The 57,671-nt window shown below is 54.3% G+C and carries 54 protein-coding genes, 3 tRNA genes and 3 other RNA genes (2 of these 60 cut by a window edge); 20 read left to right on the top strand and 40 right to left on the bottom strand.

What is annotated here, in order from left to right; genetic code table 11:
• The 3 genes from galK to gpmA form a co-directional block, all read left to right on the top strand.
• Positions 1–64, top strand: the 3' portion of a protein-coding gene (gene galK / locus LH86_RS11110; RefSeq protein ID WP_039301188.1) for a galactokinase. Its footprint begins 1,085 nt before the window's first position; 64 of the gene's 1,149 nt are visible here — the last part of the coding sequence; the start codon falls outside the window, past its left edge; it ends in the stop codon at positions 62–64.
• Positions 58–1,098, top strand: a complete 1,041-nt coding sequence (gene galM / locus LH86_RS11105; RefSeq protein ID WP_039301187.1) for a galactose-1-epimerase — start codon at positions 58–60, stop codon at positions 1,096–1,098. Before galK ends, galM begins: the two co-directional genes overlap by 7 nt.
• A gap of 209 nt (positions 1,099–1,307) precedes the next feature.
• The gene (gpmA, locus tag LH86_RS11100; protein WP_039301185.1) at positions 1,308–2,060 is read left to right on the top strand and encodes a 2,3-diphosphoglycerate-dependent phosphoglycerate mutase; all 753 of its coding nucleotides are present in this window, start codon (positions 1,308–1,310) and stop codon (positions 2,058–2,060) included.
• Positions 2,061–2,123: 63 nt separating this feature from the next.
• Here the strand turns inward: gpmA and aroG are convergent, their stop codons facing one another.
• A complete protein-coding gene (gene aroG, locus LH86_RS11095; RefSeq protein WP_039301183.1) occupies positions 2,124–3,176 on the bottom strand; it encodes a 3-deoxy-7-phosphoheptulonate synthase AroG in 1,053 nt (350 codons plus the stop codon).
• 331 nt (positions 3,177–3,507) lie between these two features.
• Here aroG and zitB point away from each other — a divergent pair, with 331 nt between their 5' ends.
• Positions 3,508–4,443: a CDF family zinc transporter ZitB gene (gene zitB / locus LH86_RS11090; protein ID WP_039301182.1), complete on the top strand. Its 936-nt coding sequence runs from the start codon at positions 3,508–3,510 to the stop codon at positions 4,441–4,443.
• Here zitB and pnuC read toward each other — a convergent pair whose 3' ends face one another.
• From pnuC to sdhC, 27 genes are all read right to left on the bottom strand, one after another.
• Positions 4,444–5,160, bottom strand: a complete 717-nt coding sequence (gene pnuC / locus LH86_RS11085; RefSeq protein ID WP_039301181.1) for a nicotinamide riboside transporter PnuC — start codon at positions 5,158–5,160, stop codon at positions 4,444–4,446.
• Between the two features lie 23 nt (positions 5,161–5,183).
• Complete coding sequence (gene nadA / locus LH86_RS11080) at positions 5,184–6,245, bottom strand: quinolinate synthase NadA (protein WP_039306102.1); 1,062 nt, start codon at positions 6,243–6,245, stop codon at positions 5,184–5,186.
• 232 nt (positions 6,246–6,477) lie between these two features.
• A non-coding RNA gene (locus tag LH86_RS22065) (RtT sRNA) lies at positions 6,478–6,593 on the bottom strand.
• A 31-nt stretch (positions 6,594–6,624) separates the two neighbouring features.
• Positions 6,625–6,700 (bottom strand) — tRNA-Lys (locus LH86_RS11075).
• Positions 6,701–6,777: 77 nt separating this feature from the next.
• A non-coding RNA gene (locus LH86_RS22060) (RtT sRNA) lies at positions 6,778–6,893 on the bottom strand.
• 13 nt (positions 6,894–6,906) lie between these two features.
• Positions 6,907–6,982: transfer RNA gene (locus LH86_RS11070), tRNA-Lys, on the bottom strand.
• Between the two features lie 46 nt (positions 6,983–7,028).
• Positions 7,029–7,144, bottom strand: a non-coding RNA gene (locus LH86_RS22055) — RtT sRNA.
• A 13-nt stretch (positions 7,145–7,157) separates the two neighbouring features.
• Positions 7,158–7,233 (bottom strand) — tRNA-Lys (locus tag LH86_RS11065).
• A 164-nt stretch (positions 7,234–7,397) separates the two neighbouring features.
• Positions 7,398–8,183, bottom strand: coding sequence for a cell division protein CpoB (cpoB, locus tag LH86_RS11060; protein WP_039301179.1), 786 nt, complete (start codon positions 8,181–8,183; stop codon positions 7,398–7,400).
• Positions 8,184–8,192: 9 nt separating this feature from the next.
• Complete coding sequence (gene pal / locus LH86_RS11055) at positions 8,193–8,714, bottom strand: peptidoglycan-associated lipoprotein Pal (protein WP_008456172.1); 522 nt, start codon at positions 8,712–8,714, stop codon at positions 8,193–8,195.
• Positions 8,715–8,745: 31 nt separating this feature from the next.
• Positions 8,746–10,038, bottom strand: coding sequence for a Tol-Pal system beta propeller repeat protein TolB (gene tolB, locus LH86_RS11050; protein WP_008456170.1), 1,293 nt, complete (start codon positions 10,036–10,038; stop codon positions 8,746–8,748).
• Positions 10,039–10,169: 131 nt separating this feature from the next.
• Positions 10,170–11,489: a cell envelope integrity protein TolA gene (gene tolA, locus LH86_RS11045; protein WP_039301175.1), complete on the bottom strand. Its 1,320-nt coding sequence runs from the start codon at positions 11,487–11,489 to the stop codon at positions 10,170–10,172.
• 32 nt (positions 11,490–11,521) lie between these two features.
• Entirely contained in the window at positions 11,522–11,947 is a 426-nt protein-coding gene (tolR, locus tag LH86_RS11040) for a colicin uptake protein TolR (RefSeq protein WP_039301173.1), read from the bottom strand.
• Between the two features lie 13 nt (positions 11,948–11,960).
• Positions 11,961–12,647 carry a Tol-Pal system protein TolQ gene (gene tolQ, locus LH86_RS11035; RefSeq protein WP_008456164.1) on the bottom strand — a complete coding sequence of 229 codons (687 nt, stop codon included), beginning with the start codon at positions 12,645–12,647 and terminating at the stop codon, positions 11,961–11,963.
• Positions 12,644–13,048 carry a tol-pal system-associated acyl-CoA thioesterase gene (gene ybgC / locus LH86_RS11030; RefSeq protein WP_008456156.1) on the bottom strand — a complete coding sequence of 135 codons (405 nt, stop codon included), beginning with the start codon at positions 13,046–13,048 and terminating at the stop codon, positions 12,644–12,646. The genes tolQ and ybgC overlap by 4 nt, the downstream gene beginning before the upstream one ends.
• Positions 13,049–13,196: 148 nt before the next feature.
• On the bottom strand, positions 13,197–13,490 hold the full coding sequence (gene ybgE, locus LH86_RS11025; RefSeq protein ID WP_008456154.1) for a cyd operon protein YbgE: 294 nt from the start codon (positions 13,488–13,490) through the stop codon (positions 13,197–13,199).
• Positions 13,490–13,603 carry a cytochrome bd-I oxidase subunit CydX gene (gene cydX / locus LH86_RS22050; RefSeq protein WP_008456153.1) on the bottom strand — a complete coding sequence of 38 codons (114 nt, stop codon included), beginning with the start codon at positions 13,601–13,603 and terminating at the stop codon, positions 13,490–13,492. The genes ybgE and cydX overlap by 1 nt, the downstream gene beginning before the upstream one ends.
• 13 nt (positions 13,604–13,616) lie before the next feature.
• Complete coding sequence (cydB, locus tag LH86_RS11020; RefSeq protein ID WP_008456151.1) at positions 13,617–14,756, bottom strand: cytochrome d ubiquinol oxidase subunit II; 1,140 nt, start codon at positions 14,754–14,756, stop codon at positions 13,617–13,619.
• 15 nt (positions 14,757–14,771) lie between these two features.
• Positions 14,772–16,340, bottom strand: coding sequence for a cytochrome ubiquinol oxidase subunit I (gene cydA, locus LH86_RS11015; RefSeq protein ID WP_039301170.1), 1,569 nt, complete (start codon positions 16,338–16,340; stop codon positions 14,772–14,774).
• An 821-nt stretch (positions 16,341–17,161) separates the two neighbouring features.
• A complete protein-coding gene (sucD, locus tag LH86_RS11010) occupies positions 17,162–18,034 on the bottom strand; it encodes a succinate--CoA ligase subunit alpha (RefSeq protein WP_008456147.1) in 873 nt (290 codons plus the stop codon).
• Positions 18,034–19,200 carry an ADP-forming succinate--CoA ligase subunit beta gene (gene sucC, locus LH86_RS11005; RefSeq protein ID WP_008456146.1) on the bottom strand — a complete coding sequence of 389 codons (1,167 nt, stop codon included), beginning with the start codon at positions 19,198–19,200 and terminating at the stop codon, positions 18,034–18,036. Before sucC ends, sucD begins: the two co-directional genes overlap by 1 nt.
• A gap of 98 nt (positions 19,201–19,298) precedes the next feature.
• A complete protein-coding gene (gene odhB / locus LH86_RS11000) occupies positions 19,299–20,525 on the bottom strand; it encodes a 2-oxoglutarate dehydrogenase complex dihydrolipoyllysine-residue succinyltransferase (RefSeq protein ID WP_039301169.1) in 1,227 nt (408 codons plus the stop codon).
• Positions 20,526–20,540: 15 nt separating this feature from the next.
• Entirely contained in the window at positions 20,541–23,348 is a 2,808-nt protein-coding gene (gene sucA / locus LH86_RS10995) for a 2-oxoglutarate dehydrogenase E1 component (RefSeq protein WP_039301167.1), read from the bottom strand.
• 261 nt (positions 23,349–23,609) lie between these two features.
• Positions 23,610–24,326, bottom strand: coding sequence for a succinate dehydrogenase iron-sulfur subunit (locus LH86_RS10990; protein WP_039291222.1), 717 nt, complete (start codon positions 24,324–24,326; stop codon positions 23,610–23,612).
• 15 nt (positions 24,327–24,341) lie between these two features.
• A complete protein-coding gene (sdhA, locus tag LH86_RS10985; RefSeq protein ID WP_008456142.1) occupies positions 24,342–26,108 on the bottom strand; it encodes a succinate dehydrogenase flavoprotein subunit in 1,767 nt (588 codons plus the stop codon).
• Positions 26,108–26,455 (bottom strand): succinate dehydrogenase membrane anchor subunit, encoded by a 348-nt coding sequence (gene sdhD, locus LH86_RS10980; protein WP_039301164.1) that lies wholly within the window; start codon positions 26,453–26,455, stop codon positions 26,108–26,110. The genes sdhA and sdhD overlap by 1 nt, the downstream gene beginning before the upstream one ends.
• Positions 26,449–26,853 (bottom strand): succinate dehydrogenase cytochrome b556 subunit, encoded by a 405-nt coding sequence (gene sdhC / locus LH86_RS10975; protein ID WP_034808195.1) that lies wholly within the window; start codon positions 26,851–26,853, stop codon positions 26,449–26,451. Before sdhC ends, sdhD begins: the two co-directional genes overlap by 7 nt.
• 645 nt (positions 26,854–27,498) lie before the next feature.
• Between sdhC and gltA the strand changes: the two genes are divergently transcribed.
• Positions 27,499–28,785, top strand: coding sequence for a citrate synthase (gltA, locus tag LH86_RS10970; protein ID WP_039301161.1), 1,287 nt, complete (start codon positions 27,499–27,501; stop codon positions 28,783–28,785).
• Positions 28,786–28,830: 45 nt separating this feature from the next.
• Here the strand turns inward: gltA and nei are convergent, their stop codons facing one another.
• The 6 genes from nei to LH86_RS10940 all read right to left on the bottom strand — a co-directional run bounded on the left by nei (position 28,831) and on the right by LH86_RS10940 (position 33,819).
• Positions 28,831–29,622 (bottom strand): endonuclease VIII, encoded by a 792-nt coding sequence (nei, locus tag LH86_RS10965; RefSeq protein WP_039301159.1) that lies wholly within the window; start codon positions 29,620–29,622, stop codon positions 28,831–28,833.
• An 18-nt stretch (positions 29,623–29,640) separates the two neighbouring features.
• Entirely contained in the window at positions 29,641–30,573 is a 933-nt protein-coding gene (gene pxpC, locus LH86_RS10960) for a 5-oxoprolinase subunit PxpC (protein WP_039301157.1), read from the bottom strand.
• Positions 30,567–31,223: a 5-oxoprolinase subunit PxpB gene (gene pxpB, locus LH86_RS10955; RefSeq protein WP_039301155.1), complete on the bottom strand. Its 657-nt coding sequence runs from the start codon at positions 31,221–31,223 to the stop codon at positions 30,567–30,569. Before pxpB ends, pxpC begins: the two co-directional genes overlap by 7 nt.
• A 13-nt stretch (positions 31,224–31,236) precedes the next feature.
• Positions 31,237–31,980, bottom strand: coding sequence for a type 2 GTP cyclohydrolase I (locus LH86_RS10950; RefSeq protein WP_039301153.1), 744 nt, complete (start codon positions 31,978–31,980; stop codon positions 31,237–31,239).
• Positions 31,981–31,995: 15 nt separating this feature from the next.
• The gene (gene phrB / locus LH86_RS10945) at positions 31,996–33,405 is read right to left on the bottom strand and encodes a deoxyribodipyrimidine photo-lyase (protein WP_039301151.1); all 1,410 of its coding nucleotides are present in this window, start codon (positions 33,403–33,405) and stop codon (positions 31,996–31,998) included.
• Between the two features lie 207 nt (positions 33,406–33,612).
• The gene (locus tag LH86_RS10940) at positions 33,613–33,819 is read right to left on the bottom strand and encodes a YbfA family protein (RefSeq protein ID WP_039301149.1); all 207 of its coding nucleotides are present in this window, start codon (positions 33,817–33,819) and stop codon (positions 33,613–33,615) included.
• A 313-nt stretch (positions 33,820–34,132) separates the two neighbouring features.
• Here LH86_RS10940 and kdpF point away from each other — a divergent pair, with 313 nt between their 5' ends.
• The 7 genes from kdpF to LH86_RS10905 are packed head-to-tail and all read left to right on the top strand — an operon-like array spanning position 34,133 to position 42,396.
• A complete protein-coding gene (kdpF, locus tag LH86_RS22035; protein ID WP_008456132.1) occupies positions 34,133–34,222 on the top strand; it encodes a K(+)-transporting ATPase subunit F in 90 nt (29 codons plus the stop codon).
• Positions 34,222–35,907 carry a potassium-transporting ATPase subunit KdpA gene (gene kdpA, locus LH86_RS10930; RefSeq protein WP_039301147.1) on the top strand — a complete coding sequence of 562 codons (1,686 nt, stop codon included), beginning with the start codon at positions 34,222–34,224 and terminating at the stop codon, positions 35,905–35,907. The genes kdpF and kdpA overlap by 1 nt, the downstream gene beginning before the upstream one ends.
• Before the next feature lie 13 nt (positions 35,908–35,920).
• The gene (gene kdpB, locus LH86_RS10925; RefSeq protein WP_008456125.1) at positions 35,921–37,969 is read left to right on the top strand and encodes a potassium-transporting ATPase subunit KdpB; all 2,049 of its coding nucleotides are present in this window, start codon (positions 35,921–35,923) and stop codon (positions 37,967–37,969) included.
• Positions 37,970–37,981: 12 nt separating this feature from the next.
• Positions 37,982–38,557, top strand: a complete 576-nt coding sequence (kdpC, locus tag LH86_RS10920) for a potassium-transporting ATPase subunit KdpC (RefSeq protein WP_039301145.1) — start codon at positions 37,982–37,984, stop codon at positions 38,555–38,557.
• A 12-nt stretch (positions 38,558–38,569) separates the two neighbouring features.
• Complete coding sequence (gene kdpD, locus LH86_RS10915) at positions 38,570–41,257, top strand: two-component system sensor histidine kinase KdpD (RefSeq protein ID WP_039301141.1); 2,688 nt, start codon at positions 38,570–38,572, stop codon at positions 41,255–41,257.
• Positions 41,254–41,931, top strand: a complete 678-nt coding sequence (kdpE, locus tag LH86_RS10910; RefSeq protein ID WP_008456119.1) for a two-component system response regulator KdpE — start codon at positions 41,254–41,256, stop codon at positions 41,929–41,931. Before kdpD ends, kdpE begins: the two co-directional genes overlap by 4 nt.
• A 36-nt stretch (positions 41,932–41,967) precedes the next feature.
• Entirely contained in the window at positions 41,968–42,396 is a 429-nt protein-coding gene (locus tag LH86_RS10905) for an EamA family transporter (RefSeq protein ID WP_008456117.1), read from the top strand.
• A 34-nt stretch (positions 42,397–42,430) separates the two neighbouring features.
• On the opposite strand, the gene pgm is transcribed toward LH86_RS10905, so the two are convergent.
• Together pgm and seqA are read right to left on the bottom strand one after the other, a co-directional pair.
• Positions 42,431–44,074 (bottom strand): phosphoglucomutase (alpha-D-glucose-1,6-bisphosphate-dependent), encoded by a 1,644-nt coding sequence (pgm, locus tag LH86_RS10900; RefSeq protein ID WP_039301138.1) that lies wholly within the window; start codon positions 44,072–44,074, stop codon positions 42,431–42,433.
• 27 nt (positions 44,075–44,101) lie between these two features.
• On the bottom strand, positions 44,102–44,650 hold the full coding sequence (gene seqA / locus LH86_RS10895) for a replication initiation negative regulator SeqA (RefSeq protein ID WP_039291202.1): 549 nt from the start codon (positions 44,648–44,650) through the stop codon (positions 44,102–44,104).
• A 174-nt stretch (positions 44,651–44,824) separates the two neighbouring features.
• Here seqA and ybfF point away from each other — a divergent pair, with 174 nt between their 5' ends.
• The 4 genes from ybfF to fur all read left to right on the top strand — a co-directional run bounded on the left by ybfF (position 44,825) and on the right by fur (position 47,448).
• Positions 44,825–45,592 (top strand): esterase, encoded by a 768-nt coding sequence (ybfF, locus tag LH86_RS10890; protein WP_039301135.1) that lies wholly within the window; start codon positions 44,825–44,827, stop codon positions 45,590–45,592.
• 141 nt (positions 45,593–45,733) lie between these two features.
• Positions 45,734–46,012 carry a LexA regulated protein gene (gene ybfE / locus LH86_RS10885; RefSeq protein WP_008456110.1) on the top strand — a complete coding sequence of 93 codons (279 nt, stop codon included), beginning with the start codon at positions 45,734–45,736 and terminating at the stop codon, positions 46,010–46,012.
• A gap of 179 nt (positions 46,013–46,191) precedes the next feature.
• The gene (gene fldA, locus LH86_RS10880; RefSeq protein WP_039291198.1) at positions 46,192–46,722 is read left to right on the top strand and encodes a flavodoxin FldA; all 531 of its coding nucleotides are present in this window, start codon (positions 46,192–46,194) and stop codon (positions 46,720–46,722) included.
• Between the two features lie 279 nt (positions 46,723–47,001).
• Positions 47,002–47,448: a ferric iron uptake transcriptional regulator gene (gene fur, locus LH86_RS10875; RefSeq protein WP_008456106.1), complete on the top strand. Its 447-nt coding sequence runs from the start codon at positions 47,002–47,004 to the stop codon at positions 47,446–47,448.
• 94 nt (positions 47,449–47,542) lie between these two features.
• Here fur and chiQ read toward each other — a convergent pair whose 3' ends face one another.
• The 4 genes from chiQ to nagE all read right to left on the bottom strand — a co-directional run bounded on the left by chiQ (position 47,543) and on the right by nagE (position 53,658).
• Positions 47,543–47,869, bottom strand: coding sequence for a ChiQ/YbfN family lipoprotein (chiQ, locus tag LH86_RS10870; RefSeq protein ID WP_039301129.1), 327 nt, complete (start codon positions 47,867–47,869; stop codon positions 47,543–47,545).
• Between the two features lie 46 nt (positions 47,870–47,915).
• Positions 47,916–49,322 carry a chitoporin ChiP gene (gene chiP, locus LH86_RS10865; protein ID WP_039301126.1) on the bottom strand — a complete coding sequence of 469 codons (1,407 nt, stop codon included), beginning with the start codon at positions 49,320–49,322 and terminating at the stop codon, positions 47,916–47,918.
• A gap of 465 nt (positions 49,323–49,787) precedes the next feature.
• A complete protein-coding gene (glnS, locus tag LH86_RS10860; RefSeq protein WP_039301124.1) occupies positions 49,788–51,455 on the bottom strand; it encodes a glutamine--tRNA ligase in 1,668 nt (555 codons plus the stop codon).
• 178 nt (positions 51,456–51,633) lie between these two features.
• On the bottom strand, positions 51,634–53,658 hold the full coding sequence (gene nagE / locus LH86_RS10855; RefSeq protein ID WP_039301122.1) for an N-acetylglucosamine-specific PTS transporter subunit IIBC: 2,025 nt from the start codon (positions 53,656–53,658) through the stop codon (positions 51,634–51,636).
• Positions 53,659–53,992: 334 nt separating this feature from the next.
• On the opposite strand from nagE, the gene nagB reads away from it, so the two are divergent.
• The 4 genes from nagB to LH86_RS10835 form a co-directional block, all read left to right on the top strand.
• On the top strand, positions 53,993–54,793 hold the full coding sequence (gene nagB, locus LH86_RS10850; RefSeq protein WP_008456097.1) for a glucosamine-6-phosphate deaminase: 801 nt from the start codon (positions 53,993–53,995) through the stop codon (positions 54,791–54,793).
• Positions 54,794–54,954: 161 nt separating this feature from the next.
• The gene (gene nagA / locus LH86_RS10845; RefSeq protein WP_039301119.1) at positions 54,955–56,103 is read left to right on the top strand and encodes an N-acetylglucosamine-6-phosphate deacetylase; all 1,149 of its coding nucleotides are present in this window, start codon (positions 54,955–54,957) and stop codon (positions 56,101–56,103) included.
• 5 nt (positions 56,104–56,108) lie between these two features.
• Complete coding sequence (nagC, locus tag LH86_RS10840; protein WP_039291182.1) at positions 56,109–57,329, top strand: DNA-binding transcriptional regulator NagC; 1,221 nt, start codon at positions 56,109–56,111, stop codon at positions 57,327–57,329.
• Between the two features lie 62 nt (positions 57,330–57,391).
• Positions 57,392–57,671, top strand: partial view of an HAD-IIA family hydrolase gene (locus LH86_RS10835; RefSeq protein WP_008456091.1) — the 5' portion only. 476 nt of this gene lie beyond the right edge of the window; only the first 280 of its 756 coding nucleotides appear in the window; the start codon lies at positions 57,392–57,394; the stop codon falls past the right edge of the window.

Below are 57,671 nucleotides of genomic sequence, written 5' to 3'. Positions count from 1 at the left end.
CAAAACTGGAATTAAAGAAACCTTCTACGTTTGCAAAGCCTCCGAAGGAGCGGGTCAATGCTAAAAGAGACGCCGCAGCTGGCACCGGACGGCCAGCCGTTTCGCCTTACCACCCTGCGCAACAGCGCGGGGATGGTAGTCACGCTGATGGACTGGGGCGCGACCTTGCTTTCCTGTCGGGTACCGCTTAAAGACGGCAGCGTGCGGGAGACGCTGCTGGGCTGCGCTTCACCTGAGCACTATTTGCAGCAAAGTGCCTTTATGGGCGCGACCGTCGGGCGTTACGCTAACCGCATTGCCGGAGGGAAACTCACCGTTGGTGGTGAAATGCTCCAGCTTGAGATTAACCAGGGCGAAAACCAGCTTCACGGCGGGCCGGAAGGCTTCGACAAACGTCGCTGGCGCATTGCCGTGCAAAATGAACAGGCCGTGACCTACGAGCTGGATTCCTGCGACGGCGATCAGGGTTTCCCAGGAAAATTACGAGCCACGGCGCGTTATGCTTTGACGGAGGATAACCGCATCAGCATCGAACTTCGAGCCACCGTCGACAAGCCTTGCCCGGTCAGTCTCACGAACCACGCTTACTTCAACCTCGACAACGTTCAGAGCGATGTCCGGCAGCATAAGCTTCAATTGCTGGCCGACAGCTATTTACCGGTCGACGCCAGCGGCTTGCCTGCTGGAGAGCTGAAAGAAGTGGTCAGCACCAGCTTTGACTTTCGTGAACCTAAGACGCTTGCACAAGATTTTCTGGCCGACGTCGATCAGCAAATCACCAAAGGCTACGACCATGCTTTCCTGCTGCAGGCCAAAGGCGATCTCAGCCAGCCCGTTGCACGAGTCTGGTCCACCGACGGTGCGCTGGAAATGAAGGTGTTTACGACGGCGCCCGCGTTACAAGTCTATAGCGGAAACTATCTGGCGGGCACACCTGCACGCGATAAAGAAAGTTATAGCGACTGGAACGGTCTGGCGCTGGAGAGCGGCTTCCTGCCGGACAGTCCAAATCACCCGGAATGGCCGCAGCCGGACTGCTGGTTAAAACCGGATGAGACCTATCTCAGCGTCACGGAATACCAGTTTCTGCCTCATTAAAACCTCTTGCCCTTTTCATTAAGGGCAATTTCTCACCAAATCGCTGACTTTCCCGCCAGATCGAGCCAAAAATATAACAACCTTTTACAACCACCTTACACTCCACGCGCTTTTTCGCTATGTTAAACGTTTATCATTGCCGTGGCTTATGGCGCGGCAATATAATGATAATTGTTATCATTAATCCCAGGCTCATTAAGGAGTAAATCATGGCTGTTACTAAGCTGGTACTGGTTCGTCACGGCGAAAGCCAGTGGAACAACGAAAACCGCTTCACTGGTTGGTATGATGTTGATCTGTCTGATAAAGGTCGTACCGAAGCTAAGGCTGCCGGTAAGCTTCTGAAGGACGAAGGCTTCACTTTCGACTTCGCTTACACCTCTGTGCTGAAACGTGCCATCCACACCCTGTGGAATATCCTCGATGAACTGGACCAGGCCTGGCTGCCGGTCGAGAAATCCTGGAAACTGAACGAGCGTCACTACGGCGCCCTGCAGGGTCTGAACAAAGCTGAAACCGCTGAAAAATACGGTGACGAGCAGGTTAAACAGTGGCGTCGTGGCTTCGCGATCACCCCACCAGAGCTGTCTAAAGAAGACGAGCGCTTCCCTGGCCACGATCCACGTTACGCTAAACTGACCGACAGCGAACTGCCAACTACCGAAAGCCTGGCACTGACCATCGACCGCGTAACGCCGTTCTGGAATGAGTCCATTCTGCCACGCATGAAATCCGGCGAGCGCGTTATCGTTGCGGCTCACGGTAACTCCCTGCGCGCACTGGTTAAGTACCTGGATAACCTGAGCGAAGATGAGATCCTCGAGCTGAACATCCCTACCGGCGTGCCGCTGGTGTATGAGTTCGATGAGAACTTCAAACCGCTGAAACGTTACTACCTGGGCAACGCTGACGAAATCGCAGCGAAAGCCGCCGCAGTAGCCAACCAGGGTAAAGCGAAGTAATTCACCGCCCATAAAAAAAGGCGTGGTAAACACCACGCCTTTTTTATTGCTCAAATCAGGCCGTTAGCCGCGACGAGCTTTTACCGCAGCGGCAAGCTTGCGTAGCGCCACTTCTGTATCATCCCAGCCAATGCAGGCGTCGGTCACGCTTTTGCCGTAGACCAGCGGCTCGCCGCTCTCCAGGCTTTGGTTGCCTTCTACCAGATGGCTTTCAATCATCACGCCGATGATAGCCTTCTCGCCACCGGCAATTTGGCCGCAAACATCGGCAGAAACGTCCATCTGCTTTTTAAACTGCTTGCTGCTGTTGGCGTGGCTGAAATCAATCATCACCTGTGGCTCAAGCCCCGCTTTCACCAGGCCCGCTTTGACCTCTTCCACATGCTTCGCGCTGTAGTTAGGCTCTTTGCCGCCGCGCAAAATAATGTGGCAGTCACCGTTCCCGCTCGTGTTAACGATAGCGGAATGGCCCCACTTGGTTACGGACAGGAAGCAGTGCGGTGCGCCAGCGGCGTTGATGGCATCAATCGCAACTTTGATCGTGCCGTCGGTACCGTTTTTAAAGCCGACCGGGCAAGAGAGGCCGGAAGCCAGTTCACGGTGTACCTGTGATTCAGTGGTACGTGCGCCGATAGCGCCCCAGCTCATTAGATCCGCCAGATACTGAGGCGTGATCATATCAAGGAATTCCCCTGCCGCTGGCAGGCCGGAATCGTTGATATCCAGCAGCAGTTTACGCGCAATACGCAAACCGTCGTTAATCTGGTAGCTGCTGTCCATGTGCGGATCGTTAATCAGGCCTTTCCAACCCACAGTAGTACGCGGCTTTTCGAAATAGACGCGCATCACCACTTCCAGCTCGCCCTGAAGCTCTTCACGCAATGCCAGCAGGCGCGTGCCGTACTCTTTCGCGGCATTGGTGTCGTGAATGGAGCATGGCCCAATCACCACCAGCAGGCGATCGTCGCTGCCTTTAAGGATTTTATGAATCGCTTTACGTGCCTGAGAGACAGTGTGGGCGGCTTTTTCAGTGGCGGGGAATTTTTCCAACAGCGCTACAGGGGGGAGAAGCTCGTTAATCTCTTTAATTCTTAAGTCGTCGTTCTGATAATTCATGATATTTCCGGGGTCGTCCTGATATTTTTCTTCGTTGCAATCCTTTCAATCTAACTCGCATAACCACAAGTGTAAACGGGCTTTTACACTTCTAATAAATTAATCCTGAAAACTCGAAAAAAACAGTGAAAACATAATGAGAATCTATGAATTAACGCCATGTTTCAATGCTTACCACTGAATGATGTTAAATTTTCAATATTGAATGCTATTTTGAAAATTAAGGTCCCGTTTCCATTTTTGACTCGCAGGATTTTTCAGCCTCTTTCAACCAGTTGAAACTATGGAGCGGTTATAATTAGCCCACTGGGATTAATTTTTGTGAGAGATTATGGCGCATTCACACCAACATACCTCTGCTGATAGCAACGTAAAACGCCTGCTGTTTGCCTTTCTCATCACGGCAATTTTCATGGTTGCCGAAGTTATCGGCGGCCTGCTTTCCGGCTCGCTGGCTCTGCTGGCCGATGCCGGCCATATGCTCACCGACGCAGCAGCGCTGCTGTTTGCTTTGTTGGCCGTGCATTTTGCTCGTCGGCCGCCCAACGCCCGGCATACCTTTGGTTGGCTGCGCCTGACGACGCTTGCCGCCTTTGTAAACGCCATTGCTCTGGTGGTGATCACCATTCTTATCGTCTGGGAAGCGATTCAGCGCTTCTCAAATCCTCAGCCGATTGCGGGCTGGGCGATGTTGACCATTGCGATCGCCGGGCTACTGGCGAACCTGGTCTCTTTCTGGATCCTGCACAGCGGCAGCGGAGAGAAAAACCTCAACGTCCGCGCAGCAGCGCTCCATGTCCTGGGTGACTTGCTGGGTTCGGTGGGGGCAATTGTGGCCGCGGTGGTGATCCTCTGGACCGGCTGGACGCCGATTGACCCCATCCTGTCGGTGCTGGTTTCCTGCCTGGTGCTACGCAGCGCCTGGAGCCTGCTGAAAGAGAGCGTCAATGAGCTATTAGAAGGTGCGCCGGGCGCCATCGACATTGCCGCCCTGAAGCGCAATCTTTCTCGTTCGATACCGGAAGTACGTAACGTGCATCACGTCCATATCTGGCTGGTTGGCGAAAAACCGCTGATGACGCTGCATGTTCAGGTTATACCGCCCCACGATCACGATGCTTTGCTGGCGCGCATTCACCACTTCCTCGAGCACGAGTATCAGATAGAACATGCCACGGTACAAATGGAGTATCAGGTTTGTCACGGCCCGGACTGCGACCTGAATGAGCATGACCACGGCGCTGGCCATGCCCATCATCATCACTGATCAGGACAAGGCGCGCGAGCCGGACTGCCGCGCGCTGTTGATCCACATCCGGCTGCCATTCAGCGCGATGAACGTCAGAATGAGATATTCCAGCGACATCGCGTAAACACCCTGCAGAGCAAAGATAACCACGCTGATCACGTTAATGATTGTCCATAGCAGCCAGTTTTCCACGTATTTCCGGGTCATGAGAATCATCGCCACAATCGACAACACCATCATGCATGAGTCCCAGAACGGATAAGCATCTGGCTGCAGCTCAGGCAGGGTAACGTTCAGGCCTAAACTCTGCATTACCGTCACGGCAACCTGGGTCAGGAAGGCAAAGACAGGGTCGATGAACATCGTCATCAGCCCAATCGCTGCGACGATAATCACCAGCCACGCAATCGCCTTAGGCAAAGGCAGCCAGCGAATTTGCAGCAGCGATTGATGGTTACTGCTTTGCCGCGACCAGGCATACCAGCCATAGATGTTCGCCACAAAAAAGAACAGCTGTAAAAGCAGGCTGGCGTAGAGCTGGATCTGAAAGAAAATGATGGCAAACAGCGTGACGTTGATTAACCCGAAGGCGTAGTTGCCTATCTTCTCCAGGCTGGCAAGCCAGATACAAAGCAGTCCAGCCAGCGTTCCCACGGCCTCAATCCATGATAAGTCATACCCGCCCGCCCCAATGGGGATGTGGACGAGAATGTTCTGCGTACTAAAAAAATCCATGAACTCCCCAGAGCGTAATACTGTTACGCGTTGCCTTTAATCGTCCGACGCAATTCTGCCGCAAAGTCGAGCATGCGATTAAGCGGAACAAGCGCGCCTTCACGCAGCGCAGCATCCACTTCAATCGTGTGTGCGGCCCCGCCCTGCTCCAGTCCCTCAGCAATCGCTTTAAGCCCGTTCATTGCCATCCACGGGCAATGTGCACAGCTGCGGCAGGTTGCCCCTTCTCCTGCGGTTGGCGCCTCCAGTAGCTCTTTGTCCGGACACGCCTGCTGCATTTTATAAAATATCCCACGATCTGTAGCCACAATAAGCTGCTGGTGTGGCAGCGTTTTAGCAGCACTAATCAGCTGGCTGGTCGAGCCTACGGCATCGGCCATGTCCACCACGGCCTGCGGTGATTCAGGATGAACCAGCACCGCTGCATTAGGATACAGCGCCTTCATTCGCGCCAGCGCCTGAGTTTTAAATTCATCATGCACAATACAGGCTCCCTGCCAGCACAGCACATCGGCACCGGTCTGCTTTTGAACGTAGCTGCCAAGATGGCGATCCGGTGCCCAAATGATTTTCTCGCCCAGGCTGTCGAGATGTTCAATCAGCTCTACCGCAATACTTGATGTCACGACCCAGTCCGCCCGGGCTTTTACCGCGGCAGAGGTATTAGCATAGACGACGACCGTACGATCCGGATGCTGGTCGCAGAAAGCGTTAAACGCCTCAATCGGGCACCCGAGATCCAGTGAGCATTCGGCATTGAGGGTAGGCATTAAAATGGTTTTTTCGGGGCTGAGGATTTTCGCCGTTTCCCCCATGAAACGAACCCCAGCGACCAGTAGCGTGGACGCCGGGTGGTTAGCGCCGAAGCGAGCCATCTCGAGCGAGTCAGAAATACACCCGCCGGTCTCTTCCGCAAGCGACTGGATTTCCGGGTCGGTGTAGTAGTGCGCCACCATCACCGCATCCCGCTCTTTTAGCAGTCGCTTGATTTTTTCGCGATAAAATTGTTTTTCATCCCCGCTCAGAGGAGTGGGTTTCGGCGGGAAGGGATAAATCGCAGTTTCCGGGTCAAACATTACGCTCATCATGCAATCTCGTTTTACTAACTTAACATTACAGGCCAAATAAAGCGTGATTTACGCCATCTTCGGCACACATTGTTTTATATGCTAAACAAGATAGCGAAATTTAGTCGAAATGTCGTGGGTTATTGCTCGATGCGCGGAGAGAAACAGATCGGTGGGAATTGAGTACAGGAATGGCAGGGTTTTCAAATCGCAGATAGCAAAAAGGCGCCTTTAGGGCGCCTTTCTACATTGGTGGGTCGTGCAGGATGACTATCACCCTCCGGGCCGTTGTTATCACAACGTTGTTTCGCTTTCGCTCAACTCAAACCTGCTGCAGGCTCGAACCCTGCCCGAATATCAAATAGCAAAAAGGCGCCTTTAGGGCGCCTTTTTACATTGGTGGGTCGTGCAGGATTCGAACCTGCGACCAATTGATTAAAAGTCAACTGCTCTACCAACTGAGCTAACGACCCGCTTTATGCGGTTACTGCGTTGAAGTTTTGCTTTGCTCGAACCGTTTTCGATTCACTACAGCTTTCATATTAAAAGATGGTGGGTCGTGCAGGATGATTATCACCCTTCGGGCCGTTGTTATCACAACGTTGTTTCGCTTTCGCTCAACTCAAACCTGCTGCAGGTTCGAACCCTTCACGCCTGACTACATCTTTCTACTTTAAGCTGGTGGGTCGTGCAGGATTCGAACCTGCGACCAATTGATTAAAAGTCAACTGCTCTACCAACTGAGCTAACGACCCGCTGTGCGGCTTACTGCAAACTTCTTTACTGCTTACTACTTTAAAGTGGTGGGTCGTGCAGGATGACTATCACCCTCCGGGCCGTTGTTATCACAACGTTGTTTCGCTTTCGCTCAACTCAAACCTGCTGCAGGTTCGAACCCTTCACGCCTGACTATTGCTTACTACTTTAAAGTGGTGGGTCGTGCAGGATTCGAACCTGCGACCAATTGATTAAAAGTCAACTGCTCTACCAACTGAGCTAACGACCCACTTTTGCGTCACTTTGGGTTTGTTTCGTATCCCTTGGCAACGGCGGCATATATTACTGATTTAAGATTTTGACGCAACAATAATTTTGACGCAGATCGCTCAACTGCTTACGTTTCGCACGGCAAGACCAGAAAAACGACGATATCTGGTCAGGCCGCACGCATTATTGCGCATTCAGACGTTTTTGAGCCTGCTTTGCACCGTCAGTATTGGGATACTGTTTTACGACCTGCTGGTAGACGGCTTTCGCTTTTGCAGCGTCGCCTTTGTCCTGCATGATCACGCCAACCTTAAACATGGCGTCCGGCGCTTTAGGGGATTTCGGGTAGTTTTTCACCACGGAGGCAAAATAAAACGCCGCATCGTCCTTTTTGCCTTTGTTGTAATTCAACTGACCCAGCCAGTAATTGGCGTTAGGCAGATAAGTTGAATCCGGATACTTCTTCACAAAGGCCTGAAACGCATTGATAGCATCGTCCTGACGCGATTTATCCTGCACCAGCGCGATAGCAGCATTGTAATCGCTATTAGCGTCACCACCCTGCACTGGGGCAGCAGGCGCCGCGTTAGAGGCCCCTGCGTCCGGTGTGGCAGCCTGGGATGCACCGGCAGCAGGCTGTTGCCCTGCTCCCGCCGCAGCGCCGCTAAGGCTATCCATCTGCAGCAAAATTTGCTTTTGACGTTCCACAACCTGATTCAGCTGATACTGACTTTCCTGAATCTGACCGCGCAGGGAATCAATGTCATTCTGGTTATCGGAGAGTTGTTGCTGGAGTTGGGTCAAAAGCTGACTGTGAGCGTTAGAAATACGCTCGAGTTGAGTGACGCGGTCTTCGACCGAGCCTGAGCCGACACTACTGATTGGCGCCTGAGCAGTAGCGGCCCAGGGGGCCGCTATGCCAACCAGTAACGACAGACTCAACAAGTGATGTCTGAAGTTACTGCTCATGCGATTCTCTTAGTAAACCAGTACGGCACGACGGTTTTTAGCGTAAGCCGCTTCGTCATGACCCAGTACTGCAGGTTTTTCTTTACCGTAAGAAACGATGGAGATCTGGTCTGCAGAAACGCCTTTACCTTGCAGGTACATTTTAACAGCGTTAGCACGACGTTCGCCCAGTGCGATGTTGTACTCTGGGGTACCGCGCTCATCCGCATGACCTTCTACGGTCACTTTGTAAGACGGGTTGCTACGCAGGAAGTTAGCGTGCGCATCCAGCATTGCAGCGAATTCAGAGCTAACATCGTATTTGTCCAGACCGAAGTAAACGATGTTGTTCTGCTGCAGCTGTTGCATCTGCAGACGAGCCTGCTCTTCAGAAGACATGTTGCCGTGGCCGTTAGCGTCCATACCAGTGCCGGCACCCAGCATACCTTCACCGCTCTGACCATTGTTGGCGCTCTTGTTAGAAGAACACGCCGCGATAGCCATAACCGGCAGAGCAATCATCAGCCCTTTCAGCACTTTGTTCAGTTGCATTTCTTTGATCCTTTAATAATCAATATTGTTATCACAGATACGGCGACCAGGCAGGGAATTTGACCTGTCCATCAGTTGCCGGAAGACGCGCTTTGAAACGCCCATCTGTTGAAACCAAATTCAGCACGGATCCCATCCCCTGAGAAGAGCTGTAGATTACCATAGTGCCGTTAGGTGCCAGACTTGGCGTTTCATCCAGGAACGTTGACGATAAAGTTGTTACGCCACCCGCTACCAGATCCTGTTTGGCAATGTGCTGCTGACCGCTAGCGGAGCTGACCATTACCATAATTTTACCGTCGGCACTGACATCGGCATCCTGGTTCTGAGAACCTTCCCAGGACAGACGCTGCGGAGCACCGCCACTAATACTGACTTTATAAATCTGTGGACGACCCGCCTGGTCAGAGGTATAGGCCAGAGTTTGGTTGTCCGGGAACCAGGTTGGTTCGGTGTTGTTGCTGCGACCCTCGGTCACCTGACGAATCTGGCCAGAGCCAAGGTCCATCACGTACAGCTGCAGGCTGCCGGTTTTAGACAGCGCGAACGCCAGCTTAGAACCATCCGGAGAGAACGCCGGCGCACCGTTGTGCTGCGGGAACGAAGCAATCTGACGCACTGCACCGTTAGCCAGGGTCTGTACTACCAGCGCAGAACGGCCGCTTTCAAAGGTCACGTAAGCCAGTTTGCTGCCGTCCGGAGACCAGGCTGGGGACATCAGCGGCTGCGGAGAACGGTGAACCACAAACTGGTTGTAGCCATCATAATCGGAAACACGCAGCTCATACGGGAACTGGCCGCCATTGGTCTGTACAACGTAAGCAATACGGGTACGGAACGCGCCTTTAATTCCAGTCAGCTTCTCAAACACTTCATCGCTGGCTGTATGACCGGCATAGCGCAGCCACTGTTTGTTCACTTTATAGGAGTTCTGCGCCAGCACAGTGCCCGGTGCACCAGAGGTATCAACCAGCTGGTAAGCCACGGTGTAGCTGCCGTCGCCGTTTGGCGTAACCTGACCTACCACGACGGCGTCAATACCGAGCGCGGTCCAGGCAGCAGGCTGAACTTCCTGAGCAGAACCCGGCTGCTGTGGCAGGCGAGATCTGTCGAGTGGGTTGAATTTCCCGCTGTTACGCAGGTCAGCGGCAACGATGCCGCCGATATCTTCAGGCGCGGCGCCAGGGCCTGCCCAGGTGAACGGAACCACACCAATTGGACGAGCAGAATCCACGCCCTGGGTGATCTCGATACGAACTTCTGCGTGCAGCACCGCTGCCCACAGCATTAAGAAACTTAACGCTACACGAAATGCCTGCTTCATCATATCTCCCTTATCCGGGCGGAAAGCCCACGATAATTTAGCAGAATGTTAACAAACCCAAATACACAAAACTACCAAAACCCTGTAACTCAGCTTAGTGTGCTTTCCCCGTCGTGACGGGGAAAACCGCGTTAAGGCTTAAAGTCGATCGGTGCGTTCTTGAAGACTTCATAAACAGCTTCGCTTGGCGGCTTAGGAATCTTCGCCAGACGCGCTGCCGCAACGGCAGCCTGACAAAGTGCTGGGTCACCACCTTCTGGCTTGATATCAAGCAGAAGGCCGTCTGGTGCCAGCTTGATCCGCAGCGAACAGGTCTTACCGGCAAACGAAGGATCGTTATAGAACTTACTCTCGATCGCTGCCTTTATCTGACCAGCATAGCCGTTGATCTCTGCGCCACTAGCGCCGTTGTTCTTATTATTCCCTTTTCCAGCGGCAGCTGCGGCATTACCTTTCGCCCCACCGCCCGTTTTCGGTGCATTCTTACCTGAGCTTAAATCACCGAATAAATCGTCAACGCCCTGTGCTGCGGCCTTGTCAGAAGCAGCTTTCTCAGCAGCAGCCTTTTTCTTCGCGTCGGCGGCCGCTTTCTTATCTGCGGCGGCTTTCGCTGCGGCAGCCTTGTCAGCAGCGGCCTTCTCGGCAGCTTTTTCTGCTGCGGCCTTTTCTGCAGCAGCCTGTTTCGCAGCTTCAGCTTTTTCAGCAGCAGCCTGCTTGGCTGCTTCAGCGGCGGCTTTCTTCTCCGCATCCTGTGCAGCCTTCTTAGCGGCAGCATCTGCAGCTTTTTTCTCAGCATCCTGTTGAGCTTTTTTCGCTGTAGCAGCAGCGTCAGCGGCGGCTTTTTTCTCAGCGTCAGCTGCTTTCCTGGCAGCTTCTTCAGCGGCCTTCTTCTGAGCATCCGCAGCCGCTTTCTTCGCGGCTTCTTCCGCAGCTTTAGCCTGGGCATCAGCCTGAGCTTTTGCCTGCGCGTCAGCCTGGGCTTTCGCCTGAGCATCCGCTTTGGCCTTCGCCGCTGCGGCCGCAGCTTCCGCCTGCTTCTGCTGTTCCTGAGCCTGCTTCGCGGCCGCCTCAGCCTGTTTCTGCTGTTCGGCCTGCGCTTTTGCCTGCTCCTGGGCAGCTAAACGCTCTTTCTCCAGCTCTTTCAGGCGCTGTTGTTCCGCCGCCTGTTTTTGCTGAAGCTCTTCTGCCTGCTGCTGCGCCTGTTTTTCACGCTGTTCAGCGGCGCGCTTGCTGCTTGCCTGCTGCTGCTGTTGGCGATTGTAGTTTTCCACTACCGCACCCGGGTCAACCATCACCGCGTCAATAGAAGAACCACCGCCACCGCCAGCGGATGCATCAATGTGCTCATCAAACGAGCTCCAGATCAGGATGGCAATCAAAATGATATGCAGCACCACTGAAACGATGATCGCCCGTTTTAATTTAGCGTTCTCTTCGGTTGCCTTTGACACTCTCGGTTCCCAAACGGTTTAAGCGAAATGGATCAGATTGGCTGCGTCATCAAACCAACGGACTTCACGCCCGCCTGATGCAACAGATTCAGCGCCTTGATGATCTCGTCATACGGAACATCTTTTGCGCCGCCGATCAAAAAGACCGTTTTTGGATTCGCCTGCAGACGGCGCTGCGCTTCGGCAACAACCTGCTCTGACGGCAGCTGATCCATGCGATCTTTTTCAACCACTACGCTGTACTGCCCTACCCCGGACACTTCAATAATGACCGGCGGTTCATCGTTACTGCTGACGGTCTGAGCATCTGTCGCATCCGGCAGATCCACCTCGACGCTCTGGGTGATGATCGGCGCCGTTGCCATAAAGATCAGCAACAGTACCAGCAGCACGTCCAGCAAAGGAACGATGTTAATTTCTGACTTCAGCTCACGACGACCACGTCCGCGTCTGGCCATGACTTACCCCTTGTTACTGCTTTTCGCTGCTGGTAAAAGCCTGACGGTGCAGGATAGCCGTGAACTCTTCCATGAAGTTGTCGTAATTCAATTCCAGTTTGTTCACGCGTTGGTTAAGGCGGTTGTACGCCATAACGGCCGGAATAGCAGCAAACAGACCAATCGCGGTCGCGATCAGCGCTTCGGCAATACCTGGCGCAACCATCTGCAGCGTCGCCTGCTTCACCGCGCCCAGGGCGATAAACGCATGCATGATCCCCCACACCGTACCAAACAGGCCGATATACGGGCTGATGGAACCAACGGTGCCAAGGAAAGGAATATGGGTTTCCAGCGTTTCCAGCTCGCGGCTCATCGAGATACGCATCGCGCGGGACGCCCCCTCAACCACGGCTTCTGGCGCATGGGTATTGGCGCGATGCAGGCGCGCGAACTCTTTAAAACCGGAATAGAAGATCTGCTCAGAACCGCTCAAGCTGTCGCGGCGGCCCTGGCTCTCCTGATACAGGCGAGACAGTTCGATACCGGACCAGAACTTGTCTTCAAACGCCTCAGCTTCACGGCTGGCGGCATTAAGGATACGCGTTCGCTGAATGATGATTGCCCATGATGCGATGGAAAAACCAATCAAAATCAACATGATAAATTTGACCAGAAGGCTTGCCTTCAGGAACAAATCAAGGATATTCATGTCAGTCACTGCTTGAACTCCGCGACAATAGACTTGGGAAGCGCACGAGGCTTCATTAGGTGTGGATCAACACAAACAATCAGCACTTCAGCTTGGTTAAGCAACTGATTTTCAGCGTTGACTATTCGCTGCGTAAACACCATAGAAGTGCCGCGCATCGATGTAATTTCACTTTGGATTTCGAGTAAATCGTCGAGTCGGGCAGGCGCAAGATAATCAACCGTCATCCTGCGTACGACAAAGGCGACACGCTCCGCCAACAAGGAATGCTGATTAAAGTTGTGCTGGCGCAGCATCTCTGTGCGTGCTCTTTCATAAAAAGCAACATAACTGGCATGGTAAACCATACCACCGGCGTCTGTGTCTTCGTAGTAAACACGAACCGGCCATCGAAACAGCGTTGTACTCACTTTACATCCCGGTAATGCAATTAAACGCTGCTTACTATACGCAAGAGAATGAGGGTTTGGAATGGATTGTTTTAAACGTTAAGTAAATTTTTATGGGCTTGTTAAAGCCCATAATTTCTGCTTCAGGCGGGGGAATGTACGCAGACATTCAGAAGAAGAAAAACAGCAGTCCAGCGATGAGCACTAAATCGGCAACCAGCGGGCAGAAAATGCCCTGCCAGAGCACTTTGGTTGGGCGGAAACCCACGCCGTGAATGATCCCGGCACAAACGCCCCACATCAGCAGGAAGCCATGCCAAATCTCAAGCTCACTCGTTTTGGCGGCAAAACGAGACGGGTCCCAAAAAATACACCCAGCCAGCACCAGCGCCATCACTAAGGAAAGAGCCCGCAAGGGGCTCTTGTCCATTACCGCGTATAGTTTCGCGATAACGTATTCCATTAGTGCTCTTCTTTTCCGGCTTTGCTCGCCTCAACGTGCTCGAGAGCCAGCGCGGTAATAATCCCGAATGCACACGCCAGAAGCGTGCCCAGAATCCATGCAAAGTACCACATAATCAGCTCCTTATTAGTACAGAGAGGTGGAGTTGCTTTCGATGTGCTCTTTCGTGATACGGCCGAACATTTTCCAGTAACACCAGGTGGTGTAGAGAAGAATGATTGGCACGAACACGATGGCAACATAGGTCATCACATTCAGCGTCAGCTGGCTGGATGTCGCATCCCACATGGTCAGGCTAGCGTTCATCATGGTACTGGAAGGCATCACGAACGGGAACATTGCGATACCGGCCGTCAGGATCACACACGCCAGCGTCAGCGAAGAGAAGATAAACGCCAGGGCACCTTTCTCCAGACGAGACATGAGGATGGTCAGCAGCGGCAGCACAACACCCAGAGCAGGAATCAACCATAGTGCTGGCGTATTGTTGAAGTTCACTAGCCAGGCCCCAGCCTGACGCGCCACTTCTTTGGTCAGCGGGTTAGACGCAGCATGATGATCCAGGGCAGAAGTCACTACATAGCCATCGATGCCGTAGATCACCCAGACACCGGCCAGCGCGAAGCAAACCATCATCACCAGCGCAGCAATCTGAGCAGCTGCTTTAGCACGCAGATGTAACTCACCTACGGTACGCATCTGCAGATAGGTTGCGCCCTGGGCCACGATCATCGACACGCTAACAACGCCCGCCAACAGGCCAAACGGATTCAGCAGCTGGAAGAAGTTACCGGTGTAGTAAAGACGCAGGTAGTCATCCACGTGGAACGGAACGCCTTGCAGCAGGTTGCCAAAAGCGACACCTATCACCAGCGGTGGTACGAAGCTACCGATGAAAATGCCCCAGTCCCACATGTTGCGCCAGCGGGTATCTTCGATCTTCGAGCGGTAGTCGAACCCAACCGGACGGAAGAACAAAGAAGCCAGCACCAGAATCATCGCGACATAAAAGCCGGAGAAGGCAGCGGCATAAACCATTGGCCAGGCAGCAAACAGAGCCCCACCCGCGGTGATCAGCCAAACCTGGTTCCCGTCCCAGTGCGGCGCAATGGAGTTAACCATAATGCGGCGCTCAACGTCGGTACGGCCAATCACGCGCGAAAGCATGCCCACGCCCATATCGAAGCCGTCGGTGACGGCGAAGCCAATCAGCAGGACGCCGACCAGCAGCCACCAGATAAAACGCAATACTTCATAATCGATCATTTGACGACTCCTGTCTTAGCGTGCCGGCTGAGAAGCCACGTTGGACTGCTCAAAGTGATAGCGCCCTGTTTTCAGACTGCTCGGCCCAAGGCGAGCAAATTTGAACATCAGGAACAGCTCCGCCACCATAAACAGCGTGTAAAGGCCGCAAATCAGTATCATGGAGAACAGCAGGTCGCCCACGCTCAATGACGAGTTTGCAACCGCCGTCGGCAGAACTTCACCTACCGCCCAAGGCTGACGACCGTATTCCGCAACAAACCAGCCGGATTCGATAGCGATCCAAGGCAGTGGAATACCGTACAGCGCGGCGCGCAGCAGCCATTTCTTCGAACCAATGGCGTTACGGGTCACGGTCCAGAAGGACGCAGCAATGATGAACAGCATCAGGAAGCCACAGGCCACCATGATACGGAACGCGAAGTACAGAGGTGCTACGCGAGGAATGGAGTCTTTGGTTGCTTTCTGAATCTGCTCTTCGGTCGCGTCAGTGACGTTTTCCGTATAGCGCTTCAGCAACAGACCATAGCCCAGGTCTTTCTTCACGTGGTTGAAGCTATCACGCACGCTTTGATCGGTTGAACCACTGCGCAGTTGCTCAAGCAGGCTGTATGCCTTCATCCCGTTACGGATACGCTCTTCGTGCTGCACCATCAGCTCTTTCAGGCCCGTGACCGGCTTGTCCACCGAGCGGGTAGCAATGATGCCCAGCGCGTAAGGAATTTGAATGGCGAAGCGGTTTTCTTGTTTATCCTGGTCAGGAATACCAAACAGGGTAAACGCCGCCGGCGCAGGCTGAGTTTCCCATTCGGCTTCAATTGCGGCCAGTTTGGTTTTCTGCACGTCACCCATTTCGTAGCCAGACTCATCGCCCAGTACGATAACGGAGAGAATAGCGGCCATACCGAAGCTCGCGGCAATCGCGAAGGAACGCTTCGCAAAAGCGACGTCGCGGCCTTTCAGCAGGTAGTAGGAGCTGATACCGAGCACGAACATCGCGCCACAGACATAGCCGGACGCTACGGTGTGTACGAATTTAACCTGCGCAACCGGGTTCAGGACCAGCTCGGCAAAGCTGACCATTTCCATACGCATGGTTTCGAAGTTGAAGTCGGAAGCGATAGGGTTTTGCATCCAGCCGTTAGCGACCAGAATCCACAGCGCGGAGAGGTTGGAGCCCAATGCCACCAGCCAGGTGACGGCCATATGTTGAACTTTGCCGAGGCGATCCCAGCCAAAGAAGAACAGACCAACAAAGGTAGATTCGAGGAAGAATGCCATCAGGCCTTCGATCGCCAGCGGCGCACCGAAGATATCCCCTACATAGTGAGAATAGTAAGACCAGTTAGTCCCGAACTGGAACTCCATGGTCAAACCGGTTGCCACCCCCAGCGCAAAGTTGATTGCAAACAACTTGCCCCAGAATTTGGTCATATCTTTATAAATCTGCTTACCTGACAGCACATAGACCGTTTCCATGATGGCCAACAAGAACGCCATACCTAGCGTCAGCGGCACAAACAGGAAGTGGTACATCGCGGTCAAGGCAAACTGTAAGCGCGACAGTTCGACAATATCAAACATCTTGACTCCTTGCTCTTCGCATGAAGACTTCGACTGTGGTTCACCAGGAGGTTCACCACAAGCATGCCCTAATACAAATACATTCGCTTCCAGTCCCCTTTTTCTCGCCCACTTTATTCAAATGTGAAATCAAAAGGTGAAAGGTTACAAACACGTTAATTAAATCAAAAATAACCCGTAATTATATTACCCTGCAATTCCCTTACAATAAACAGGTCTTTGCTTAATGTTTTTTACGTTTTACGACGGCGATCAATTTATAGCTAAAACACCGTTATTCGGCCAGTTTGATCTGCAGCAATTTTGCCCCTTTATACCCTGCAACGCCAGCTTTAAACATTGATCCAAAACAATTTACATTGGTAATGTTAATTATTTTTCAATAGAGAATTAATCGTGAATTTGTTGTTAATGATATGTTCCAACGCTTCGTTTGAGGTTAATTTCATGACGCTTATTCTCAACATAAAGCGGATATTTAAAGCTGAACCTTAAATTTGCTCCCATGCACATCTGGCCATCTTTACACTATTTACCCGGCATCTTTTTCCGTGGTTTTGGCTCCCTCCCTTTAATATTCACAAATAATTCACTTTTGATATAAATTAAATTAACAAATCATTATTTTTTATAAGGTTACAGCGAGAAAATATCTCAGAGAGAAATTATTCAGGAAAAGAATAAAGGCGAGGGAATGCGCGATACAACGTAAGAGGAGGCTGGATTATCAGGGCCGAAACATAAAAAAAGGCCACCCAGGGTGGCCAACCATGTCGAACACTTATTATTACTGTTTCCCCCGCTTGCGCGGGGGCATCTGCTTACTGCGGCAGAATAGCTTTCAGCGCATCGCCAATGTCGGCGAGGCTGCGAACGGTTTTCACACCAGCGGCTTCCAGAGCAGCGAACTTCTCATCCGCCGTCCCCTTCCCGCCCGCGATGATGGCGCCCGCGTGGCCCATACGCTTGCCTTTAGGCGCGGTAACGCCGGCAATGTAGCCCACAACAGGTTTGGTCACGTGCTCTTTGATATAAGCAGCCGCTTCTTCTTCTGCGCTCCCGCCGATTTCACCGATCATCACAATGGCTTCGGTTTTCGGGTCTGCCTGGAACATCTTCAGGATATCAATGAAGTTGGAGCCAGGGATCGGGTCACCGCCGATACCGACGCAGGTTGACTGGCCGAGACCGATGTCAGTTGTCTGCTTAACGGCTTCATAGGTCAGCGTCCCGGAACGGGAAACGATGCCTACTTTGCCCGGCAGGTGAATATGACCCGGCATGATGCCGATTTTGCATTCGCCTGGGGTGATAACGCCCGGGCAGTTTGGCCCGATCATGCGCACGCCAGCTTCATCCAGCGCCACTTTCACGGTCAGCATATCCAGCGTAGGGATGCCTTCAGTGATGGTGATGATAAGCTTAATGCCAGCATCAATCGCTTCCAGGATTGAGTCTTTGCAGAACGGGGCTGGAACGTAAATCACGGAAGCGGTCGCGCCGGTAGCTTCAACGGCTTCACGCACGGTATTGAATACCGGCAGGCCCAGATGTTCAGTGCCGCCTTTGCCTGGCGTCACGCCACCAACCATTTGCGTACCGTAGGCAATCGCCTGCTCGGAGTGGAAAGTCCCCTGGCTGCCGGTAAAGCCCTGGCAAATTACCTTGGTGTTTTTATCGATCAAAATGGACATTATTTCCCCTCCACGGCAGCAACAACCTGCTGTGCTGCGTCCGTCAGACTTTTCGCTGCAATGATGTTCAGGCCGCTATCCGCCAGTTTTTTCGCGCCCAGTTCGGCGTTGTTACCTTCCAGACGCACCACCACCGGCACGTTAACGCCCACTTCAGCGACTGCGCCAATGATACCGTCGGCAATCAGGTCGCAGCGGACGATACCGCCGAAGATGTTCACCAGAACGGCTTTGACTTTGTCGTCGGACAGGATGATTTTGAACGCTTCGGTAACGCGCTCTTTGGTCGCACCGCCGCCCACGTCGAGGAAGTTAGCCGGTTCGCCGCCGTGCAGTTTAACGATGTCCATGGTGCCCATTGCCAGGCCTGCACCGTTAACCATACAGCCGATGTTGCCGTCCAGCGCCACGTAGTTCAGTTCCCATTGTGCAGCCTGAGCTTCACGCGGGTCTTCCTGAGACTGGTCGCGCATTTCACGCAGATCCGGCTGGCGGAACAGTGCGTTACCGTCGGCGCCCAGTTTGCCATCGAGGCAGATCAGGTCGCCCTGCTTAGTGATCACCAGCGGGTTGATTTCGATCAGCGCCAGGTCACGCTCAAGGAAAATAGTCGCCAGACCCATAAAGATCTTGGTGAACTGCTGAACCTGTTTACCTTCCAGACCCAGTTTGAACGCCAGCTCACGGCCCTGGTAAGGCATTGGGCCTGCCAGCGGATCCAGCGCAACTTTGTGGATCAGGTGCGGCGTTTCTTCCGCTACTTTTTCGATTTCCACGCCACCTTCGGTGGAGGCCATGAAGACCACGCGGCGAGAGCTACGGTCAACTACCGCGCCCAAATACAGCTCTTTGTCGATGTCGGTTGCAGCTTCAACCAGAATCTGGTGTACAGGCTGGCCAGTAGCGTCAGTTTGGTAAGTCACCAGACGTTTGCCCAGCCAGTGCTCAGCAAAAGCACGAATGTCTTCTTTACTGTTAACCACTTTCACACCGCCCGCTTTACCGCGGCCACCGGCATGAACCTGACATTTCACCACCCAAGGACCCGCGCCAATTTTAGAGGCGGCTTCTTCCGCTTCACGCGGTGTGGTGCAGGCGTAACCGACGGGTGCCGGCAAACCATACCGAGCAAACAACTGTTTCGCCTGATATTCGTGTAAGTTCATGAGTTCTATCCATCCAGATAAAGAGCATTAATGCTCGGGGTAAGGTTAGATTTGGTTGTAGGGGCGGGTGTCATAGCACCCGCCAGAGTCTTGTTCGACTACACGTCCAGCAGCAGACGAGTTGGATCTTCCAGCAGCTCTTTAATGGCTACCAGGTAACCCACGGACTCGCGGCCATCGATCAGACGGTGATCGTAAGAGAGCGCCAGGTACATCATCGGCAGGATCTCAACTTTACCGTCAACCGCCATTGGACGATCTTTGATGGCGTGCATGCCCAGGATCGCGCTCTGCGGTGGGTTGATGATTGGCGTAGACATCAGGGAGCCGAAGACGCCACCGTTGGTGATGGTGAAGTTACCGCCGGTCAGCTCTTCCACGGTCAGTTTGCCGTCACGGCCTTTCACCGCCAGCTCTTTGATGCGTTTTTCGATGTCGGCCATGCCCAGGGTGTCAACATCTTTCAGCACTGGGGTCACCAGGCCGCGCGGGGTAGAAACCGCGATGCTGACATCGAAGTAGTTGTGGTAAACCACGTCTTCGCCGTCGATGGAAGCATTCACTTCCGGATAGCGTTTCAGCGCTTCAACAACCGCTTTAATGTAGAAGGACATGAAGCCCAGACGCACGCCGTGGCGTTTTTCAAACGCTTCACCGTACTGCTTACGCAGTTCCATGATTGGCTTCATGTTCACTTCGTTGAACGTGGTGAGCATGGCGGTAGAGTTTTTCGCTTCCAGCAGACGCTCGGCCACGCGCTTGCGCAGACGGGTCATTGGTACGCGTTTTTCGCTGCGGCCAGCCAGTGGCGCAACCGGCGCCTGAGTGGCTTCAGCGGCTTTAGCCTGTGCAGGCTGTTTCGCTTTCGCTTCGCTCAGGTGTTTTTCAACATCTTCACGAGTGAGACGGCCACCTACGCCGCTGCCTTTGATAGCGCTGGCATCGAGGTCGTTCTCTGCGATCAGGCGGCGAATAGCCGGGCTGAGGGCATCATTGCTCTGCTCTTCCAGAGAAGCCTGCTGGCGCTGAGCTGGAGTAGACTCTTTGACGTCAGCTTTTGCGGAGGTTTCTTTCCCGCCGCTGTTGCCTTCACGCAGGCGGCCCAGAATCTGACGAGAGGTCACAGTTGTGCCTTCGTCTTCCAGCACCGCATCCAGAACGCCGTCCGCAGAAGCGGGGACTTCCAGTACCACTTTGTCAGTTTCGATTTCAACCAGCACTTCGTCACGTTTGACGCTGTCGCCCGGTTTTTTATGCCAGGTTGCCACTGTCGCGTCGGCTACGGACTCAGGCAGGTCAGGAACTAGAATATCTACGCTACTCATTATTTATCCTTTAATTTATTCGACGTTCAGCGCGTCATTAACCAGATCTTGCTGTTGCTTCTGGTGAACGGACATATACCCTACCGCCGGAGAGGCGGAGGCCGGGCGACCTGCATAACGCAGAGCGGACCCAAACGGAATCACTTCGCGGAAGTGGTGCTGGCTGCAGTACCAGGCGCCCTGGTTCAGCGGCTCTTCCTGGCACCAGACGAAGTCGTGTACGTGCGCGAACGGCTTCAGCGCTTCCTGTACCGCCTGATGCGGGAACGGATAGAGCTGCTCGATACGCACAATCGCCACATCCTTCTGGTCATTCTTACGGCGCTGTTCAAGCAGGTCGTAGTACACCTTACCGGAACAGAGAACCACACGCTTCACGCCTTTCGGATCCAGTTCGTCAATCTCACCAATTGCCGGCTGGAAGGTGCCGTTGGCCAGTTCGTCGAGGCTGGATACCGCCAGCGGATGGCGCAGCAGAGATTTCGGTGACATCACGACCAGCGGACGGCGCATCCCGCGCAGCGCCTGACGACGCAGCATGTGATAAACCTGAGCCGGAGTCGACGGCACACAAACCTGCATGTTCTGCTCAGCACACAGCTGGAGGTAACGCTCCAGACGCGCGGAGGAGTGCTCTGGGCCCTGCCCTTCATAGCCGTGCGGCAGCAGCATCACCAGGCCACACATACGGCCCCATTTCTGCTCGCCGGAGCTGATGAACTGGTCAATCACAACCTGTGCCCCGTTGGCGAAGTCGCCGAACTGCGCTTCCCAAATGGTCAGGGTACGAGGTTCTGCCGTGGCATAGCCATATTCAAAGGCCAGAACCGCTTCTTCAGACAGTACGGAATCCCAGACTTTGAAGATGCCCTGGCTGTTGTGGACGTGCGCCAGCGGCGTGTAGGTAGAGCCGTTGGTCTGGTTGTGGATCACGGCGTGGCGGTGGAAGAAGGTCCCACGGCCAGCATCTTCACCGGACAGACGAACGGACACGCCTTCATCTACCAGCGTCGCGTAAGCCAGGTTCTCTGCTGCCCCCCAGTCGAACAACTTGTTGCCGTTCGCCATGTCCTGACGGTCGCTGTAGATTTTCGCCACGCGGGACTGCATTTCTACGGCTTCCGGCACGGTGCTGATACGCTTAGCCAGTTCCTGAACGCGCTTCATCTCAACTTTATTCGGGTAACTTTCATCCCACTCGTGGTTGAGGTACGGCGACCAGGTAAAGGAGTGCATGTTCATCGGACGCCACTCTTGCACGACACATTCGCCGGCATCCAGCGCATCGCGGTACAGATTCACCATTTCGGTGGCATCTTCCAGCGTGGCCAGTTTGTCCTGCTCCAGCTTGTCGGCGTAGATCTTACGTGGGGTCGGATGTTTTTTGATCTTCTGGTACATCACCGGCTGCGTTGCGCTTGGCTCATCAGCTTCGTTATGCCCGTGGCGACGGTAGCAAACCAGGTCGATAAACACGTCACGTTTGAAGGTGTTACGGAAGTCCAGCGCCAGACGAGTAACGAAGGCCACAGCTTCCGGATCATCCGCATTAACGTGGAAAATCGGCGCCATCACCATCTTACCGATGTCGGTACAGTATGGAGTAGAACGTGCATCCAGCGGGTTAGAGGTGGTGAAACCAATCTGGTTGTTGATAACGATACGCACGGTACCGCCCACTTCGTAGCCACGCGCTTTGGACATGTTCAGGGTTTCCTGAACCACACCCTGCCCGGCTACCGCGGCATCACCGTGAATGGTGATTGGCAGTACCTGGTTGCTGCCTGGCTTATCCAGACGATCCAGACGCGCACGCACGGAACCGATAACCACCGGGCTAACGATTTCCAGGTGAGACGGGTTGAACGCCAGCGCCAGGTGAACCAGGCCGCCTTCGGTTTCAACATCGGAAGAGAAACCCATGTGGTACTTCACGTCGCCGGTGCCGAGGTGTTCTTTATGTTTGCCCGCAAATTCGTCGAACAGATCCTGCGGTTTTTTACCCAGCACGTTGATCAGTACGTTCAGACGACCGCGGTGCGCCATACCCAGCACCACTTCGCGCGTACCGCTCTTACCGGCGTGGCGAATCATCTCTTTGAGCATCGGCACCAGCGCGTCGCCGCCTTCCAGCGAGAAGCGTTTCGCGCCTGGGAATTTCGCTCCGAGATAGCGCTCCAGACCTTCCGCCGCGGTCAGCTCGCTCAGGAAACGTTTTTTCTCTTCCTGAGTAAAGCTTGAACGCCCGGCTACCGATTCGATGCGCTGCTGGATCCAGCGTTTTTCTTCGGTATTGGTGATGTGCATGTATTCCGCACCGATAGACCCACCGTAGGTTTGCTTCAGCGCAGCGATCAGGTCGGCAAGCTTCATGGTCTCTTTGCCAATGGCAAACGATCCCACATTGAAGCTCTGCTGCAAATCTTCTTCGGTCAGGTTATGGAACGCCGGATCCAGATCGGCAACCGTTTCCTGCTGCCAAAGCCCGAGTGGATCGAGCTTAGCAGCCTGATGGCCGCGGAAACGCCAGGCGTTGATCAGCTGCAACACTTTTACCTGTTTGGCATCGGTGTCAGGATCGGTGACTGCGGTGGAGTAACGTGAGGCATCCTTCGCCAGACGACGGAAATAATCACGCGTTTTTGAATGGAATTGATCCGGTCTGGCTCCGGTGCCAGGTAACTGCTGGAACATCGTGCGCCAGTGCGCATCAACAGAGTCAGGATCGGTTAAGAAGTCTTCATAGAGCTGCTCTATGTAGGACTGGTTTGCGCCCGCCAGCCAGGAAGAGTCCAGCCAGGGCTTCATCGCGCCGTTCTGCATCGTGATCCCTTAAGCATTTTATGCTTATTTCGCCGTGGATAACTATAACGCACACCGTAGGGTATACAGGTATACGTTCCAGGGTTCACTTTCTTCGAGCCTGTTGCCGTGGAGGGCGGCCCGCGAAGGAACCTTTAGAAACTGTCTTAAGGGTTTCCCCTCACCCCTTCCCCATATAAGAGAGGGAAGATCGTCGGCAGTTTTTAAAGATTTCCTGCAATTTGTACCCTCTCCCCTGCGAGGAGAGGGTACTTTTCTAACTTAAGCGCTTTTTTGCAACAGCATCGACTTGATATGGCCGATAGCTTTCGTCGGGTTCAGCCCCTTAGGACAAACGCTGACGCAGTTCATAATGCTGTGACAGCGGAATACGCTGAAAGCATCGCTCAGGCCGTCCAGACGCGCGTCCGTTTCGGTGTCGCGGCTGTCGATCAGGAAGCGATACGCAGCCAGCAAACCGGCCGGGCCGATAAACTTGTCCGGGTTCCACCAGAACGACGGGCAGGAGGTCGAGCAGCAAGCGCAAAGAATACACTCGTACAGACCATCCAATTTTTCACGCTGCTCAGGCGACTGCAAATGCTCACGAGCGGGTGGATTTTGCCCATTATTCAACAAGTAAGGCTTAATCTTCTCATATTGAGCATAGAATTGCCCCATGTCTACCACCAGATCGCGGATCACCGGCAGGCCAGGCAGAGGACGGATGACTATCTTCTGCTTACCGTTGCCGAGCGCCGAGATTGGCGTGATACAGGCCAGTCCGTTTTTGCCGTTCATGTTCAGGCCGTCGGAGCCACAAACGCCTTCACGACAAGAACGACGGAATGACAGACTAGGATCTTTTTCTTTCAGCTGCATTAAAGCGTCAAGCAGCATCATGTCACGGCCATCTTCCGCTTCCAGGGTGTAATCCTGCATGCGCGGAGCATCGTCTACATCCGGGTTATAACGATAAACTGAGAATTCGAGTTTCATTGTCCTGTCTCCGCATTAATAAGTACGAATCTTCGGCGGGAACGCCGGACGCAGTTTCGGTTCCATGTTGACGCTACGACGCGTCATGGACTCCGTCTCTGGCAGATACAGGGAATGGCACAGCCAGTTTTCGTCATCACGCTCCGGGAAGTCGAAGCGGCTATGCGCGCCACGGCTCTCGGTACGGAAGTTTGCCGACACCGCAGTGGCGTAAGCGGTTTCCATCAGGTTATCCAGCTCCAGACATTCAACGCGCTGGGTGTTGAACTCGCTGGAAGTGTCGTCCAGACGGGCATTTTTCAGGCGCTCGCGGATCGCTTTCAGCTGCTCAAGCCCTTTGGCCATCGCGTCACCTTCGCGGAACACCGAGAAGTTGTGCTGCATACATTCCTGCAGCGCTTTGCGGATTTCCACCGGATCTTCACCGTTACGGTTGCCGTTCCAGCGGTTGAGGCGCTCAAGGGAGGCGTCGATTTCAGCGTCGGTTGCGTCAAGCAGATCGCCCTGCTCGGCAATGGATTCCTGCAGGTGCAGGCCAACAGCACGCCCGAACACCACCAGGTCAAGCAGGGAGTTGCCGCCCAGACGGTTCGCACCGTGTACGGAAACACAGGCGATTTCGCCCACGGCGAACAAACCTGGGATAACCACATCTTCGCCCTGCTCGTTCACGGTCAGCGCCTGACCAGTTACTTTGGTCGGAATACCGCCCATCATATAGTGGCAGGTTGGGATAACCGGGATCGGCTCTTTCACTGGATCGACGTGGGCAAAGGTACGAGACAGTTCCAGAATGCCCGGCAGGCGGGATTCCAGCACTTCTTTACCCAGGTGGTCGAGTTTCAGTTTGGCGTGTGGACCCCACGGACCATCACAGCCGCGGCCTTCACGGATTTCGATCATAATGGAACGCGCCACCACGTCACGACCCGCCAGGTCTTTCGCATTCGGGGCATAACGCTCCATGAAGCGTTCGCCGTGTTTGTTCAGCAGGTAACCGCCTTCACCGCGGCAGCCTTCTGTTACCAGAACCCCTGCCCCGGCGATACCGGTTGGGTGGAACTGCCACATTTCCATATCCTGCACCGGCACGCCAGCACGGATAGCCATGCCGACGCCGTCACCGGTATTGATGTGGGCGTTGGTGGTGGACTGATAAATACGGCCTGCGCCGCCGGTTGCCAGCACGGTTGCGCGGGCTTTGAAGTAAACCACTTCCCCGGTTTCGATGCACAGCGCGGTGCAGCCAACTACGGCACCATCGGCGTTTTTCACCAGATCCAGCGCATACCACTCGGAGAAGATGGTAGTGTGGTTTTTCAGGTTCTGCTGATACAGCGTGTGCAGTAAAGCGTGGCCGGTACGGTCAGCCGCTGCAGCAGTACGTGCCGCCTGCTCGCCGCCGAAGTCTTTCGACTGGCCGCCGAACGGACGTTGATAAATGGTGCCGTTTTCCAGACGGGAGAAAGGCAGGCCCATGTGGTCCAGTTCCAGAATCGCTTCCGGGCCGGTTTTACACATGTATTCGATGGCGTCCTGGTCACCGATGTAATCGGAACCTTTTACCGTGTCATACATGTGCCATTCCCAGTTATCTTCATGGGTATTACCGAGCGCCACGGTGATACCACCCTGCGCGGATACGGTATGGGAACGAGTTGGGAACACTTTTGAAAGCAGCGCACAGGTCTGGCCGCTCTGGGAAATCTGTAGCGCCGCGCGCATACCTGCGCCGCCGGCACCAATCACTACAGCATCAAATTCTCTGACTGGCAGTTTCATTACACACCCCACACCACAACGAATCCATAAATGACGTAAACCACCAGCGCGACAACAATCAGCAGCTGTAAAGGAAGGCGAATCGCCAGCGGTTTAACGTAGTCGGTCAACACCTGCCACATGCCAATCCAGGCATGGATCAAAATAGAGAACAGTGCCAGCAGGGTGAAAACTTTGGTGAAGGCAGAGGCAAAGAAGCCGTGCCAGACGTCGTAGGTCAGCTCGCCGGTGACAGCGAAGAAGCCAATCATGTAGATGATGTACAGGGTGAGTACGATGGCGGTAGCGCGAACCAGCACATAATCGTGCACGCCATTGCGACCCAATGCGGAGGCATTGCTTACCATACGAGGACTCCTGCAAGAATTGAAAGCACGACAGTAATAACAAAGGCGATATGTGCGGATCGTTTGCCCGCTACAAAGGTCTCTTCCAGATAGCCAAAGTCCATCAGCAGATGGCGAATACCAACCACCACGTGATAGGCCAGAGCCGTCAGAATGCCCCACATTATAAATTTAACGATAAAGCTGCTCATCACGGCGGACGCGGTCAGAAAACCTTCCGGGGAGGAGAGTGACAGTCCCAGCAACCAAAGCAGAATGCCGACCGCCACAAATGTGATCACGCCGGAAACGCGGTGGAGGATGGAAGCGATTGCAGTGACGGGGAACCGGATCGTTTTCAGGTCCAGATTGACAGGTCGTTGTTTTTTCACGTTTCTTATCATGAATAGCGCCCACATGCTCTTCTTATTGTTTCCTTCCTCCGGATCTGCATTCGGGGTCAGACAGCGCTAACTTTCTATAACTGTGCGTCATGCAAAAAACAGCTACATCCAGAGGCCAGGGATCTGGCTACAACGCTGGGTGGCTCCCGGTAGCAGGGTGTTCCGGAGACCTGGCGGCAGTATAGGCTCTTCACAAAATCATTACAATTAACCCACATAGTGTTTGAAGGGTTTTGCTCGGAACAGTGAGCAGGATCACGATAACAACATTATTTTAAATTTTAATCATCTGATTTGACAAAAGTTAAACATTCTTGTTACAAACAGGGCCAGAAAAGCCGTATAATTCGTAAAAGTTATAGGGTCAGCCTTTCACCTGAGTAATAGTTATGTAACAGTGGATGGGTATTGACCCGAGAGATCAGGACAGTTATTAGTGATATACAGGTTTGAATGATACTGATTGCTAAGACGCTGATTTGCTGTAGTTTCGCCCTCAAAGCGAGTGTTACCTGCAAGCGCCCATCGCTCTGTACCCTGGTTGTACTCCTCTAAACAGAGCCGCGAGCCAATTAAAAAACTGGTAACCAACCATTGTGGGTTCGAATGCAAATCGGACGCCCGGCAGTCTTATGAAATAAGGCGCTAAGGAGACCGTAAATGGCTGATACTAAAGCAAACCTCACCCTTAATGGTGACGATGCTCTCGAACTTGATGTGCTAAAGGGCACGCTAGGTCAGGATGTAATTGATATCCGTAGTCTTGGTTCTAAAGGTGTATTTACTTTTGACCCAGGTTTCACCTCTACCGCATCCTGCGAATCCAAAATCACTTATATCGACGGTGACGAAGGCATTCTGTTGCACCGCGGTTTCCCGATTGACCAACTGGCCACCGAATCCAGCTACCTGGAAGTGTGCTACATCCTGCTGAACGGCGAAAAACCGACGCAGGAGCAGTTCGACGAATTCAAAACCACCGTTACCCGTCACACCATGATTCACGAACAGATTACCCGTCTGTTCCACGGCTTCCGTCGCGACTCGCATCCGATGGCCGTGCTGTGCGGCGTAACCGGTGCGCTGGCGGCCTTCTACCACGATTCCCTTGACGTGAATAACCCACGCCACCGTGAAATCGCGGCATTCCGCCTGCTCTCCAAAATGCCAACCGTAGCGGCAATGTGTTACAAGTATTCGATTGGCCAGCCGTTCGTTTATCCTCGCAACGACCTCTCCTACTCGGCTAACTTCCTGAACATGATGTTCTCCACGCCGTGCGAAGAGTACAAAGTTAACCCAATTCTGGAGCGCGCAATGGATCGTATTCTGATCCTGCACGCAGACCACGAGCAGAACGCATCGACGTCAACCGTGCGTACCGCAGGCTCTTCCGGCGCTAACCCATTTGCGTGTATCGCGGCGGGGATCGCTTCCCTGTGGGGACCGGCTCACGGCGGCGCGAACGAAGCTGCGCTGAAGATGCTGGAAGAAATCAGCACCGTGGAGCACATTCCAGAATTTATCCGTCGTGCCAAAGACAAGAACGACTCGTTCCGCCTGATGGGCTTCGGCCACCGCGTGTACAAAAACTACGACCCGCGCGCCACCGTGATGCGTGAAACCTGTCACGAAGTGCTGAAAGAGCTGAACCTGAAGGATAACAACCTGCTGGAAGTGGCGATGGAGCTGGAACACATCGCGCTGAACGACCCGTACTTCATCGAGAAGAAACTCTATCCGAACGTAGACTTCTACTCCGGCATCATCCTGAAGGCGATGGGCATTCCTTCCTCCATGTTTACCGTTATCTTCGCGATGGCGCGTACCGTGGGCTGGATTGCACACTGGAACGAAATGCACGACGACGGCATTAAAATTGCCCGTCCACGTCAGCTGTACACCGGCTACGACAAACGTGATTTCAAATTCGACCTCAAAAAGTAATCTTTTCGCTTTCTGAGTAAAAAACGCGCCCTGTGGCGCGTTTTTTTATTTCTGGCAGCGAGGACACCAGTAAAAAGGCCTTGAAGAGAAGTTGGTTCTTTCAATAATCCCGCCACACCGCTCACACGGTTCACCCGCCAGGTGAAACACCCTAAAGCTGAAAACAGCCCCGTGATGTTTGTTCTCATCTCCCTGGCCTCGCGTCTGATAAGAAAGCCGTGGAATCGCCAGCAAAGCAGTCGCTAACCGCTCAATCTGCACTTCGCTTAACTCCTCCGCGCGGTGCTGCGGCGCAAGCTCCGCTTCCCAGAGGATTTCCACTCTCAGGTAATTCCCCAGACCGGCAAGAAAAGCCTGATCGAGCAGTAACCCGCTGAACTGCCGACGGCGAAACTTCGGCGACAGCAAACGTGCTTTGACCAGATCCACCGTCAGCGTTTCATCCAACACATCCGGCCCAACGCGCTGCAAGAAAGGATGTTGTTCAAGCTGCCCCTGATCCAGTATTTCGATGTCCGAGGCGCTGTAAAGAAGAATGGCTTTTTTAGCCGTTTGCAGCCTGACACGCAGCACACGGTTCGTTTCTGCTATTTTACCTGCGTCAGCCACTCGCCATACGCCGTAAAGCTGATTATGGCTGTACAAAGTTAAGCCGTTGGAAAAATGCGTCAGCATCGCTTTCCCTCGGGTCTCGATACTGTCGATGGTTTTCCCCACCAGCATCGCCTCAAACGGCTTTAGCTCTTCAAAAGCAAACCAGGCTTCGGTTAACGGTTCCCCGCCCACGGCGGCTTCCAGCTTATCCGCCGCGCGGCGAATCTCCGGTCCTTCCGGCATACTAAACTCCCTGAAACGTTACGCTTCCTGTGCCAGTTGCCAGGCGATCTGCTCGAGATAAATCGCCTGTTCGCGGCGCGCTTTGAGCGCTTCCGCCAGCGTACACGGCACAAAATGAATGGGTTCCCCCAGCCTGACCTGAGCCAGATGATAAAGATCGGCCTCAATCACGCAGGCAATGCGAGGATAGCCCCCGGTTGTCTGGGCATCGTTCATGAGCACAATCGGCTGGCCGTTATGCGGCACCTGAATCACGCCCGGGAGCAGGCCATGGGAGAGCATTTCTCGCTGGGTCGTCCGCGCCAACTCTGGCCCCTGAAGCCGATAGCCCATCCGGTTACTCTGCGGGCTAATTTGCCAGGCCAGACGCCAGAAACTCTCCTGTGACGCCTGACTGAACTCCTGATACTCCGGCCCGGTCACAGCACGAATACGATTTCCCCAAAGCACTTGCTTAACGCCGCGAGGATGCTGAAATTTACGCTGAGGTTTACGCAGAGATAAACGGTCACCATCCCGCAGCAAACGCCCCTGATGACCGCCGATCCCGGCTTTAAGATCGGTGCTGTAAGACCCCATCACTTGCGGCACATCCAGGCCACCGTCGACGGCAAGGTAGCTGCGCATACCGTGCGCAGGTTTTTTCAGCGTCAGCCTTTGGCCTTTTTTGACCGGCAGTCGCCAGCCCGTCCAAACGGCGTTGCCATCCAGTTCCGCATGGCAGCCAGCTCCGGTAAGCGCAAACCAACCGCTACGCCCGAATTCAATCACGCACTGCCCTAGCGTGATTTCCAGTGCGGGGGCGTCAGGCGCATTCCCGACCAGTAAATTGGCGACTGAGAGAGCGGGTGTATCGAGCGCGCCGCAGCGGCTCACGCCCAAATGGCGATGCCCTTCGCGGCCCGTATCCTGCACGCTGGTTTGAATCCCGGCGCGAATAATATTCAGCATATGCCCCCCTGTTGCGGGACGAAACGCACGGTGTCACCCGGCAACAATAAAGTGGGTGATGAGCCGTTGGGGTTGAACAAATGGAGTGAAGTGTGGCCGATGATTTGCCAGCCTCCCGGCGTCACCAGCGGATAAATACCGGTTTGACTGCCGCCAATGCCTACAGAGCCGGCAGCAACCTGCAGCCGCGGCTCTGCGCGGCGGGGCGTAGCGAGCACTTCAGGCAGCCCCCCCAAATAAGCAAACCCCGGCTGGAAGCCAAGGAAGTAGACGATGTATTCCGCGCCGGAATGCAGGGCGACGACCTGCTCGGGCGTTAAATTATTGTGCCGAGCTACGGCATCAAGATCGGGCCCCATCTCACCGCCGTACACCACCGGAATATCGATCTGACGAGGCACAGGGATCACAGCTTCACTTTCTTCCCACCAGCGCTGAAGCCATTCAATGCCATCCAGCGCTAACCGCTGAGGATCTTTCAGCACCACGGTGATGTTATTCATGCCAGGAATGGCCTCGCTCACCTCCTCAGAGGCATTCAGGCGCTGCATCAGCCCCCAAATGCGCTGCTGGCTGGCAAGTCTGACGGGCGGCTCCAGTTCAAGAACCACCGCTTTTTCACCCAATAAATAACAGCGAGCTCGTTGCACAGGCCCTCCGGTATCAGGCTGGATTAGGGATGTCGATAAAGATAACGTCGAGATCGGTTTCGCTGTTTAGCCAGTCGCTAAGCGCCTGGATCCCACCCCGCTCGGTGGCATGGTGACCTGCTGCATAGAAATGCAGCCCCTGCTCGCGGGCGGAGTGAATCGTCTGTTCGGAAACCTCGCCGGTAATAAACGCATCCACACCAAAGCGTGCCGCGCTATCGATAAAGCCTTGCCCACCGCCGGTGCACCACGCCACGCGGCGGATCTGATCCGGGCCAGTATCCCCACACCACAGCGGCGTGCGGCCTAAGCGCATTTCAATCCAGGAAGCCAGCTCCACGCCGGAAAGCGGCGTAGGGAACTCGCCCCACGGCACCAGCGGCTCAACTTCCCCTTTCGTTTCAATCCCCAGCAGCGCGCCAAGTTGGGCGTTATTCCCGAGCTGTGGATGGGCATCAAGCGGTAAATGCCAGCCGTAAAGGTTGATGTCGTTCACCAGCAGCGTTTTCAGACGATTGCGCTTCATGCCGCGGATCACCGGCGATTCGTTTTTCCAGAAATAACCGTGGTGGACGATCACCGCGTCGGCCTGCTGGCGCACGGCCTCGTCCAACAGCGCCTGGCTGGCGGTAACGCCGGTGACAATCTTGCGGATCTCTTCCCGGCCTTCAACCTGCAGGCCATTCGGGGCGTAATCGCTGATTGCCGCGCTGTTCAGCTTGTCATTAATCAGGCGTTCCAGTTCACTGTTTTTCATCATTATTCTCTTAGGTTATTTTCTTGCTGCTTCATAAGCGGCAAGCGTATTCAGTCGGGCCTGTTTATGGTCAACAATCGGGCGCGGGTAGTCCAGCGTTTGCTTTTGTTTATCGGCCCAGGCCCACGGCGAATGAATCTGTTTCCCAGGCACAGTTTTCAGTTCAGGTAGCCAGTGGCGAATAAAATCCCCTTCAGCATCAAAGCGTTCGCCCTGAGTTGTCGGGTTAAAAATGCGAAAATAAGGCGCGGCGTCGGTGCCCGTAGAGGCCGCCCACTGCCAGCCACCGTTGTTCGCCGCCAGATCGCCGTCAATCAGCTGTGACATAAAATAGCGCTCGCCCTGCCGCCAGTCGATCAGCAAATCCTTCACCAGAAAACTCGCCACGACCATGCGTAAACGGTTATGCATCCAGCCCGTTAGGTTCAACTGCCGCATCGCCGCATCGACAATCGGGTAACCCGTTTTACCCTGCTGCCAGGCTTCAAGCCATGCATTATTCCCGCTCCAGCGAACTTTATCAGTCCAGGCGATAAACGGCCGGTGGCGGCAAAGCTTCGGGTACGCGACCATCAGGTGGCGGTAAAACTCGCGCCAGATGAGTTCGTTGAGCCAGGTGGCTCCGGCCTCCCCCTCCAGCGCTTTAGGGTGTTCTTTTAGCAGGCGATGCAGGCACTGACGCGGAGATAAAACGCCGGTGGCCAGATAAGGCGACAGCCGGCTGGTGCCTTCTATCGCCGGGAAATCACGTTGATCCGGGTAATCGGCAGCGGGCTGCAGGCAAAACTTACGTAGCATGCCGATAGCCTCCGGCTCACCCACCGGGAAGAGTTCACGGTCAAACGCCTCACGGGGCATATCAAACGTAAAGCGTTCATTGAAATGGCACTCTCCCCGGGCTTTGGGCGAAGGCACGCATTCCGGCAGCCCTTCCTGCAAACGCCGAATAAACGCCTTGCTGAACGGGGTAAAGACTTTATACATCTCGTGGTTACCGGTAGTGACGCTGCCCGGCGCAAGCAGCAGGCTGTCATCAAAGCCCTGCACTGTAACGTCTACATCCAGGGCTTTTTCCAGCGCGGCGTCACGGGCGCGCTCGTTGACTTCATACTGGTAGTTGTAAAAAAGCGCGTCGACCTTTTGTTCAGCGCAGAACGCTTTTATACAGTCTATCGACGCGGCGAAATCCGCAGCCTGTTGGATATGAAGTTCAATCCCGCGACCGGCCAGGGCATGACCCAGGGCCCGTAAATGTTCAAAGATAAACTCGGCCTGCTTTGGCGCCATGACGTGCTGCCGCCACTGTTCGGGCGTCACGACAAAAAATCCGATGACTTTTGCATCGGGATTACGGCAGGCGGCGTGTAAGGCGTAGTTATCGTGAATACGTAGATCGTTGCGGAACCAGACCAGATGGGTGGGCATAACTCTCCCTGGATTAATTGCCTGACCGCCACCATTGCGCCTGGGCGACGGTTCAATATTGGAAGTTATTCCGGGCAGCAGAAGAATACCAATGCCAGACTAAGCGACACCGCTGCTGCCCGCGTCTAAGTTGTTAACTAAGTGTAGCAAGACGCAGACAACAAAAAAGCTACCCGGAGGTAGCTTTCGTCAAATCGATTCAGCTTTTTAGTAAAAGTCGAAGGCGGCGGCTTCGGATTGCGCCATCCATACTGGTTTGTCGCTGGTTTTAGACCAGACGCGGTGCAGGTAGCTGTAAAAACGCGCGCGATCTTTCCAGAACAGCATTACAGGCAGCGCCAGCACGCCGGCAGCGACTGCGAAGGTGCGACGCAGGATGACCTGATGCGCAGGGTATTCTTTGTATAAAGACATAGGCTTCTCCTCATAATGTGTGACCGACACCGCATGTCGGAAAATCGAAACTTGTTATCTGGTTAAAATACTATCTCATTGTTTGAAAGTTTACTACTCCTCCGACCAGATAAATGCACTTTTTTGTGCGCTATTTATCTTTCCCCCTGTAATTAAGTTACAAAATGGTTAAATAAATACTAACCATTAGTTAACTAATGGCTTTTGCCATTTTTATACTTTTTTTACACCCCGCCCCCGGACTTTTACGACATCTTTTCACCTGAAATCCTATTCTGCCGCGAAATGCTTAACGCACCGTTGGAGGTGGATTGTGAGTGCAGGCGTCATAACCGGCATCGTGCTGGTCTTCTTGCTGTTGGGTTACCTGGTTTATGCCCTGATTAAAGCGGAGGCGTTTTAATGGCTGCGTCCGGATTTTTACTGATCGCCAGCTTCCTGCTGGTGCTCTTTGCCCTTGCGAAACCGCTGGGCGCCGTGCTGGCACGCCTGATTGACGGCGAACCGCTGCCGATTGTGGGCCGCATTGAGCCGTTTTTGTGGTCCCTGATGGGCAGCAAAGGTGAAGAAATGGGCTGGAAACGCTATCTGATGGCGATTCTGGCATTTAACGTTTTCGGGCTGATCCTGCTGTTCGCGATGCTGCTGTTCCAGGACAGCTTGCCGCTTAACCCGCAGCATCTGCCGGGCCTCTCCTGGCACCTGGCGCTGAACACTGCCGTCAGTTTTGTCTCCAACACCAACTGGCAGTCTTACGGCGGCGAAACCACGCTGAGCTACTTCAGCCAGATGGTGGGTCTGACGGTACAAAACTTCGTTTCCGCCGCAACCGGCATTGCCGTGGTGTTTGCGCTGATTCGTGGTTTTTCTCGCCATTCCACCAGCACGCTGGGCAACGCATGGGTCGATTTAACCCGCGTCACGCTATATATCCTGCTGCCTATCGCACTGGTGATGGCGCTGTTCTTTATTAGCCAGGGTTCGCTGCAGAACTTCTCTGCTTACCAGCCTTACACCACTGTCGAAGGCGTTCAGCACTTGCTGCCAATGGGGCCGGTGGCTTCTCAGGAAGCGATAAAAATGCTGGGTACCAACGGCGGGGGCTTCTTCAACGCCAACTCCTCTCACCCGTTTGAGAACCCTACGGCGCTGACCAACTTTGTGCAGATGATTTCTATCTTCCTGATCCCGGCTGCGCTCTGCTTCGCCTTTGGTGAAGCCGTGGGCGACCGCCGTCAGGGGCGCGCGCTGCTCTGGGCGATGACCATCATCTTCGTGGTCTGCGTGGTGGTGGTGATGTGGGCCGAGCTGCAGGGCAACCCGCACTTTATCCAGTTGGGCGCCAACAGCAGTATCAACATGGAAGGCAAAGAGAGCCGCTTCGGCATTCTGAACAGCAGCCTGTTCGCGGTCATTACTACCGCGGCATCCTGCGGGGCAGTTAACGCCATGCATGACTCCTTCACGGCGCTGGGCGGCATGGTGCCAATGTGGCTGATGCAGATTGGTGAAGTGGTCTTCGGCGGCGTAGGTGCAGGCCTGTACGGCATGCTGCTGTTCGTCCTGCTGGCCGTGTTTATCGCCGGGCTGATGATTGGGCGTACCCCTGAATACCTGGGTAAGAAAATCGACGTGCCGGAAATGAAAATGACTTCGCTGGCCATTCTTATCACCCCTGCTCTGGTGCTGCTCGGCACCGCGCTGGCGATGATGACGGATGCAGGCCGCAGCGGCATGGCAAACCCGGGTATTCACGGCTTCAGCGAAGTGCTGTATGCGGTTTCTTCTGCCGCAAACAATAACGGCAGCGCCTTCGCTGGCCTGAGCACCAACACGCCGTTCTGGAACGTCCTGCTGGCCGTATGCATGTGGTTTGGCCGCTTCGGGGTGATTATCCCGGTGATGGCAATTGCCGGTTCCCTGGCCGCGAAAAAATCCCAGGCCGTCAGCATCGGCACGCTGCCAACGCACGGCCCGCTGTTTATCGGTTTACTGATTGGGACAGTGCTGCTGGTTGGCGCCCTGACCTTTATCCCCGCCCTCGCTTTAGGCCCGGTTGCGGAACACCTTTCTCTGGTTAATTTCTGATTACGAGGCTTCCATGAGTCGCAAGCAACAGGCGCTGTTTGAACCTGGTCTGATCCGTCAGGCGCTAATTGATTCTTTTAAAAAGCTCGCCCCGCAGGTGCAGTGGCGCAACCCGGTGATGTTTATCGTCTGGGTGGGGAGCATCATCACTACCCTGCTCGGGATAGCGATGTTCACTGGCCTACAGCAGGGGGATGCCCTCTTCACACTCGCCATCAGCCTGTGGCTGTGGTTTACCGTGCTGTTCGCCAACTTTGCTGAAGCGCTGGCAGAAGGCCGCAGCAAAGCCCAGGCGAACAGCCTGAAAGGAGTGAAAAAAACCAGTTGGGCGCGCAAACTGCGCAGCCCGCAGCATGATGCTCAGGTGGACCACATTCCGGCGGCCGATCTGCGTAAAGGTGATGTCGTGCTGGTGGAAGCCGGGGACATCATCCCTTGCGATGGCGAAGTCCTTGAGGGTGGCGCATCGGTGGATGAAAGCGCCATCACAGGGGAATCCGCCCCGGTTATCCGTGAATCCGGCGGCGACTTTGCCTCGGTGACCGGCGGGACGCGCATTCTGTCCGACTGGCTGGTCATCCAGTGCAGCGTTAACCCAGGGGAAACCTTCCTCGACCGCATGATTGCCATGGTGGAAAGCGCCCAGCGTCGTAAAACGCCGAACGAAATCGCCCTGACTATCCTGCTGGTAGCGCTGACAATTGTCCTGCTGCTGGCGACCGCAACCCTGTGGCCGTTCTCGGCCTATGGCGGCCAGGCGGCCAGCGTAACCGTGCTGGTTGCCCTGCTGGTCTGCCTGATTCCAACCACCATCGGCGGCCTGCTTTCCGCCATCGGTGTGGCCGGGATGAGCCGTATGCTGGGTGCGAACGTGATCGCCACCAGCGGCCGAGCGGTAGAAGCTGCCGGGGATATCGACGTCCTGCTGCTGGATAAAACAGGCACCATCACGCTCGGTAACCGCCAGGCCTCAGCCTTCCTCCCTGCCCCCGGCGTGGATGAAAAAGAGCTGGCCGATGCCGCGCAGCTGGCCTCACTGGCGGATGAAACGCCAGAAGGCCGCAGCATCGTGGTCCTGGCAAAACAGCGCTTTAACCTGCGTGAACGCGACGTGCAGAACCTGCAGGCAACGTTTGTACCGTTTACCGCGCAAACTCGTATGAGCGGCATCAACATCCAGGATCGCATGATCCGTAAAGGTTCTGTGGATGCCATCCGCCGCCACGTAGAAGTGAACAACGGCCACTTCCCGGCCCAGGTCGACACGCTGGTTGAAGGCGTGGCTCGCCAGGGCGGTACGCCGCTGGTGGTTGCCGAAGGCGCTAACGTTCTGGGCGTGATTGCGCTGAAAGACATCGTGAAAGGCGGCATTAAAGAGCGTTTCGCGCAGCTGCGCCAGATGGGCATCAAAACGGTGATGATCACCGGGGATAACCGCCTGACCGCCGCGGCGATTGCCGCCGAAGCCGGGGTGGATGACTTCCTTTCCGAAGCCACACCGGAAGCCAAGCTGGCGCTGATTCGCCAGTACCAGGCCGAAGGTCGTCTGGTGGCGATGACGGGCGACGGTACCAACGATGCCCCGGCGCTGGCTCAGGCGGACGTAGCGGTAGCCATGAACTCCGGGACTCAGGCAGCAAAAGAAGCCGGGAACATGGTTGACCTGGATTCTAACCCAACCAAGCTGATTGAAGTGGTTCACATCGGGAAGCAAATGCTGATGACTCGCGGGTCGTTGACCACATTCAGTATCGCTAACGACGTAGCGAAATACTTCGCCATTATCCCGGCGGCGTTTGCGGTGACTTACCCGCAGCTCAACGCGCTGAACGTGATGCACCTGCACTCCCCTGCTTCGGCCATTTTGAGCGCGGTGATCTTCAATGCGCTGATCATCATCTGCCTCATCCCGCTGGCACTGAAAGGCATTAGCTACAAGCCGCTGAGCGCTGCCGCGATGCTGCGCCGCAACCTGTGGATCTATGGCCTGGGCGGTATCGTCGTGCCGTTTATTGGTATCAAAGTGATTGACGTGATCCTGACCGTGCTCGGTCTGGTCTAAGAGGAAAAGAACATGGCTACGTTACGCCCCGCTTTATTACTGCTGATTATCCTGACGCTGATTACCGGAGGGGTTTACCCCCTCCTCGCCACGCTGCTGGGGCAATGGTGGTTCCCGGCTCAGGCCAACGGCTCGCTGATCGTTGAAGACGGCAAGGTTCGCGGTTCAGAGCTGATTGGTCAGGACTTCACTAACGCAAAATATTTCCAGGGCCGCCCCTCTGCCACCTCGGATAGCCCCTATAATCCAATGGCATCCGGCGGCAGCAACCTTGCGGCCAGCAACCCGGAGCTGGACAAAGAGGTTAAGGCTCGTATTAGCGCGCTGCGTGCGGCTAACCCGGAGGCTAATCCAGCGGTACCCGTTGACTTAGTCACCACCTCCGCCAGCGGCCTGGACGGGCAGCTTTCTCCTGAAGCGACCGCGTGGCAAATCCCACGGGTAGCGAAAGCCAGAAACCTGCCGGTGGAGCAAATCGCTCGCCTGGTGGCGGAAAACACCACCACGCCGCTGGTGAATTTTATCGGCATGCCGGTAGTGAATATCGTTAAGCTGAACCTGGCGCTGGACCATCTCCAGGCGAAGTAAAAAGGACGTGTTATGACCGAGGAGCCGCTGCGCCCCAACCCCGATAAGCTGCTGGAGAAAGTCAGTCGCCAGCCGCGTGGGAAACTGAAAATCTTCTTCGGCGCCTGTGCGGGCGTCGGGAAAACCTACGCGATGCTTCAGGAGGCGCAGCGCCTGCGGGCGCAGGGCCTCGATGTGCTGGTGGGCGTGGTGGAAACCCACGGCCGCAAGGAAACTGCCGAACTGTTGAAGGGGCTGACGATTCAGCCCCCTCGTCGTATCCATCACCGGGGGCGTCTGGTTCAGGAATTTGACCTGGACGCCGCCCTCGCCCGCAGCCCTGCTCTGATCCTGATGGACGAACTGGCGCACACCAACGCGCCAGGCTCACGCCACCCTAAACGCTGGCAGGACGTGGAAGAGCTGCTTGAAGCCGGAATCGACGTTCTGACCTCCGTTAACGTTCAACACCTGGAAAGCCTGAATGACGTGGTAGGCGGGGTGACCGGAATTCAGGTGCGCGAAACTGTCCCCGACCCTATTTTCGACGCTGCCGACGAAGTTGTGCTGGTTGACCTGCCGCCGGACGACCTCCGCCAGCGCCTGCACGAAGGAAAAGTTTATATCTCCGGCCAGGCCGAACGCGCCATTGAACATTTCTTCCGCAAAGGCAATCTTATCGCCCTACGTGAACTGGCGCTGCGGCGCACTGCAGACCGCGTTGACGATCAGATGCGCGCCTGGCGGGACAACCAGGGCCAGGAAAAAGTCTGGCACACGCGGGACGCCATTCTGCTGTGCATCGGCCATAGCAACGGTAATGAAAAACTGGTTCGTACTGCCGCTCGCCTTGCCGCCAAGCTCGGCAGCGTCTGGCACGCCGTCTACGTAGAAACGCCGCAGCTTCACCGCCTGCCGGAACATCAGCGCCGGACTATTTTAAGCGCTCTGCGGCTCGCCCAGGAGCTGGGAGCCGAAACCGCCACGCTTGCCGACCCTAATGAAGAAAAAGCGGTGCTGCGCTACGCCCGCGAACACAATCTCGGCAAAATCATTATTGGTCGCCATACCACGCGCCGCTGGTGGCACCGCACTTCTTTCGCTGACCGGTTAGCCAAACGCGCCCCGGACCTCGATCTGGTGATTGTTGCGCTGGATGAAAAACCGCTCCCCTCCCCGACCAGGGCGCCGGACACCAGAACGCTGAGCGAGAAATGGCGCATTCAGCTCCGCGGCTGTGCCGTGGCGGTGGTGCTCTGCGCGTTTATTACCTTTATCGCCAACCAGTGGCTGGTGGCCTTTGATGCTGCCAACCTGGTGATGATCTACCTGCTTGGCGTGGTGATGGTCGCACTGTTTTATGGCCGCTGGCCGTCCGTCCTCGCGACGGTCATCAACGTGATTAGCTTCGACCTGTTCTTTATTGCGCCGCGAGGCACGCTCGCCGTGTCGGACGTACAGTATCTGCTGACCTTCGGCGTGATGCTCACCGTAGGGCTGGTGATCGGGAATCTGACCGCCGGGGTACGTTATCAGGCGCGCATCGCCCGCTACCGGGAACAGCGCACCCGTCATCTGTATGAGATGTCTAAAGCGTTGGCCGACGACCGCACGCCGCAGGACGTCGCCGCCACCAGCGTGCAGTTTATTAACAACACCTTCCAGGCCCGTAGCCTGCTGCTGCTCCCGGACGATCACGGGAAACTCAGCCGTATCGCGGCGGAAGGCGAACCCGCGCAATGGGATGAAGCAATTGCGCGCTGGAGCTTTGATAAAGGTCAACCGGCCGGTGCCGGAACGGATACGCTGCCAGGCGTGCCCTACCGTATTCTGCCACTCAGCACTACGGAAAGGACGCTAGGCCTGCTGGTCGTTGAGCCGGAGAATCTGCGCCAGCTGATGATCCCCGAACAGCAGCGTCTGCTGGAAACCTTTACCCTGCTGGTCGCCACCGCGCTCGACAGGCTTCTGCTCACCGCCAGCGAAGAACAGGCCCGGCTTTCCAGCGAAAGAGAGCAAATCCGCAACTCACTGCTGGCCGCGCTTTCACACGACCTGCGTACGCCGTTGACCGTGCTGTTCGGCCAGGCAGAAATCCTCACGCTGGATCTCGCCAGCGAAGGCTCAAAACATGCTCCGCAGGCCAACGAAATCCGCCAGCACGTGCTGAACACCACCCGGCTGGTGAATAACCTGCTGGATATGGCCCGCATTCAGTCAGGAGGTTTTAACCTTCGCAAAGAGTGGCTGACGCTGGAAGAAGTCGTCGGCAGCGCGCTGAAGATGCTAGAACCGGGTCTGGGCGGCCGCCATATCGCCCTTAATTTGCCTGACCCGCTGATGCTGATTGAGGTCGACGGCCCGCTGTTCGAGCGCGTGCTGATCAACCTGCTGGAGAATGCGGTGAAATATGCCGGTTACAAAGCCAGCATCGGTATAAAAGCGACCTCGACGGCAGACAAGCTGGACCTGGAAGTTTGGGACAGCGGCCCGGGGGTTCCCGCTGGTAAAGAGCTGCTGATTTTTGATAAATTTGCTCGCGGTAACAAAGAGTCAGCGATTCCTGGCGTTGGTCTGGGGCTGGCTATCTGCCGGGCGATTGTTGAAGTTCACGGCGGCACAATTTTTGCGCTTAACCGCCCGGAAGGCGGTGCCAGCTTCCACGTTGTGCTACCTTTATCGCCTCCCCCCGAACTCCCTGAAATGATTGAGGTGCTGTGACAACGGTTCTGATAATTGAGGATGAAAAAGAGATCCGCCGCTTTCTGCGCACCGCGCTGGAAGATGAATCGTTGCGCGTTTTTGATGCCGAAACCCTGCAGCGTGGCCTGATTGAAGCCGCCACCCGCAAGCCAGACCTGGTGATTCTGGATCTCGGCCTGCCGGATGGCGACGGCATCGATTTTATTCGTGACTTCCGCCAGTGGAGCCAGACGCCGGTCATCGTCCTGTCGGCCCGGAGTGACGAACAGGCGAAGATTGCCGCCCTGGACGCTGGCGCAGACGATTTTCTCAGCAAGCCGTTTGGCATCGGTGAACTGCAGGCCAGGCTTCGCGTCGCCCTGCGTCGCCACGCCAGCACCGTTCAGCCCGATCCGGTTTATCAGTTTTCCGAAATCCGGGTCGACCTCGCCTCGCGCCGTATTACCCGCGGCGAAGAGGAAATTCACCTGACCCCGATTGAGTTCCGCCTGTTAGCTACCCTGCTGAATAATCACGGCAAAGTTCTGACCCAGCGCCAGTTGCTTAATCAGGTTTGGGGCCCAAATGCCGTGGAGCACAGTCACTATCTGCGCATTTATATGGGCCACCTGCGCCAAAAACTGGAAAGCGATCCTGCCCGCCCTCGCCACCTGCTCACCGAAACCGGAATCGGCTACCGTTTTATGCTCTGAAGGAGTAACCTCTGGCTCGTTCAAGAGGAGCCCGTTATGAGCGCATGGTTAGTCTACGCCCTGTTGTCTGCCGCCACGGCAGCGCTGGTCGCTATTTTTGGTAAGGTTGGTTTGCAGCATCTGGACGCCAACACCGCCACGGCCGTTCGCGCCGTGGTCATGGCGTTATTTTTAGTTGGGGTGGTTGTGGTTCAGGGAAAACTGAATCTTGTTAGTACGGTGTTTGCCGATAAAAAAGCGCTGCTGTTTATTTTGTTAAGCGGCGTGGCCGGGGCGCTGTCCTGGCTGTTCTATTTTATGGCGATCAAAAGTGGTGACGTGTCGAAGGTCGCCCCTATCGATAAGCTGAGCGTGGTGTTCGCGGTGATTCTGGCAGTGATTTTGTTCGGTGAGAAAGTGTCGCTGATTGCCGGGATAGGCGTGGCGCTTATCACCTGCGGCGCACTGATGGTGGCTTTGGGTTAAAAGAGAAAGGCTCCCAGGGGAGCCTTTTTACCTATTACTTCGCGCTTTTCAGCACTTCGCTAACAATCTCTACCGCTTCTTTCTCAATCTGCTCGCGGTGCTCAGCACCCAGGAAGCTTTCACAGTAAATCTTGTAGGCGTCTTCAGTGCCGGACGGACGAGCAGCAAACCAGCCGTTCTTCGTCATTACCTTCAGGCCGCCGATGGAAGCGCCGTTGCCCGGTGCCGCCGTCAGACGAGCGGTGATCGGGTCACCAGCCAGCATGTCTGCACTCACCATTTCAGGTGACAGTTTAGACAGCGCGGCTTTCTGTGCTGAAGTGGCTGGGGCCTGAATACGGTTGTAGCTCGGAGCACCAAAGCGCGCGGCTAACTCGTCGTAATGCTGCTGCGGGTTTTTGCCCGTAACGGCGGTGATTTCTGCCGCCAGCAGACACATGATGATACCGTCTTTGTCGGTCGACCATGGGGTGCCGTTGAAGCGCAGGAATGATGCCCCGGCGCTCTCTTCACCACCGAAGCCGAAGCTGCCGTCGAACAGTCCGTCAACGAACCACTTAAAGCCCACCGGGACTTCCACCAGCTTGCGGCCCAGATCTTCTACCACGCGGTCAATCATCGCGGAGGAAACCAGGGTTTTACCGACGGCCACATCTTTGCCCCACTGCGGACGGTGCTGGAACAGATAGTTGATAGCCACGGCCAGGTAATGGTTCGGGTTCATCAGGCCAGCCGGCGTGACGATACCGTGACGGTCGTAATCAGGATCGTTGGCAAAGGCCAGATCGAATTTGTCGCGCAGCGCCAGCAGGCCCGCCATCGCACATTCGGAGGAGCAGTCCATACGGATTGCGCCGTCTTTATCCAGGTGCATGAAGCGGAAAGTCTGGTCGACCTGATCGTTCACGATGGTCAGATCAAGGTTGTAGTGCTTCGCGATACGGTGCCAGTACTCGATCCCGGAACCGCCGAGAGGATCAACCCCCAGCTTCAGGCCCGCTTTTTGAATCGCGGCCATGTCGACGATATCCACCAGCCCTTCGATGAACGGCTGAACCAGATCCTGCGCCTGAACGTGGCCGCTTTCCCAGGCTTTATCCAGCGTAATACGCTTCACGCCTTTCAGGCCGTCGGCCAGCAGTGCGTTAGCGCGATCTTCAACCACTTTGGTGACGTTGGTATCAGCCGGGCCACCGTTTGGCGGGTTGTACTTGATGCCGCCGTCGTCCGGTGGGTTATGGGATGGCGTGATCACAATCCCGTCCGCCTGAGCGCCGCCCTTTTGGTTATGCACCAGGATGGCGTTAGAAATCGCAGGCGTTGGCGTATAGCCGTTATCCTGCTGCACAATGACGTCCACGCCGTTGGCGGCCAGCACTTCCAGCACGGAGATAAACGCAGGTTCGGACAGCGCGTGGGTGTCTTTGCCCACATAGCACGGGCCGGTGATCCCATTCTTCGCGCGTTCTTCAGCGATAGCTTGCGCAATCGCCAGAATATGAGGTTCGTTAAAGCTATGCCGTGCTGCACTGCCGCGGTGGCCGGAGGTCCCGAATTTCACCGCGTGTTCGCTATTCCCCACCACTGGCTTAAGCACGTAATACTGCGCCGTAAGCTGGGCTACGTTAATCAAGTCGCTCTGTTGTGCAGGTTGGCCCGCACGATCGTGGTTAGCCATTGGCTCTTCCTTACTGACGCCAGGTTTTTAAATAGTGCCGCAAACCTTTTCAATCAGCTCCGCAGGGAACTGCATTGACTGCATGATGTGTTCGATCATGCTGCATTTACGACCAGTATTCGTATTGGTGATCACCCAGTATGGGGTGCCCGGAACATGCTTGGGCTTGGTTTGATTGCCGTTTGCCAGCAGCGTTTGCTCATCGCCAGCAAAATAGACGCGGGTGCGGCCATGCAGCGATTCAGTGGCTTCACCGAAGGTTTTTGCATCCAGCTGATACAGCGTGGACAACACCATCATAAAGCGGTTTACGGCTTTATTCTGGGCAGCGTACTCATCGGAAAGCAGCAGCTCACGAACGGCACGCACGCGGTTGCGAGCGGTGTTCGCAGGTTTTTCTTCAACAACGGGAGCCGCAGCGCGCTCAGGCGCGGCTGGCGTAGAAGTGGCTGCTGGTGTTTGCCCGGCGGTAAATTTAAGCATACGCCGTAAAATGTCTGACGCGCTCTCGCCGATGTGTTTGGTCTGGCTGGCAATATAGCGGTAAAGCTCGTCATCAACTTCGATTGTTTTCATCTTAATCCAGTGCGATATCTTTTCTGAATACAAGTCGTTGGGATTATAGGGTCAAATCCCAACAGCGAACAGGAGAGGCGACTCAAAGTCAGAGTAAACTGAATATTTGCCGCACGCCCGCGAGAATGCCAACATGATACCCTAACCAAACGAACCAAAATAAAGAACTTTGCCATGAAATTAAATGCTCGCCTGCAAACTGCGCAACAATTGAATAGCAATTCCCCTATCGTACTGATTCACGGCCTGTTCGGCAGCCTGGATAACCTGGGCGTTCTGGCGCGGGATCTGGGTAAAGATCATGCGTTGCTGCAGATCGATCTGCGCAATCACGGGCTGTCGCCGCGCAGCGATGATATGAGCTATGCCGCAATGGCCGGGGACGTTCTGGACACGCTGGACGAATACGGCATCGAGAAAGCGACGTTTATTGGCCATTCTATGGGCGGCAAAGTGGTGATGGCGCTTACCGCAATCGCCCCTCAACGTATTGATAAGCTGGTGATGATAGATATTGCGCCGGTTAATTATCAGGTTCGCCGCCACGACGAAATTTTCGCGGCTATTCGCGCGGTCACCGAAGCGGGCGTAAAAACTCGCCAGCAGGCGGCGCAAATCATGCGCGACCACATAGCTGAGGAAGGCGTCATTCAGTTTCTGCTGAAATCCTTTGCTGACGGCGAGTGGAAATTCAACGTGCCGGTGCTTTGGCAGCAATACGAAAATATCGTTGGCTGGCAGCCTGTCCCGGCCTGGCCACATCCTGCGCTATTTATTCGCGGCGGGAATTCTCCTTACGTTGATGAAAGCCACCGCGAGGCGCTGTTAAGTCAGTTCCCGCAGGCCCGTGCTCACGTCATCGCTGGAGCGGGTCATTGGGTTCATGCGGAAAAACCGGATGCCGTTTTACGGGCGATCCACCGATTTATCGACGCAGAGTAGAAAAACTGATTAAAAACAGACCGACCGGGCAGTTGAAGTCGCTAACGCGTTGGCGGGAATGGCGCGCTGATGTATGATGGCGCGCTTAATTGCACCGGCACCCTGCCCCTGCAGCCAGAATTTCCTGTCAGTATTCTAATCATGGCAAAAGAACAAACGGACCGTACTACATTAGATCTGTTCGCGGACGAGCGTCGCCCCGGGCGGCCGAAAACTAATCCGCTCTCGCGCGATGAGCAATTGCGTATCAATAAGCGCAATCAGCTGAAGCGCGATAAAGTGCGTGGTTTGAAGCGAGTTGAGCTAAAACTGAACAACGAGGCGGTCGATGCCCTCAACCAGCTGGCTGACGCCCGTAACATCAGCCGTAGCGAACTGATCGAAGAGATGTTGCTCGAGCAGCTTAAAAATCTCGGGTAACACCTTCAGCCGCCCTACGGGTTATCTGAAATCTCAAAAGGGTGAGCAAAACCATGTTGCAGACTGTGCACCCGGGCGTGATAGCTGTTTCCGCTGCTGGGGCTGTTCTGCTATGATTGCCCTATACGTGGGCATTGAACGGCCAGCATACTATTAAGTTTCAAGAGGTTATTTTACTCATGGCAATCGTAGGCATTTTTTTCGGCAGCGACACCGGTAACACCGAAAATATCGCGAAAATGATTCAAAAACAGCTCGGTAAAGACGTTGCTGAGGTGCATGACATTGCTAAAAGCAGCAAAGAAGATCTCGAAGGTTTCGACATTCTGTTGCTCGGCATCCCGACCTGGTACTACGGTGAAGCCCAGTGCGACTGGGATGACTTCTTCCCTACTCTTGAAGAAGTCGATTTCAACGGCAAACTGGTTGCGCTGTTCGGCTGCGGCGACCAGGAAGACTACGCGGAATACTTCTGTGATGCGCTGGGGACCATTCGCGACATCATCGAACCACGCGGCGCGGCGATTGTCGGCCACTGGCCAACCGCTGGCTACCACTTTGAAGCCTCCAAAGGCCTGGCGGATGACGACAACTTTGTCGGCCTTGCCATCGATGAAGATCGCCAGCCGGAGCTGACCGCTGAGCGCGTTGAGAAGTGGGTTAAACAGGTTTCTGAAGAACTGAATCTGGCCGATATCATTAACGCCTGATTTCCGTGGCGCAAATGCGATATTTGCGCCATCTTGATAGCTTGTAGCAATGAAAATAATTGCTACAAGTTTGTAACTTTCTCGTACATCCCTGTACAATGTCTTCCTGATAGCTTGGCTGATAATTACTGTAAATGGCGACGCCGCCACGATTTTTCAGCCTTATTTTGCACCATACTTGCGGTTCCCATTTAGAAGTAGCAGTTCTATAATGAGACGCATTACTCTTTACGCTCACTGCAGTTTGAGCGAATCGTTAAGCAACAGGACACTTTCCGCATGACTGACAACAATACCGCATTAAAGAAGGCCGGCTTGAAAGTCACGCTTCCGCGATTAAAAATCCTCGAAGTGCTGCAAGAGCCGGTAAATCATCACGTCAGCGCGGAAGACTTATATAAACGTCTGATCGACATGGGCGAAGAAATTGGCCTGGCGACCGTCTATCGCGTGCTGAACCAGTTTGATGATGCAGGGATCGTGACCCGTCATAATTTTGAAGGCGGCAAATCCGTTTTTGAACTGACCCAACAGCATCACCACGATCACCTGATCTGCCTCGACTGCGGGAAAGTGATCGAGTTCAGCGATGATTCTATTGAATCACGCCAGCGTGAAATCGCCACACGCCACGGTATCCGCCTGACTAACCACAGCCTCTATCTTTACGGACACTGTGCTGAAGGCGACTGCCGCGAAGACGACACCGCCCACGATCCTAAATAAGTAATCCGCATTAATGAACGCTGCTTCGGTGGCGTTTAAAAGCAAAAACCGGCAGGTTTCCCTTGCCGGTTTTTTTATTGACTGAAAAAGGCTATCAGCTGTTATTGGCGCGAATCTCCTGCCAAATCTTATCGCAGCGCACCTTCACGGCTTCATCATTGCCCGTCTTTCTTGCCTGGATGCATTTCTGGTAATCCAGCACGTTCACCGTCTCTTTCTCAACAAACGCTTTGTGCTGTTTTTCCTGACGCAGTACGTTCAGCACGCTCTGGCAGGCTTCAATTTTATCCGGGTTGCCTTCCGCCGTGTTAATACAGGCGCTATAGGCTTGTTTCAGGCGCGAATCTTCCGGAGGAGCCGGAGGCTGAACACAGGCAGACAGCGTGAAAACAGCGGCGGTAACCAGTAAAATCTTTTTCATGTTCGATTCCTTATAAAAAACGGGCGCTTACGCGCCCGGTTTCACATCAGAAGATGGTGAACGGAGCAATCACGATGAACTTCACGTCACGCTCATCCTGGAACATGTTGCCGTAACCACCGCCCCAGCTTGGGATGTCGGAGTGGTTGTCGTACTGAGTGAAGTGCAGTTTGAACAGCGTGCCTTTCGCACGGCCTTCCTGCACGGTATACATGGCGTCGAGGCTGTAAGAAGACTCTTTGATCTTGTTGGAAGCGAGATCCTGACGATTACCGGAAGCATCAAGCGCCCATGTAGATGGTTTTGCATCCCACGCATAAACGTAAGAAGCACCGACTGCCCAACCCGGCAGGTTCCAGTTGCTCAGGTCATACATTGCACCGAAGAACACGGCTTTTTCACCGTTGGCGTTGAAGTCAGAGCGGTTATCCCACCACACATCCAGACGACCGTTGGAAGACGCGTAGGTTGGCGTCATACGCTGCAGGAAGTAACCCTGCTGGCCTTCTGCCTTCACCATGGTCCCTTCCAGACGCAGGTCGACCTGGCCAATTTTATAGCCAAATGTCAGCGCCTGGAGCCATGCGGTGCCATCGTAGATATCATTGATGGTGTTGTTCGCGGCTTTGTCACGGGTACCGTAGAACTGGTAGCTGGTGCTCAGCGGGCTGCCTGCAACGTCGAATTTGTAGCTGGCTTTAGCAAAGTACTGATCAACAAAGCCCTGAGCCTGACCGAATGCTGCTTCCAGAATCAGATCGTTTTTGAAGTCATACTTCGCGCCGATGGAGTGCAGGTAATCAACTTTGGTCTTTTTATCGTTCTGGTAGAACTTGTCGGTTTCAAGGTGCCATGGCGCCTTGTACTCGTTAGTCCACATGTAGGAGAAGCTCAGCGCACCGGCGTCGCCGTAATCGAATGCGGCACCCGCTTCAGCCCCCTGATAAGTACCAGGCATGAAGCTCCAGTGTGGTGCTAACAGCGTTTGGCCGGTTGGCTGAATGTAACCTGCGCGAGCCCAAACCGGGCCGTATTTGAATTTAGCCGCCGCTTTATAAAGGCTAATGCCACCTTTATCGCCGGAGTAGTCTTCGTCGTAGGTTTTATTTTTAGAGGAGAATGCGATTTCGTTCGGGTGGCCGCTGGCGCTGTCTTCGGCCATTTCGATGGCGGTGAAGGCGGCAATATCGAAACCAAACATATCGGCCGCATAGCCAGACTGGAAGTCGAGGTTGGCGTTCCAGGTTGAGTGCGACAGGTTAGTTTTGTACTTACCGTCGGACACATCTTTACGGTCACGTTCACGCTGCCAGTAATAGATGCCACCGGTTAGCGTAGAGTCATCAACAAAGCCCGCGGCGCTAGCCTGCGGAGCCACTACAAAGCCTGAAAGAGCGGTAACGCTTGCAATAGCAAGAGCAAGCGCACTACGTTTGCCACTAAACGTACGCATAGTTAAATTCCTCTTTGACGTAAAAATCATCGTCTGACGTGAAAAGCGCCAATGACGAAAAAAAGTAAAATTGCCTGACGGCTAAAAGCGGTTTTTGCCTAACACACCCGCATTACTGCTGCTCATAGACTATTTTTCGCGACGCGAATTATCAATGACTTTGTATCAGAGATTTCCTGGAGTATGACAGAGAGCACATAATCTATGTGCATTTGTAACAAAATTGCGCAGCAGATTATTAACCCTGATTACGATTGATTTTAAGAATAAAATTTCTTTGAGAGCGCTTTCATTATAAGCATCAGGAGATTACGGGGAAAAGATCATGTCGTTCGAGGAGGTATTCACGAAAAATGCAAATGAGAATTAATTCGCATCGCGAATGTGTACACAACGTTAATGGTCGGTAAGTAAAAAGAAAAAACGCCGCATTTAGCGGCGTTTTCATCAGGCAATAAACGGCTATTATTCGCCGATTTTAGCCCAGGTATCACGCAGGCCAACGGTGCGGTTAAACACCAGTTTTTCCGCCGTCGCATAGCGGCTGTCCAGGCAGAAGTAACCTTCACGCTCGAACTGATATGCCTTACTTTTTTCCGCGTTCTGCAGGCTAGGCTCAGCGAAGCCCTGGCGAATAACCAGGGAATCCGCATTGATGGTAGACAGGAAATCTTCCGCAGCCCCTGGATTCGCGACGCTAAACAAGCGATCGTACAGACGAATTTCAACCGGCAGCGCGTGTGCCGCACTCACCCAATGAATAACCCCCTTCACCTTGCGACCGTCTGCCGGATCCTTGCTCAGGGTTTCCGGATCGTAGGTGCAGTAAAGTTCGGTGATATTACCTTCTGCGTCTTTTTCTACGCGTTCGGCTTTGATCACATAGGCATTACGCAGGCGAACTTCTTTACCCAGCACCAGGCGCTTGTATTGCTTGTTTGCTTCTTCGCGGAAGTCAGCGCGATCGATATAGATCTCGCGGCTGAATGGTACTTCACGGCTCCCCATTTCAGGTTTGTTAGGATGATTCGGCATGGTGACCGTCTCTTCTTCACCTTCAGGGTAGTTAGTGATAATAACTTTTACCGGATCCAATACAGCCATTGCTCGCGGCGCATTCTCGTTAAGATCGTCACGGATGCAGGATTCCAGAGAAGCCATTTCAACGGTATTGTCCTGCTTGGTGACGCCAATGCGCTTACAGAACTCGCGAATGGATGCTGCGGTATAGCCGCGGCGGCGCAGGCCGGAAATAGTCGGCATACGCGGGTCGTCCCAGCCTTCTACAATCTTCTCGGTCACCAGCAGGTTCAGCTTACGCTTGGACATGATGGCGTACTCGAGGTTCAGGCGAGAAAACTCGTACTGGCGCGGATGGGCAGGGATGGTGATATTATCCAGCACCCAATCATACAGGCGGCGGTTGTCCTGGAACTCCAGGGTACACAGCGAGTGTGTAATGCCTTCCAGTGCATCAGAAATACAGTGGGTGAAGTCGTACATCGGGTAGATGCACCACTTGTTACCGGTCTGGTGGTGATCGGCAAATTTAATGCGATACAGCACCGGATCACGCATAACGATAAACGGCGAGGCCATATCGATTTTGGCACGCAGGCAGGCGGTACCTTCGGCAAACTCACCGTTGCGCATTTTCTCGAACAGCGCGAGGTTTTCCTCAACGCTACGATCGCGGAACGGGCTGTTTTTACCTGGCGCAGTCAGCGAGCCACGATATTCACGAATTTGTTCCGGGCTCAGCTCATCAACATACGCCAGCCCTTTATTGATCAGCTCAACGGCATAATTAAACAGCTGGTCAAAATAATCAGACGAATAACGCACGTTGCCAGACCAGTGGAAGCCCAGCCATTCAACGTCGTGCTTGATGGACTCTACGTATTCGATGTCTTCTTTTACCGGGTTTGTGTCATCGAAGCGCAGGTTGCATTGCCCCTGGTAATCCAGGGCGATGCCAAAGTTCAGGCAAATAGACTTGGCGTGGCCAATGTGCAGATAGCCATTTGGCTCAGGCGGAAAACGGGTGCAAATACTGGTGTGCTTACCGTTCGCCAGGTCTTCATCAATGATCTGACGAATAAAGTTAGTTGGGCGGGCTTCAGCCTCACTCATCGCGGGTTCCTCAAAGCGTGTACCTTAGTTAACGGCGTATGATCTAATAAGCAGCCTCGGGAAACAACCTTTAGTTGCATAAATTAGGGTTATCCATATTTGCTTAGCGACAAGCAATAAAAAAGCGGCTGACGATTTACGTCAGCCGCTTAAGGCACAAATGCTTACTCAGGAGCGATTACTTGCCTTTAATCTCATACAGTGGCGTTTGACCTGCAACCACCTGACCTTTCGCCTGGATAACCAGACCGCTGAAGTCGTCGATGTTGCTGCAAACTACCGGGCTAATCATGGAGCGCGCATTAGCGTTCAGGAAATCAAGATCCATTTCCAGAATCGGCTGGCCGGCAACCACTTCGGCCCCTTCTTCCACCAGACGCGTGAAGCCTTTACCACCCAGAGCAACCGTGTCGATGCCCATGTGAACCACAATCTCTGCGCCTTTTTCTGTTTCAAGGCAGAATGCGTGGTTGGTGTTGAAGATTTTCACGATAGTCCCGGCTGCAGGAGAAACCACGGTTTTGTCCGTTGGCTTAACGGCTACGCCATCACCGACGGCTTTGCTGGCGAAAGCTTCATCAGGCACCTGATCCAACTCAACTACGTCGCCAGTTACTGGAGAAACCAGAGCAGCAACGGTTGTGCTGGTCGCGTTTGGAACAGCCTGTGGTTTAGCCGCAGGAGCCGGTGCCGCCGCAGCAACAGGCGCCGCTGCTTCTACGCTGCCAGCTGTTTTCATTGCGTTAGCAATTTTTTCTGCAGCAAAGCCAACGATGATTTGCACGCTGGTTTTGTTCAGGCGAATAACGCCCGTCGCACCCAGACGCTTAGCCAGCGCTTCGTTAACAACGGAAGAGTCTTTCACGCTCAGACGCAGACGAGTGATACAGGCATCAATACCGGTCAGGTTTGCAGAGCCGCCTACCGCAGAGATGTACTGACGAGCCAGACCAGAAACGTCCTGGTTCGCGTCACCACTCACATTCACGTCCTGACCATCAGCTTCGTCGCCGGCTACAGCCAGTTCACGACCTGGCGTCAGCAGGTTGAATTTGGTGATGGTGAAACGGAACACCACGTAGTAGAGAACGAAGAACACCAGACCCTGAGGGATCAGCATCCACCAGTGGGTTGCCAGCGGGTTACGGGAAGAAAGCACCATATCCACCAGACCCGCAGAGAAGCCGAAGCCCGCAATCCAGTGCATGCTTGCCGCGATAAATACGGAGATACCGGTCAGCACTGCGTGAATCACGTACAGTACCGGTGCAACGAACATGAAGGAGAACTCCAGCGGTTCGGTGATCCCGGTGAAGAACGCAGCGAAAGCAGCGGCCATCATGATACCGGCAACTTTTGCTTTGTTTTCAGGACGTGCACAGTGATAGATGGCCAGCGCTGCACCCGGCAGACCGAACATCATGATCGGGAAGAAGCCCGCCTGGTAGCGACCGGTGATACCCACAACCGCTTTACCTGCTTCGATGGACTGAGCGCCACCCAGGAAGTTAGGGATGTCGTTAATCCCTGCCACGTCAAACCAGAACACGGAGTTCAGAGCATGGTGCAGGCCAACTGGGATCAGCAGACGGTTGAAGAAGGCGTAGATACCTGCGCCCGCAGAACCCAGCTTCTGAATGTGCTCACCGAAGTTCACCAGACCGTCGAAGATCATCGGCCAGACGTACATCATGATGAAAGCCACGGCAATCATCACGAAGGAGGTCAAGATTGGCACCAGACGGCGACCGCTGAAGAAGGAGAGCGCTTTCGGCAGCTCAACGCCGCTAAAGCGGTTATAGAGTTCTGCAGAAATGATACCGACCAGAATACCAACGAACTGGTTGCTGATTTTACCAAACGCCGCCGGAACCTGGTCCGCCGGAATTTTCTGGATCATAGCAACCGCTGCCGGTGAGCAGAGGGTGGTCAGAACCAGGAAGCCGACAAAGCCGGTCAGTGCTGCTGCACCGTCTTTGTCTTTGGACATGCCGTAAGCGACGCCGATGGCGAACAACACGGACATGTTATCGATAATGGCGGAACCGGATTTAATGAAGAGCGCGGCTAACGCGTTGTCTCCACCCCAACTGACTGGGTCAATCCAGTAACCAACCCCCATTAATATTGCTGCTGCTGGCAGTGTAGCCACCGGCACCATAAGTGCCCGGCCCACGCGCTGTAGATAACCTAGAATACTCACTTTATTCCCCCTATGAGACCCCGTTAAGGCTCGCTCAAGCAGTGTTTTTATTGTCTTACTTACATTGAATACACGGCGACGATTCACATCACACGGTGAAGTGTGAAAAAAATTAATTCGTACCGCAAATTAAACACACCTTTTTTGTGATATTTATCACCAAATATCGCTTCAACCCTCCCCCTTCACTGGCTATCTCCGAAAACTTATTTTATGATTCAAAAAATCAAGGCGGATTGATCCCTGTCGGTTCAGTATAAAAGTGGTTTACCCTTATGCTTATCGAGATCGATTCAGCTAACCCTATTTTTACTCTTAAACTACGAGGTGAATGATGAGACTGATTCCCCTGGCTACCCCGGCACAAGTCGGCAAATGGGCAGCTCGCCATATTGTAAACCGCATTAATGCATTCAAACCAACCGCGGACCGCCCTTTTGTTCTGGGTCTGCCAACCGGCGGCACGCCGCTGGAAGCTTACAAAGCACTGGTTGAGATGCATAAAGCAGGCCAGGTTAGCTTTAAGAACGTCGTCACGTTCAACATGGATGAATACGTCGGTCTGCCGAAGGAGCATCCAGAAAGTTATTATACTTTCATGCACCGCAACTTCTTTGATCACGTTGATATCCCAGCGGAAAACATCAACCTACTGAACGGTAATGCGGAAGATGTTGATGCAGAATGCCGCCGTTACGAAGAGAAAATTCGCTCCTACGGCAAAATTCACCTGTTCATGGGCGGCGTGGGCAACGACGGTCACATCGCGTTCAACGAACCAGCATCTTCCCTGGCCTCCCGCACCCGTATTAAAACCCTGACCCATGACACTCGCGTGGCAAACTCTCGTTTCTTCGGCGGCGACGTGACTCAGGTACCTAAATACGCCCTGACCGTTGGCGTGGGCACTCTGCTGGATGCAGAAGAAGTGATGATCCTGGTGCTGGGCGGCGTCAAAGCGCTGGCACTGCAGGCGGCCGTTGAAGGCAACGTTAACCATATGTGGACTATCACCTGCCTGCAGCTGCATCCGAAGGCAGTGATCGTGTGTGACGAGCCGTCCACCATGGAGCTGAAAGTGAAAACGTTGAAGTATTTCAACGAGCTGGAAGCAGAAAACATTAAAGGCCTTTAAGGCCCGGTTGACAACTGACGCGTCGTAAAGGCGTCAGTTGTCCTGGAAAATCAATGCATTGGTTTTCTACAGTCAGTCATAAAGAGGAAGGTGTTTCGGCTTTTCCTCTTTATTAGCGATCTTACAGTCTTAAAGCACGACGTTATTACCGGGGGTAGGATATGTATGCATTAATCCACGGTCGGATTTATACCGGCCACGAAATTCTGGATGACCACGCGGTAGTTATTGCCGATGGCCTGATTGAGCGCGTTTGCCCTGTTGATGCACTGCCAGCAGGTATTGAAACGCGCGATGTGGGCGGTGCCGTCATTGCCCCCGGTTTTATTGACGTACAGCTGAACGGCTGCGGCGGCGTGCAGTTTAACGACACTGCAGAAGCCGTTTCTGTTGAAACGCTGGAAATCATGCAGAAAGCGAATGAGCGCTCAGGCTGCACCAGCTACCTGCCAACGCTTATCACCACCAGCGACAAGCTGATGATGCAGGGCGTGAAAGTCATGCGCGACTATCTGGCGAAATACAGCCACCAGGCGCTGGGCTTACACCTTGAAGGGCCGTGGCTCAACATCGTGAAAAAAGGGACACACAACCCAGGCTTCGTCCGCAAGCCGGATGCGAAGCTGGTTGATTTCCTGTGCCAGAATGCCGATGTGATCACCAAAATCACCCTGGCACCTGAAATGGTTGAGCCAGAAGTCATTCAGAAACTGGTTGCGGCAGGCATCATCGTTTCTGCGGGTCATTCCAATGCAACGATTAAAGAAGCCAAAATTGGCTTCCGCGCTGGGATCACCTTCGCAACCCACCTTTTCAACGCGATGCCTTATATAACAGGCCGTGAACCGGGCCTGGCGGGCGCAATTTTTGATGAAGCTGACGTTTACTGTGGCATCATTGCTGATGGTTTACATGTGGATTATGCGAACATTCGCACCGCAAAACGCGTGAAGGGCGATAAACTGTGTCTGGTTACCGACGCAACCGCGCCGGCAGGTGCCAACATCGATCAGTTCATTTTTGCTGGCAAAACAATATACTACCGTGACGGCCTGTGCGTTGATGAGAACGGCACGCTGAGCGGCTCTGCACTGACCATGATTCAAGGCGTTCGCAATTTGGTGGAACACGCGGCCATCGCGCTGGATGAAGTCCTGCGTATGGCAACCCTCTACCCTGCTCGCGCCATGGGCGTGGATAAGCATCTGGGCGCAATCGAAGCCGGTAAAGTGGCTAACCTGACCGTGTTTACCCGCGACTATAAAATTATCAAGACCATCGTTAATGGTAACGAGGTCGTAACTGAGTAAATAGCATGACGACTGGCGGACAAGCCCAAATTGGTAACGTTGACCTGGTAAAACAGCTGAATAGCGCGGCGGTCTACCGCCTGATTGATCAGCACGGTCCCATCTCGCGCATCCAGATTGCCGAACAAAGCCAGCTTGCGCCCGCCAGCGTCACAAAAATTACTCGCCAGCTTATTGAGCGCGGCCTGATTAAAGAAGTCGATCAGCAGGCCTCCACTGGCGGCCGCCGCGCTATCTCTATCACTACCGAAACACGTAACTTTCACGCTATTGGCGTGCGCCTCGGGCGCCACGACGCCACTATCACCCTGTTCGATCTGAGCGCGAAATCCATCGCCGAAGAACACTATCCGCTGCCGGAACGCACGCAGGAAACGCTCGAGCATGCGCTGCTTAATGCCATCAGCCACTTCATCGAAACCTGGCAGCGTAAAACCCGCGAACTTATTGCTATTTCCGTCATCCTGCCGGGGCTGGTTGACCCCGAAAGCGGCGTGATCCGCTATATGCCGCACATCGCCGTCAACAACTGGGCGCTGGTCGACAGCCTGGAAAAACGTTTCAAAGTGACCTGTTTTGTCGGCCATGATATTCGCAGCCTGGCGCTGGCCGAGCACTACTTCGGTGCAACCCATGATTGTGAAGACTCTATTTTGGTGCGCGTTCACCGTGGCACCGGCGCAGGCATCCTGTCAAACGGGCGGATTTTTATCGGCCGCAATGGCAACGTGGGTGAGATCGGCCACATCCAGGTAGATCCGCTGGGCGAGCGCTGCCACTGCGGTAACTTTGGCTGCCTGGAAACCATTGCCGCGAACGCCGCCATTGAAAAACGCGTCCGCCATTTGCTGGAGCAAGGCTACAACAGCCGTCTGACGCTGGAAGATTGTAGTATTCAGGCCATCTGCAAAGCGGCGAATAAAGGTGATGCGCTGGCCTGTGAAGTGCTGGAGCACGTTGGCCGCCATCTGGGGAAAGCAATTTCCATCGCCATTAACCTGTTTAACCCGCAAAAAGTCGTGCTTGCCGGTGAGATAATCGAAGCCGAAAAAGTGCTGCTGCCTGCTATCGAAGGCTGCATCAACACCCAGGTATTGAATGCCTTCCGTAAAAACTTGCCTATTGTCTGCTCAAAGCTGGACGACCGTTCGGCAATCGGGGCCTTTGCGTTGGTTAAGCGCTCAATGCTAAACGGCGTCTTGCTTCAGCATTTGCTGGAAAGTTAATGCTGCCCAGGCAGCATTTTACGCTATAGTTACCGACTTCATTCCGTGAGCCAGAGTTGTTAATGACCACCATCCAGAACGTAATTTGTGATATCGACGGCGTGCTGATGCACGACAACGTCGCCGTGCCGGGCGCTAATGAATTTCTGGCACGTATTCTTGAAAAAGAAATGCCGCTGGTGCTGCTGACCAACTACCCTTCCCAGACCAGCCAGGATCTTGCCAACCGCTTTGCCTCCGCGGGCATCGACGTGCCGGAGAGCGTGTTTTACACCTCGGCCATGGCCACGGCTGATTTCCTCCGTCGTCAGGAAGGTAAGAAAGCCTACGTCGTCGGTGAAG

Origin of the sequence: Cedecea neteri, from assembly GCF_000758325.1 — a bacterium.
Lineage (GTDB): Bacteria > Pseudomonadota > Gammaproteobacteria > Enterobacterales > Enterobacteriaceae > Cedecea > Cedecea neteri_B.
The sequence above is the reverse complement of the archived record's forward strand: the minus strand, read 5'-3'. Positions and strand labels throughout refer to the sequence as shown.

Coding starts and splice junctions, on each gene's coding strand:
- kdpB (WP_008456125.1), top strand. CDS start 35,921: ATGAGTCGCAAGCAACAGGCGCTGTTTGAACCTGGTCTGATCCGTCAG.
- pxpC (WP_039301157.1), bottom strand. CDS start 30,573: ATGCTGAATATTATTCGCGCCGGGATTCAAACCAGCGTGCAGGATACG.
- chiP (WP_039301126.1), bottom strand. CDS start 49,322: ATGCGTACGTTTAGTGGCAAACGTAGTGCGCTTGCTCTTGCTATTGCA.
- seqA (WP_039291202.1), bottom strand. CDS start 44,650: ATGAAAACAATCGAAGTTGATGACGAGCTTTACCGCTATATTGCCAGC.
- odhB (WP_039301169.1), bottom strand. CDS start 20,525: ATGAGTAGCGTAGATATTCTAGTTCCTGACCTGCCTGAGTCCGTAGCC.
- nei (WP_039301159.1), bottom strand. CDS start 29,622: ATGCCGGAAGGACCGGAGATTCGCCGCGCGGCGGATAAGCTGGAAGCC.
- pnuC (WP_039301181.1), bottom strand. CDS start 5,160: ATGGATTTTTTTAGTACGCAGAACATTCTCGTCCACATCCCCATTGGG.
- LH86_RS10990 (WP_039291222.1), bottom strand. CDS start 24,326: ATGAAACTCGAATTCTCAGTTTATCGTTATAACCCGGATGTAGACGAT.
- zitB (WP_039301182.1), top strand. CDS start 3,508: ATGGCGCATTCACACCAACATACCTCTGCTGATAGCAACGTAAAACGC.
- tolB (WP_008456170.1), bottom strand. CDS start 10,038: ATGAAGCAGGCATTTCGTGTAGCGTTAAGTTTCTTAATGCTGTGGGCA.
- fldA (WP_039291198.1), top strand. CDS start 46,192: ATGGCAATCGTAGGCATTTTTTTCGGCAGCGACACCGGTAACACCGAA.
- pal (WP_008456172.1), bottom strand. CDS start 8,714: ATGCAACTGAACAAAGTGCTGAAAGGGCTGATGATTGCTCTGCCGGTT.
- pgm (WP_039301138.1), bottom strand. CDS start 44,074: ATGGCTAACCACGATCGTGCGGGCCAACCTGCACAACAGAGCGACTTG.
- gpmA (WP_039301185.1), top strand. CDS start 1,308: ATGGCTGTTACTAAGCTGGTACTGGTTCGTCACGGCGAAAGCCAGTGG.
- LH86_RS10905 (WP_008456117.1), top strand. CDS start 41,968: ATGAGCGCATGGTTAGTCTACGCCCTGTTGTCTGCCGCCACGGCAGCG.
- cpoB (WP_039301179.1), bottom strand. CDS start 8,183: ATGAGCAGTAACTTCAGACATCACTTGTTGAGTCTGTCGTTACTGGTT.
- kdpC (WP_039301145.1), top strand. CDS start 37,982: ATGGCTACGTTACGCCCCGCTTTATTACTGCTGATTATCCTGACGCTG.
- LH86_RS10950 (WP_039301153.1), bottom strand. CDS start 31,980: ATGAAAAACAGTGAACTGGAACGCCTGATTAATGACAAGCTGAACAGC.
- sucA (WP_039301167.1), bottom strand. CDS start 23,348: ATGCAGAACGGCGCGATGAAGCCCTGGCTGGACTCTTCCTGGCTGGCG.
- aroG (WP_039301183.1), bottom strand. CDS start 3,176: ATGAATTATCAGAACGACGACTTAAGAATTAAAGAGATTAACGAGCTT.
- fur (WP_008456106.1), top strand. CDS start 47,002: ATGACTGACAACAATACCGCATTAAAGAAGGCCGGCTTGAAAGTCACG.
- kdpD (WP_039301141.1), top strand. CDS start 38,570: ATGACCGAGGAGCCGCTGCGCCCCAACCCCGATAAGCTGCTGGAGAAA.
- tolR (WP_039301173.1), bottom strand. CDS start 11,947: ATGGCCAGACGCGGACGTGGTCGTCGTGAGCTGAAGTCAGAAATTAAC.
- sucD (WP_008456147.1), bottom strand. CDS start 18,034: ATGTCCATTTTGATCGATAAAAACACCAAGGTAATTTGCCAGGGCTTT.
- sucC (WP_008456146.1), bottom strand. CDS start 19,200: ATGAACTTACACGAATATCAGGCGAAACAGTTGTTTGCTCGGTATGGT.
- cydB (WP_008456151.1), bottom strand. CDS start 14,756: ATGATCGATTATGAAGTATTGCGTTTTATCTGGTGGCTGCTGGTCGGC.
- kdpA (WP_039301147.1), top strand. CDS start 34,222: ATGGCTGCGTCCGGATTTTTACTGATCGCCAGCTTCCTGCTGGTGCTC.
- nagC (WP_039291182.1), top strand. CDS start 56,109: ATGACGACTGGCGGACAAGCCCAAATTGGTAACGTTGACCTGGTAAAA.
- gltA (WP_039301161.1), top strand. CDS start 27,499: ATGGCTGATACTAAAGCAAACCTCACCCTTAATGGTGACGATGCTCTC.
- chiQ (WP_039301129.1), bottom strand. CDS start 47,869: ATGAAAAAGATTTTACTGGTTACCGCCGCTGTTTTCACGCTGTCTGCC.
- cydX (WP_008456153.1), bottom strand. CDS start 13,603: ATGTGGTACTTTGCATGGATTCTGGGCACGCTTCTGGCGTGTGCATTC.
- nadA (WP_039306102.1), bottom strand. CDS start 6,245: ATGAGCGTAATGTTTGACCCGGAAACTGCGATTTATCCCTTCCCGCCG.
- LH86_RS10940 (WP_039301149.1), bottom strand. CDS start 33,819: ATGTCTTTATACAAAGAATACCCTGCGCATCAGGTCATCCTGCGTCGC.
- phrB (WP_039301151.1), bottom strand. CDS start 33,405: ATGCCCACCCATCTGGTCTGGTTCCGCAACGATCTACGTATTCACGAT.
- nagA (WP_039301119.1), top strand. CDS start 54,955: ATGTATGCATTAATCCACGGTCGGATTTATACCGGCCACGAAATTCTG.
- sdhA (WP_008456142.1), bottom strand. CDS start 26,108: ATGAAACTGCCAGTCAGAGAATTTGATGCTGTAGTGATTGGTGCCGGC.
- sdhC (WP_034808195.1), bottom strand. CDS start 26,853: ATGTGGGCGCTATTCATGATAAGAAACGTGAAAAAACAACGACCTGTC.
- cydA (WP_039301170.1), bottom strand. CDS start 16,340: ATGTTTGATATTGTCGAACTGTCGCGCTTACAGTTTGCCTTGACCGCG.
- galM (WP_039301187.1), top strand. CDS start 58: ATGCTAAAAGAGACGCCGCAGCTGGCACCGGACGGCCAGCCGTTTCGC.
- ybgE (WP_008456154.1), bottom strand. CDS start 13,490: ATGGAATACGTTATCGCGAAACTATACGCGGTAATGGACAAGAGCCCC.
- glnS (WP_039301124.1), bottom strand. CDS start 51,455: ATGAGTGAGGCTGAAGCCCGCCCAACTAACTTTATTCGTCAGATCATT.
- nagB (WP_008456097.1), top strand. CDS start 53,993: ATGAGACTGATTCCCCTGGCTACCCCGGCACAAGTCGGCAAATGGGCA.
- sdhD (WP_039301164.1), bottom strand. CDS start 26,455: ATGGTAAGCAATGCCTCCGCATTGGGTCGCAATGGCGTGCACGATTAT.
- ybfF (WP_039301135.1), top strand. CDS start 44,825: ATGAAATTAAATGCTCGCCTGCAAACTGCGCAACAATTGAATAGCAAT.
- ybfE (WP_008456110.1), top strand. CDS start 45,734: ATGGCAAAAGAACAAACGGACCGTACTACATTAGATCTGTTCGCGGAC.